Origin of the sequence: Staphylococcus sp. 11007852 (assembly GCF_011394325.1) — a bacterium.
Taxonomy (GTDB): Bacteria; Bacillota; Bacilli; order Staphylococcales; family Staphylococcaceae; genus Staphylococcus; species Staphylococcus agnetis.
Map to the genome: position 1 here is coordinate 1 of NZ_JAANBJ010000024.1, position 57,671 is coordinate 57,671.

The 57,671-nt window shown below is 36.2% G+C and carries 60 protein-coding genes (1 of these 60 running past the window's edge); 45 read left to right on the forward strand and 15 right to left on the reverse strand.

What is annotated here, in order from left to right; genetic code table 11:
* Positions 1-41: 41 nt before the first annotated feature.
* Positions 42-737, reverse strand: a complete 696-nt coding sequence (locus G8Y85_RS06785) for a helix-turn-helix transcriptional regulator (RefSeq protein ID WP_060551659.1) — start codon at positions 735-737, stop codon at positions 42-44.
* A 498-nt stretch (positions 738-1,235) separates the two neighbouring features.
* On the opposite strand from G8Y85_RS06785, the gene G8Y85_RS06790 reads away from it, so the two are divergent.
* From G8Y85_RS06790 to G8Y85_RS06825, 8 genes are all read left to right on the forward strand, one after another.
* Positions 1,236-2,012 (forward strand): inositol monophosphatase family protein, encoded by a 777-nt coding sequence (locus G8Y85_RS06790; protein ID WP_394371419.1) that lies wholly within the window; start codon positions 1,236-1,238, stop codon positions 2,010-2,012.
* Positions 2,013-2,120: 108 nt separating this feature from the next.
* Positions 2,121-3,074, forward strand: coding sequence for an LCP family glycopolymer transferase (locus tag G8Y85_RS06795; RefSeq protein ID WP_060551657.1), 954 nt, complete (start codon positions 2,121-2,123; stop codon positions 3,072-3,074).
* 92 nt (positions 3,075-3,166) lie between these two features.
* On the forward strand, positions 3,167-3,808 hold the full coding sequence (pcp, locus tag G8Y85_RS06800) for a pyroglutamyl-peptidase I (protein WP_107400798.1): 642 nt from the start codon (positions 3,167-3,169) through the stop codon (positions 3,806-3,808).
* Positions 3,809-3,984: 176 nt separating this feature from the next.
* Positions 3,985-6,921, forward strand: coding sequence for a formate dehydrogenase subunit alpha (gene fdhF, locus G8Y85_RS06805; RefSeq protein ID WP_060551655.1), 2,937 nt, complete (start codon positions 3,985-3,987; stop codon positions 6,919-6,921).
* Positions 6,921-7,385, forward strand: a complete 465-nt coding sequence (locus tag G8Y85_RS06810) for a helical membrane plugin domain-containing protein (protein WP_165805607.1) — start codon at positions 6,921-6,923, stop codon at positions 7,383-7,385. Before fdhF ends, G8Y85_RS06810 begins: the two co-directional genes overlap by 1 nt.
* 273 nt (positions 7,386-7,658) lie before the next feature.
* The gene (locus tag G8Y85_RS06815) at positions 7,659-7,901 is read left to right on the forward strand and encodes a hypothetical protein (protein ID WP_060551654.1); all 243 of its coding nucleotides are present in this window, start codon (positions 7,659-7,661) and stop codon (positions 7,899-7,901) included.
* A 30-nt stretch (positions 7,902-7,931) separates the two neighbouring features.
* Complete coding sequence (locus tag G8Y85_RS06820; protein WP_165805608.1) at positions 7,932-8,714, forward strand: N-acetylglucosaminidase; 783 nt, start codon at positions 7,932-7,934, stop codon at positions 8,712-8,714.
* A gap of 58 nt (positions 8,715-8,772) precedes the next feature.
* Positions 8,773-9,897, forward strand: a complete 1,125-nt coding sequence (locus G8Y85_RS06825; RefSeq protein WP_165805609.1) for an FAD-dependent monooxygenase — start codon at positions 8,773-8,775, stop codon at positions 9,895-9,897.
* Between the two features lie 61 nt (positions 9,898-9,958).
* Here the strand turns inward: G8Y85_RS06825 and G8Y85_RS06830 are convergent, their stop codons facing one another.
* The 3 genes from G8Y85_RS06830 to G8Y85_RS06840 form a co-directional block, all read right to left on the reverse strand.
* Positions 9,959-10,915 (reverse strand): NAD(P)-dependent oxidoreductase, encoded by a 957-nt coding sequence (locus G8Y85_RS06830; protein WP_165805610.1) that lies wholly within the window; start codon positions 10,913-10,915, stop codon positions 9,959-9,961.
* A 165-nt stretch (positions 10,916-11,080) separates the two neighbouring features.
* Complete coding sequence (locus G8Y85_RS06835; RefSeq protein ID WP_037566663.1) at positions 11,081-11,650, reverse strand: CHAP domain-containing protein; 570 nt, start codon at positions 11,648-11,650, stop codon at positions 11,081-11,083.
* Positions 11,651-12,060: 410 nt separating this feature from the next.
* The gene (locus G8Y85_RS06840) at positions 12,061-12,441 is read right to left on the reverse strand and encodes a DUF4870 domain-containing protein (RefSeq protein WP_165805611.1); all 381 of its coding nucleotides are present in this window, start codon (positions 12,439-12,441) and stop codon (positions 12,061-12,063) included.
* A 195-nt stretch (positions 12,442-12,636) separates the two neighbouring features.
* On the opposite strand from G8Y85_RS06840, the gene G8Y85_RS06845 reads away from it, so the two are divergent.
* The 3 genes from G8Y85_RS06845 (at position 12,637) to G8Y85_RS06855 (ending at position 15,722) form a co-directional block, all read left to right on the forward strand.
* On the forward strand, positions 12,637-13,713 hold the full coding sequence (locus G8Y85_RS06845; RefSeq protein WP_085622643.1) for an NAD/NADP-dependent octopine/nopaline dehydrogenase family protein: 1,077 nt from the start codon (positions 12,637-12,639) through the stop codon (positions 13,711-13,713).
* Between the two features lie 19 nt (positions 13,714-13,732).
* On the forward strand, positions 13,733-15,142 hold the full coding sequence (gene nhaC, locus G8Y85_RS06850; RefSeq protein WP_060551649.1) for a Na+/H+ antiporter NhaC: 1,410 nt from the start codon (positions 13,733-13,735) through the stop codon (positions 15,140-15,142).
* Positions 15,143-15,248: 106 nt separating this feature from the next.
* Complete coding sequence (locus G8Y85_RS06855; RefSeq protein ID WP_165805612.1) at positions 15,249-15,722, forward strand: hypothetical protein; 474 nt, start codon at positions 15,249-15,251, stop codon at positions 15,720-15,722.
* Between the two features lie 44 nt (positions 15,723-15,766).
* On the opposite strand, the gene G8Y85_RS06860 is transcribed toward G8Y85_RS06855, so the two are convergent.
* Positions 15,767-16,495 (reverse strand): CHAP domain-containing protein, encoded by a 729-nt coding sequence (locus G8Y85_RS06860; RefSeq protein ID WP_107400796.1) that lies wholly within the window; start codon positions 16,493-16,495, stop codon positions 15,767-15,769.
* Between the two features lie 461 nt (positions 16,496-16,956).
* Here G8Y85_RS06860 and G8Y85_RS06865 point away from each other — a divergent pair, with 461 nt between their 5' ends.
* From G8Y85_RS06865 to G8Y85_RS06895, 7 genes are all read left to right on the forward strand, one after another.
* Complete coding sequence (locus G8Y85_RS06865) at positions 16,957-17,280, forward strand: PH domain-containing protein (protein WP_060551646.1); 324 nt, start codon at positions 16,957-16,959, stop codon at positions 17,278-17,280.
* Between the two features lie 403 nt (positions 17,281-17,683).
* Positions 17,684-18,733 carry an LLM class flavin-dependent oxidoreductase gene (locus G8Y85_RS06870; protein ID WP_103345607.1) on the forward strand — a complete coding sequence of 350 codons (1,050 nt, stop codon included), beginning with the start codon at positions 17,684-17,686 and terminating at the stop codon, positions 18,731-18,733.
* A 24-nt stretch (positions 18,734-18,757) separates the two neighbouring features.
* Positions 18,758-19,111, forward strand: a complete 354-nt coding sequence (locus tag G8Y85_RS06875) for a DoxX family protein (protein WP_165805613.1) — start codon at positions 18,758-18,760, stop codon at positions 19,109-19,111.
* Between the two features lie 264 nt (positions 19,112-19,375).
* Positions 19,376-19,723: a transcriptional regulator, SarA/Rot family gene (locus G8Y85_RS06880; protein WP_037567037.1), complete on the forward strand. Its 348-nt coding sequence runs from the start codon at positions 19,376-19,378 to the stop codon at positions 19,721-19,723.
* 188 nt (positions 19,724-19,911) lie between these two features.
* Positions 19,912-21,069: an acyl-CoA dehydrogenase family protein gene (locus tag G8Y85_RS06885; RefSeq protein WP_103345653.1), complete on the forward strand. Its 1,158-nt coding sequence runs from the start codon at positions 19,912-19,914 to the stop codon at positions 21,067-21,069.
* A gap of 88 nt (positions 21,070-21,157) precedes the next feature.
* Complete coding sequence (locus tag G8Y85_RS06890; protein ID WP_060551634.1) at positions 21,158-21,550, forward strand: YbaN family protein; 393 nt, start codon at positions 21,158-21,160, stop codon at positions 21,548-21,550.
* Between the two features lie 283 nt (positions 21,551-21,833).
* Positions 21,834-22,751: an ABC transporter substrate-binding protein gene (locus G8Y85_RS06895; RefSeq protein WP_103345606.1), complete on the forward strand. Its 918-nt coding sequence runs from the start codon at positions 21,834-21,836 to the stop codon at positions 22,749-22,751.
* Positions 22,752-22,954: 203 nt separating this feature from the next.
* On the opposite strand, the gene G8Y85_RS06900 is transcribed toward G8Y85_RS06895, so the two are convergent.
* Positions 22,955-24,469 (reverse strand): sodium:solute symporter family protein, encoded by a 1,515-nt coding sequence (locus tag G8Y85_RS06900; protein WP_085622637.1) that lies wholly within the window; start codon positions 24,467-24,469, stop codon positions 22,955-22,957.
* A gap of 69 nt (positions 24,470-24,538) precedes the next feature.
* Entirely contained in the window at positions 24,539-25,420 is an 882-nt protein-coding gene (locus G8Y85_RS06905) for an N-acetylneuraminate lyase (RefSeq protein ID WP_165805614.1), read from the reverse strand.
* Positions 25,421-25,570: 150 nt separating this feature from the next.
* Between G8Y85_RS06905 and G8Y85_RS06910 the strand changes: the two genes are divergently transcribed.
* The 4 genes from G8Y85_RS06910 to G8Y85_RS06925 all read left to right on the forward strand — a co-directional run bounded on the left by G8Y85_RS06910 (position 25,571) and on the right by G8Y85_RS06925 (position 28,540).
* Positions 25,571-26,236 carry a FadR/GntR family transcriptional regulator gene (locus G8Y85_RS06910; protein ID WP_060551630.1) on the forward strand — a complete coding sequence of 222 codons (666 nt, stop codon included), beginning with the start codon at positions 25,571-25,573 and terminating at the stop codon, positions 26,234-26,236.
* Positions 26,217-27,077, forward strand: a complete 861-nt coding sequence (locus tag G8Y85_RS06915; protein ID WP_103345603.1) for an ROK family protein — start codon at positions 26,217-26,219, stop codon at positions 27,075-27,077. Before G8Y85_RS06910 ends, G8Y85_RS06915 begins: the two co-directional genes overlap by 20 nt.
* Positions 27,078-27,198: 121 nt before the next feature.
* Entirely contained in the window at positions 27,199-27,762 is a 564-nt protein-coding gene (locus G8Y85_RS06920; protein ID WP_262608746.1) for a biotin transporter BioY, read from the forward strand.
* 22 nt (positions 27,763-27,784) lie between these two features.
* Positions 27,785-28,540, forward strand: a complete 756-nt coding sequence (locus G8Y85_RS06925; protein WP_165805615.1) for a GNAT family N-acetyltransferase — start codon at positions 27,785-27,787, stop codon at positions 28,538-28,540.
* A gap of 121 nt (positions 28,541-28,661) precedes the next feature.
* On the opposite strand, the gene fdhD is transcribed toward G8Y85_RS06925, so the two are convergent.
* Positions 28,662-29,459: a formate dehydrogenase accessory sulfurtransferase FdhD gene (gene fdhD, locus G8Y85_RS06930; RefSeq protein WP_060551627.1), complete on the reverse strand. Its 798-nt coding sequence runs from the start codon at positions 29,457-29,459 to the stop codon at positions 28,662-28,664.
* A 179-nt stretch (positions 29,460-29,638) separates the two neighbouring features.
* Here fdhD and modA point away from each other — a divergent pair, with 179 nt between their 5' ends.
* From modA to G8Y85_RS06955, 5 genes are all read left to right on the forward strand, one after another.
* Positions 29,639-30,391: a molybdate ABC transporter substrate-binding protein gene (modA, locus tag G8Y85_RS06935; RefSeq protein WP_060551626.1), complete on the forward strand. Its 753-nt coding sequence runs from the start codon at positions 29,639-29,641 to the stop codon at positions 30,389-30,391.
* A gap of 11 nt (positions 30,392-30,402) precedes the next feature.
* Complete coding sequence (modB, locus tag G8Y85_RS06940) at positions 30,403-31,074, forward strand: molybdate ABC transporter permease subunit (protein ID WP_060551625.1); 672 nt, start codon at positions 30,403-30,405, stop codon at positions 31,072-31,074.
* Positions 31,075-31,689: an ATP-binding cassette domain-containing protein gene (locus tag G8Y85_RS06945; protein ID WP_060551624.1), complete on the forward strand. Its 615-nt coding sequence runs from the start codon at positions 31,075-31,077 to the stop codon at positions 31,687-31,689.
* A 267-nt stretch (positions 31,690-31,956) separates the two neighbouring features.
* Entirely contained in the window at positions 31,957-32,961 is a 1,005-nt protein-coding gene (locus tag G8Y85_RS06950; RefSeq protein WP_060551623.1) for a ThiF family adenylyltransferase, read from the forward strand.
* 11 nt (positions 32,962-32,972) lie between these two features.
* Complete coding sequence (locus G8Y85_RS06955) at positions 32,973-33,473, forward strand: MogA/MoaB family molybdenum cofactor biosynthesis protein (protein ID WP_103345601.1); 501 nt, start codon at positions 32,973-32,975, stop codon at positions 33,471-33,473.
* Positions 33,474-33,564: 91 nt separating this feature from the next.
* On the opposite strand, the gene moaC is transcribed toward G8Y85_RS06955, so the two are convergent.
* Entirely contained in the window at positions 33,565-34,053 is a 489-nt protein-coding gene (gene moaC / locus G8Y85_RS06960; RefSeq protein ID WP_060551621.1) for a cyclic pyranopterin monophosphate synthase MoaC, read from the reverse strand.
* 67 nt (positions 34,054-34,120) lie between these two features.
* Here moaC and G8Y85_RS06965 point away from each other — a divergent pair, with 67 nt between their 5' ends.
* Genes G8Y85_RS06965 through moaA form a run of 6 tightly spaced genes read left to right on the forward strand, consistent with a single transcriptional unit; the run spans position 34,121 to position 38,198 of the window.
* Positions 34,121-35,380: a molybdopterin molybdotransferase MoeA gene (locus G8Y85_RS06965; RefSeq protein WP_103345600.1), complete on the forward strand. Its 1,260-nt coding sequence runs from the start codon at positions 34,121-34,123 to the stop codon at positions 35,378-35,380.
* A complete protein-coding gene (gene mobB, locus G8Y85_RS06970) occupies positions 35,377-35,856 on the forward strand; it encodes a molybdopterin-guanine dinucleotide biosynthesis protein B (RefSeq protein WP_107370780.1) in 480 nt (159 codons plus the stop codon). Before G8Y85_RS06965 ends, mobB begins: the two co-directional genes overlap by 4 nt.
* Before the next feature lies 1 nt (position 35,857).
* On the forward strand, positions 35,858-36,313 hold the full coding sequence (locus G8Y85_RS06975) for a molybdenum cofactor biosynthesis protein MoaE (RefSeq protein WP_103345598.1): 456 nt from the start codon (positions 35,858-35,860) through the stop codon (positions 36,311-36,313).
* Positions 36,310-36,543 carry a molybdopterin converting factor subunit 1 gene (gene moaD / locus G8Y85_RS06980; RefSeq protein WP_037567072.1) on the forward strand — a complete coding sequence of 78 codons (234 nt, stop codon included), beginning with the start codon at positions 36,310-36,312 and terminating at the stop codon, positions 36,541-36,543. The genes G8Y85_RS06975 and moaD overlap by 4 nt, the downstream gene beginning before the upstream one ends.
* A gap of 9 nt (positions 36,544-36,552) precedes the next feature.
* Positions 36,553-37,155, forward strand: a complete 603-nt coding sequence (gene mobA, locus G8Y85_RS06985; protein WP_103345597.1) for a molybdenum cofactor guanylyltransferase MobA — start codon at positions 36,553-36,555, stop codon at positions 37,153-37,155.
* A 20-nt stretch (positions 37,156-37,175) separates the two neighbouring features.
* Positions 37,176-38,198, forward strand: a complete 1,023-nt coding sequence (gene moaA, locus G8Y85_RS06990) for a GTP 3',8-cyclase MoaA (RefSeq protein ID WP_107370779.1) — start codon at positions 37,176-37,178, stop codon at positions 38,196-38,198.
* A 170-nt stretch (positions 38,199-38,368) separates the two neighbouring features.
* Here moaA and G8Y85_RS06995 read toward each other — a convergent pair whose 3' ends face one another.
* Both G8Y85_RS06995 and G8Y85_RS07000 read right to left on the reverse strand, forming a co-directional pair.
* Positions 38,369-40,210 carry an endonuclease/exonuclease/phosphatase family protein gene (locus tag G8Y85_RS06995; protein ID WP_107368272.1) on the reverse strand — a complete coding sequence of 614 codons (1,842 nt, stop codon included), beginning with the start codon at positions 40,208-40,210 and terminating at the stop codon, positions 38,369-38,371.
* Positions 40,211-40,525: 315 nt separating this feature from the next.
* Positions 40,526-40,975 (reverse strand): MarR family winged helix-turn-helix transcriptional regulator, encoded by a 450-nt coding sequence (locus tag G8Y85_RS07000; RefSeq protein WP_103345594.1) that lies wholly within the window; start codon positions 40,973-40,975, stop codon positions 40,526-40,528.
* Between the two features lie 170 nt (positions 40,976-41,145).
* On the opposite strand from G8Y85_RS07000, the gene G8Y85_RS07005 reads away from it, so the two are divergent.
* Entirely contained in the window at positions 41,146-41,907 is a 762-nt protein-coding gene (locus G8Y85_RS07005; protein ID WP_037567079.1) for a VOC family protein, read from the forward strand.
* On the opposite strand, the gene G8Y85_RS07010 is transcribed toward G8Y85_RS07005, so the two are convergent.
* Positions 41,904-42,158, reverse strand: a complete 255-nt coding sequence (locus tag G8Y85_RS07010) for a hypothetical protein (protein WP_060551612.1) — start codon at positions 42,156-42,158, stop codon at positions 41,904-41,906. The genes G8Y85_RS07005 and G8Y85_RS07010 overlap by 4 nt on opposite strands.
* A gap of 117 nt (positions 42,159-42,275) precedes the next feature.
* Here G8Y85_RS07010 and G8Y85_RS07015 point away from each other — a divergent pair, with 117 nt between their 5' ends.
* The 3 genes from G8Y85_RS07015 to G8Y85_RS07025 all read left to right on the forward strand — a co-directional run bounded on the left by G8Y85_RS07015 (position 42,276) and on the right by G8Y85_RS07025 (position 48,189).
* Positions 42,276-43,526: a lipid II:glycine glycyltransferase FemX gene (locus G8Y85_RS07015; protein WP_103345593.1), complete on the forward strand. Its 1,251-nt coding sequence runs from the start codon at positions 42,276-42,278 to the stop codon at positions 43,524-43,526.
* Positions 43,527-43,676: 150 nt separating this feature from the next.
* Positions 43,677-46,838 carry an efflux RND transporter permease subunit gene (locus G8Y85_RS07020; protein WP_165805616.1) on the forward strand — a complete coding sequence of 1,054 codons (3,162 nt, stop codon included), beginning with the start codon at positions 43,677-43,679 and terminating at the stop codon, positions 46,836-46,838.
* 196 nt (positions 46,839-47,034) lie between these two features.
* Positions 47,035-48,189, forward strand: coding sequence for an aminotransferase class I/II-fold pyridoxal phosphate-dependent enzyme (locus G8Y85_RS07025; protein ID WP_143564693.1), 1,155 nt, complete (start codon positions 47,035-47,037; stop codon positions 48,187-48,189).
* A 112-nt stretch (positions 48,190-48,301) separates the two neighbouring features.
* Here the strand turns inward: G8Y85_RS07025 and mspA are convergent, their stop codons facing one another.
* Together mspA and G8Y85_RS07035 are read right to left on the reverse strand one after the other, a co-directional pair.
* Positions 48,302-48,619 carry a membrane stabilizing protein MspA gene (gene mspA, locus G8Y85_RS07030; protein WP_060551608.1) on the reverse strand — a complete coding sequence of 106 codons (318 nt, stop codon included), beginning with the start codon at positions 48,617-48,619 and terminating at the stop codon, positions 48,302-48,304.
* 19 nt (positions 48,620-48,638) lie between these two features.
* Positions 48,639-48,839 carry an SE1832 family protein gene (locus tag G8Y85_RS07035; RefSeq protein ID WP_103345590.1) on the reverse strand — a complete coding sequence of 67 codons (201 nt, stop codon included), beginning with the start codon at positions 48,837-48,839 and terminating at the stop codon, positions 48,639-48,641.
* A 124-nt stretch (positions 48,840-48,963) separates the two neighbouring features.
* Here G8Y85_RS07035 and G8Y85_RS07040 point away from each other — a divergent pair, with 124 nt between their 5' ends.
* Positions 48,964-49,881, forward strand: coding sequence for an AEC family transporter (locus G8Y85_RS07040; RefSeq protein ID WP_103345589.1), 918 nt, complete (start codon positions 48,964-48,966; stop codon positions 49,879-49,881).
* A 114-nt stretch (positions 49,882-49,995) separates the two neighbouring features.
* Here the strand turns inward: G8Y85_RS07040 and G8Y85_RS07045 are convergent, their stop codons facing one another.
* On the reverse strand, positions 49,996-50,856 hold the full coding sequence (locus G8Y85_RS07045) for a GNAT family N-acetyltransferase (protein WP_105995505.1): 861 nt from the start codon (positions 50,854-50,856) through the stop codon (positions 49,996-49,998).
* Between the two features lie 121 nt (positions 50,857-50,977).
* Between G8Y85_RS07045 and G8Y85_RS07050 the strand changes: the two genes are divergently transcribed.
* The 7 genes from G8Y85_RS07050 to rplB form a co-directional block, all read left to right on the forward strand.
* Positions 50,978-53,110: a DNA topoisomerase III gene (locus G8Y85_RS07050; protein WP_103345587.1), complete on the forward strand. Its 2,133-nt coding sequence runs from the start codon at positions 50,978-50,980 to the stop codon at positions 53,108-53,110.
* 113 nt (positions 53,111-53,223) lie between these two features.
* Positions 53,224-54,558: an NCS2 family permease gene (locus G8Y85_RS07055; protein WP_103345586.1), complete on the forward strand. Its 1,335-nt coding sequence runs from the start codon at positions 53,224-53,226 to the stop codon at positions 54,556-54,558.
* A gap of 456 nt (positions 54,559-55,014) precedes the next feature.
* Positions 55,015-55,323 carry a 30S ribosomal protein S10 gene (gene rpsJ, locus G8Y85_RS07060; RefSeq protein ID WP_001118667.1) on the forward strand — a complete coding sequence of 103 codons (309 nt, stop codon included), beginning with the start codon at positions 55,015-55,017 and terminating at the stop codon, positions 55,321-55,323.
* Between the two features lie 27 nt (positions 55,324-55,350).
* Positions 55,351-56,010 carry a 50S ribosomal protein L3 gene (rplC, locus tag G8Y85_RS07065; protein WP_039644449.1) on the forward strand — a complete coding sequence of 220 codons (660 nt, stop codon included), beginning with the start codon at positions 55,351-55,353 and terminating at the stop codon, positions 56,008-56,010.
* Positions 56,011-56,036: 26 nt separating this feature from the next.
* Positions 56,037-56,660, forward strand: coding sequence for a 50S ribosomal protein L4 (rplD, locus tag G8Y85_RS07070; protein WP_037567101.1), 624 nt, complete (start codon positions 56,037-56,039; stop codon positions 56,658-56,660).
* A complete protein-coding gene (rplW, locus tag G8Y85_RS07075) occupies positions 56,660-56,935 on the forward strand; it encodes a 50S ribosomal protein L23 (protein WP_037567103.1) in 276 nt (91 codons plus the stop codon). The genes rplD and rplW overlap by 1 nt, the downstream gene beginning before the upstream one ends.
* Before the next feature lie 29 nt (positions 56,936-56,964).
* Positions 56,965-57,671, forward strand: partial view of a 50S ribosomal protein L2 gene (gene rplB, locus G8Y85_RS07080; protein ID WP_037567105.1) — the 5' portion only. It continues 127 nt past the right edge of the window; only the first 707 of its 834 coding nucleotides appear in the window; its start codon is at positions 56,965-56,967; its stop codon lies beyond the right edge, outside the window.

Consider the following 57,671-nt stretch of genomic DNA (forward strand, 5'->3'; position numbering starts at 1 on the left):
GCATTCATAAATGAACTTTGTTGGCTGATCCATATTTTGGCTTACGCATTATGTTGTAAATAATCACGGTAATTTGCAATCGTAATATCATTCGTTTGAATAGATTTATGGAAACTGTAATCAATGTCATCAATTGAAGATATATCGATGATTTCAGTATAATCTCCACCGATATGATAGATGATCGCTTTCCATTCCGCATTTTTACAAAGTAATCCGATAAAGACGACATTTGCAAATTGTTGACGTTGTTGCACTGAGGGATGAAAGTACAATCCCATAACTTTGCGCTCATGACAATAAATTAATATGTTTTTAAAAAGTGGTGGGAGTGTCGTGTGTGTATCATCTTCAAAGACAATATATTGGTCCAATTCCTTTAATTGACGGCGAAGCGCGGTGTTGGGTTGCCGCTTTAATTTTTGAATGAGTTGATGTATTTCATTTTTAAAAGGTAATGACGTTTGATGTATGCGCTCATTCAAAATTAAATATAGGGCCATCACTTCGTCATCTGTAAGATCAAGCTTAATATTTTGAGGACGAGATTGAATTTTATAGCCACCATTTTTACCAGCATGTGCTAAGATTTGAACACCTTTTGCTTCTAATTCTTGGATATCACGAAGAATGGTTCTTTTAGAAACTTGAAGTTTACGAGCTAATTCGACTGCAGATATTTGATTTTGTTTTTGAATGAGTTGAATTATTTTTGACTGACGCGTTTCTTTATTCACACTCCACACCTCCGCATCGTGTTATATCTTATAAATAGTTTACCACATAAATGATAGAACACTTATTAATAAGGTTTATACGCACATAACGTACTGAAATCAAGGAACATAAATTAAACAAGAGTCACCCATAAAAAAATTCAATAAATTGTAAGAAAACGCTTACATTATTTAAAAAATTATGATATAGTATAAATTAGCTACTAGGGGATGGTACAGCATCATCAAACGAGGGGTAAACTATCTTATGATAGTAAAGTTTGACATGATAAGTTGTACTTATGGCTAGTTAAACATCTTCAATATTTATTACTTACTTTCCTTTCTATGCCGGTTGGTTTATCCAATCGGTTTTTTTGTTCGGATAATTACGTGAACTTATTACTTATATAATTGATTTTATTAATATATTAATAACGGTTGGTATTGAATTACGATAGAGGGTATAATAAAAGCAATCCGTGGAAGGAGGGAATCAATTTGGTGACTCAATATGATATCAATGACATTGATAATGAAGTGAAGACGTGGTTTCGTGGATTAAATTTGCTCATTCCTTCACTTATCAAACAAATGCAGACTGATACGAAAAAGAATCGTTTTGACCTCGTAACAAACGTGGATCAAACTTTAGAATCTAATTTTGAAGGGTTATTAAAAGACTTATATCCAGACCATAAGTTATATGGAGAAGAAAGTCATCATGACACTACAGATTTAAAGCAGGGTTATACATGGGTGATGGATCCGATTGATGGCACTGCGAATTTAGTCAAACAACAAAATGACTTTTGTATCATTTTGGCGTTATTTGTAGATGGAACACCTACATTATCATATATTTATGATTTTCCAAGACAAACATTATATCATGCCAAAAAAGGTGAAGGTGCTTTTGTGAATCATAAACGACTAGAACAGGTTCAAGCACAGCCTTTAAGTGAATTGATTGTCTCATTTAATAATAAAGTGTTAAATGATGCAACGATGCATGATTTATTAGATGCCTCGTTTGCGTACCGACTCATAGGAGCATGTGGTTTAGACTCTATTCGCGTCTGTACTGGACAGTTTGGTGCACATATACATACAAATGCTAAACCTTGGGACATTGCAGCGCAATTCTTATTTGCTTCAGAATTAGGGTTAAAAATGACAGATTTTAATAATAAAGCCATTGATTTTGTTCGTGGAGGTCCTTTTATTATAAGTAATCCAGGATGTCACGATGAAGTTTTAAATATACTTTTATCTAATGGTGGGTATCATAAATAGTAGTGCGTCTTAGGACTGATTGAAACATTTACGATTTAGGATATGATACGTTTAATATACGATTAAAGATAGTGCGTTAACAAATTTAATGAATGGAGTGGGAACGCTTTGAACTACCAACGATCAAAAAAACGAAAAAATCCAATTGTTAGAGCTTTACTATGGATTATTGGAATCTTATTCATTTTAACAATCATAGCTGTCGCATATTTAGCGTTTAAAATATTTGTTACAGGTGACGCGATTCATAACCCTTTGAAACGAGAACACTCAGCGTTACGGTCTGGTCAAGTGGATATGAATAAAGGGGAACCTATTTCGATTGCGCTTTTTGGAATTGACTCTGATGCGAAACGTCAACAACAACACGATGGTCAACGTAGTGATACGATTATGTTAGTTTCGATTAATCCAGATAAGAAGACATCAGAAGTCATTAGTATTCCTAGGGATACACGTGCAGAAATCGTCGGTCGTGGTACAACTGAGAAAATTAATCATGCGTATGCATATGGTGGTCCAGATATGGCAGTGAAATCACTTGAAAAATTAATGAATGTGCCAATTGACCACTATGCTACAGTAGACATGGATGGCTTGAAAGATACGATTGATACGGTAGGCGGTATTGATGTAGTTAGTAATGCCACATTCAACGTACACGGTCAACAATACAACCAAGGTCAAAAAGTGCACTTAGACGGTGATCAAGCAATGGCGTTTATTAGAAGTCGTAAAGAGTCAGGCGCTGGTGGCGACTTTGGTCGTCAAGAACGTCAACAACTTGTGCTTCAAGGTTTAGCGAATAAATTAACAAGTGTATCCTCTATCACAAATTTTAACGCTTTAATGGATCAACTCGGAAAAAATGTCACAACAGATATGACCTTAGGTGAGTTGAATACATTCAGAAGTAATTACAAAGAAGGTAATAATAATGTCGTTAAACACCAATTAAAAGGGTCTGATACGACTGGAGAAGATGGCTTATATTACTTTATTCCAGATGAAAACAGTAAACAAGAAGTCATTCAAAGTTATCGAGATAATTTAGGTATATAATTTGAAAACTTCGTCCATAGTGGGCGGAGTTTTTTAGTATATGATAAAAAGTGTCATAACCCATCGTCATTATTGATAAAGGAGTGAGTTTTATGAACATTCTCATCACAGCTTTTGAGCCGTTTCATGGGGCTGAAACAAATCCGTCAGCAATGGTAGCTTCTCGAATACCACCGACAATTAATGGACACTCAATAGCTGTTCTTATATTGCCTACAGCTTTTCATCTGTGTGTGGAAAAAGTGCGACACTATTTAGAGAGAAACGCGTGTGATGTGGTCATTGGTTTAGGACAAGCAGGTGGTAGAAAGTGTATTACACCAGAACGCGTGGCAATTAATATCGATGATGCTGTCATTCCTGATAATCAAGGGTATCAACCGATCGATCGTCCCATCCTAAAAGACGGTCCTCCAGCTTATTTTTCACAATTACCTGTTAAAAGAATGGTTCAAGCAATGCGAGAAGCTAGCGTCCCTAGCGCACTTTCAAACAGTGCAGGCACTTATGTTTGCAATCACTTTATGTATGCTTTAGCACACCTAGCATATACAACGTATCCAAACGTACGAACAGGATTTATTCATCTTCCATACGCACATGAACAAATCGATAAAAGTGATTGTACGCCTTCTCTTTCGCTAGATACTTTGGTTAAAGGGATTGAAATAGCCATTCGTGTTGTGATTGATGAGAAAACGGATAGTCATGAAGCATTAGGGACGATAAGTTAGCGTTGTTTACGTATTTAAAAAAGCTAGATGATTAATATTTTATTTTTTTAGAATAGTGAACATTAGCTAAAATTATGGTAAATGGTTAACATTTGGACATAAACAGTTTAAAATAGAAGTGACTAAGTATGTGGGGGCATCTTAGGCATATAAAATGTTTTTATAGGGGGGATACTATGCAAGAACATCTTATCGTTACATTAGATGGTAAAGATTATCTTGTAGAACCAGGTAAAAACTTACTTGCGTTCATTAAAGAACAACAAACATTTGTACCTTCCATTTGTTACAATGAATCACTAGGTCCGATACAAACATGTGATACGTGCGCGGTTGAAATCGACGGCAAAATCGAACGTGCATGTGGGACTACGATTGATCGTTCAATGGTCGTGAATACTCAAGGTCAAAATGTACAAGCTTCACAAAAAGAAGCGTTAGATCGTATTTTAGAAAAGCATCAACTGTATTGTACAGTGTGTGATTATAATAACGGCAACTGTGAAATTCATAATACGATGGACGAATGGGGTCTTGAACATCAGACGTATGAATATAAGCCGAAACCTTATGAAGTAGATTTTGGGCCATTCTACCGTTACGACCCTAATCAATGTATATTATGTGGACGTTGTGTAGAAGTATGTCAAGACGTTCAAGTTAACGAAACATTAACGATTGACTGGGAACGTGAACAACCACGAGTGATTTGGGATAATGACGTTTCCATCAATGAATCATCATGTGTTGGTTGCGGACAATGTGCAACGGTATGTCCATGTAATGCCATGATGGAAAATAACATGGTAGGTAAAGCGGGTTATATGACAGATATTGAGCCAGGTTCATTAGCATCGATGATTGATTTAACGAAGAAAGCTGAAACAGGCTACGGACCTTTATTTGCAGTATCTGATTCGGAAGCAGCAATGCGTGAAGAACGTATTAAGAAGACAAAAACAGTATGTACATATTGTGGTGTAGGTTGTAGTTTTGAAGTTTGGACAAAGGATCGAGAAATATTAAAAGTTCAACCATCTCACGATTCACCAGCGAATAAAATATCTTCTTGTGTGAAGGGGAAATTCGGTTGGGATTACGTGAATTCCGAAGAGCGCTTAACAAAACCTTTAATTCGTCGTGGTGATCACTTTGAAGAAGTGGAATGGGACGAAGCGATTCCATACGTTGCTAAACGCATGCAAGACATTAAAACACAACATGGTTCGAAAGCGCTATCATTCATTTCGTCTTCTAAAGCAACGAATGAAGAATCCTATCTCATGCAAAAACTTGCACGTCAAGTATTTGGGACAAACAATATTGATAACTGTTCACGTTATTGCCAAGCGCCTGCGACGAAAGGATTATTCCGTACTGTAGGGCATGGTGGAGATTCTGGATCTATAGATGATATCGGCAATGCTGAAATGGTCATTACGATTGGTACCAATACAGCCGAAGCGCATCCAGTTATCGCATCACGTATTAAACGTTCGCACAAACTATTTGGTCAAAAATTACATGTTTTTGATATCCGTAAACATGAAATGGCTGAACGTGCAGATGAATTTTATCAACCACATCCAGGTACAGACTTAGTTTGGTTATCAGCTGTGACAAAATACATTATTGATAATGATTGGCATGACAAAGCATTTATTGAAAAATGGGTTGATCATGCAGATGCGTATTATGAATCTTTAGAGCCGTATACGATGGAATTTGCTGAGGAGACGACAGGTATTCCAAAAGAACGTTTGATTCACTTAGCTAAAGAAATTGTAAGTGTTAATTCTGTTGTCGTATGTTGGGCGATGGGTGTAACGCAACAAGAAACAGGTTCTGATACGAGTACTGCAATTTCAAATATGTTACTTGCTACAGGTAATTATATGAAACCAGGCGCGGGTTCTTATCCATTGCGTGGTCACAACAATGTCCAAGGCTGTTCTGATTTTGGAAGTATGCCAGATAAATTTCCAGGATATCAAGGTGTAGCTGATGACGAAGTACGTGCACGTTATGAAAAAGCTTGGGGTGTGACTTTACCAAGTGAACCGGGTTATGATAACCATCAAATGATGGACCATATTCATGCTGGCGATGTACACAGTTTATTTATACTGGGTGAAGATACGGGTATCGTCGACTCAAACATTAATTATGTGCAAGCGGCATTAGAAAAAGTTGATTTTCTAGTCGTTCAAGATGAATTTTTAACTTTCACTGCGGAATATGCGGATGTAATATTACCAGCAAGTCCTTCTCTTGAAAAAGATGGTACATTTACAAATACAGAGCGTCGTTTCCAACGTTTATATCAAGTTTTAGAACCACTCGGTGATTCAAAACCGGACTGGCAAATTACGCAACTTATTGCTAAAGAACTTGGATTTGATTGGAATTATTCACATCCATCCGAAATTATGGATGAAGCATCAAGCTTAACACCGATGTTTGCTGGTGTGAAATATGAACGCTTAGAAGGATACAACAGCTTACAATGGCCTGTAGCGGCAGACGGTACAGATTCACCGTTGTTATTTACAGAGCGTTTTAACTTTGATAATGGTAAAGCAAAATTCTTCCCATTAGAATTTGATAACTTCTACAAGACGAATGAAACGTATGATTTACATGTTAATAATGGACGTGTCCTCGAGCATTTCCACGAAGGAAATATGACGTATAAAGTGCCTGGTTTAAAATACAAAATGCCAACAGCATTTATTGAAATTTCACCAGAACTTGCTCAAGAACGCAATATCCATGAAGGTGCGGCTGTTAAATTAACGTCAGAAACAGGTGAAGCAACGGGGCATGTACACATTACGGACCGTGTAAAAGGTAAACAGATTTATTTGCCGCTTAATGATAGCAATGAGATCGCGATTAACTATTTAACAAGTAGTGTCACAGATCCAGAAACACACACACCGGCGTATAAATCGACTTGTTGCCGAATGGAAGTACTTAGTAAGCGTGGTAAATCACCACTTAATCCGACGAACTTCCGTAATCAAAAGCGTCATCCACAGTATAGTGTTGCTGTAGAGAAAAAATGGGAAAGACCAGATTACATCTTTCCAGGGGATCAGGTGATGAAATAATGGCTGAAAGAATCTCTAAAATTAAACGCATTGAAAAATCAGAAGCGGAAATCAAAGCAGAACAAGTCACGAAAGTGACAGATGCCATTGCTGAAAATAGTGAGAGTATTTTAAAAGCGATTAAACTCGTGGAAGCATTAGATGAAGCTAAAATATTAGATGCTTTAACAGGTGCAATCAAACAACGTGGCGTTATCACTGAAAAAGTCGTCACTGAACTTAATAAAGACCAATATGCTGGTGCAATTCATAACATCGGTCAAATGGCATTTTTATTAGGAGATTTAAATCCGGATGATTTAAAAATTCTCATGAACAAATTAAATAAAGGATTGCGTGTTGCCCATCAAGCAAGTGGCAATCAACGTACATCTATAGCTGGTTTAATGGGTATTCTAAGAGATGACAACATGAATCAAAGCCTCACATACTTTTTAAACATACTAAAAGGAATGTCAAGATAAGCATAAGTTAACTTTACTCAACGTCTTGACCTTTATCAATGAGCCTTCAAAGTCCATTTAAAAATGAACTTTGAGGGCTTTTATTCATTATTATAGAAATGATTGTTATGTTTGTGATATTAATGTGAAAGGACGATTTCCAATAAATATACATAGATGTGAAAATGGATTATCGCAATGGAACTGAATGAAATGTGACGGTTTTTCTAAAGGATTAAAAGCAGAGTGATTGCATTCATGATAAAATGATAAGTATTAATAAGGAGGGAATTTATGGATATTAAAACAATAAAAAAGTTAGCAATTTTATCGAATGTGTTATTAGTACTCGGCTTAATATCACTCTTTTTTATACATACTATCGTTGCAATCGTGTTCTTTTTATTATCACTAGGATTAAGCCTTTTTATCTTTAATCGCATGTTTAAAGGGAAAAATTGGGTGCGCAATGCGATCAACATTGCTTATGTTATCGTGCTCATTGTGGTGGTTGCCGTGCTATTTAAAATGATTTAAATGATTTTATAAACTTTAGGGGAGTCTTTTATGAAATCTTGGATTAAAAAGCATCCTTCAAAGATGCTGGTAATTGTGATTTTAACAGTTTTTATGATATTACTTTTTATTAATGAAACGCATTGGTTTACTAACGATAAAACAATGACATTTGATGAAGCGGTGCAACGTCAAACTGCACAAGGCGTCTTGCATACTGTAGCACATCAAAATCAATTTGTTGAAGCAAGTCAAAGTGAAGTCAAAGATGCCATGCGTGTGGAATTTCGTGATCATGATTTAAAATATATGGATATTTCTGAACCTGTTCACCTTTCAAAAGATGAAGTGAATCGTATGTTGAAAGGAAAAGGGATTTTAGAAAATCAAGGAGATGCCTTTTTAGCGGCACAACAAGAAACGGACGTGAACGTAATTTATCTCGTCAGTCATGCCTTAATTGAGACAGGTGAGGGGCAGTCAGAACTTGCTAATGGCATCAAGCATAAAGGGAAACGATATTACAATTTTTTTGGCATCGGTGCGTTTGATAGCGATGCAGTAGCTACAGGGAAAAGTTATGCTGTACGTGAAAAGTGGACGTCTCCTGAAAAAGCAATCAAAGGCGGTGCGCATTTTGTGCGTAACCAATACTTTAAAAATGGTCAGATTACACTGTATCAAATGAAGTGGAATCCACAAAATCCTGGAACAAATCAATATGCGAGTGATATTGCATGGCCGTCTAAAATTGCAGGACAAATGCAACATTATTACGATCAATATGGGATAAAAAAAGACCATATACGACGTGATTTTTATAAAAACGGATAAATAAAGTTAGACGTTTTTAACCATTTAAGTGATGAAAGGCTTTTAAGAGGTGAAAAGAATGAAAATTGGTATCGTTGGTGCGGGCATTGGTGGTTTAACACTTGCAGCACTCTTACGTGAACAAAAACATGAGGTACATATTTTTGAAAAAAACGCAACAACAGCAGAAGTTGGCGCAGGTATAGGCATTGGAGATAATGTTTTAACAAAATTGGGAAAACATGATCTTGCCAAAGGTATTAAAAATGAAGGGCAAATTTTGCAATCCATGCGTATCAGTGATGAACAAGACCGTAAACTGAGTCAAGTTGATTTTCCTAAATCAGCGACAAATGTCACGTTATTACGTCAGTCATTAGTGGATATTATTGCCACTTATGTGGATCAACACGTTATTCATTTTAATTGTGAAGTGACAGGAGTTAATGCTACTGATCATGGGGTAACTTTAACTTTTGCTACAAAAGAATCAGAACAGTTTGATCTCGTTGTGGCGGCTGATGGCATTCATTCTCATGTGCGTCAATCGGTTGCTCCTGAATCTAAAGTGCGCTATCAAGGTTATACGTGTTTTCGAGGTGTAGTTGAGGACATGGATACTCTAGGACATATTGCTGAAGAGTATTGGGGGAAAAAAGGACGTTTTGGGATTGTCCCATTACTGAATGGTAAAGCCTATTGGTTTGCTACAATCAATGCGAAAGAGAAGGATCCCAACTATTTACACTTTAATAAGCCATACTTACAAGCGTACTTTAATCATTTCCCTCAAAAAGTACGTATGATTCTTGATAAGCAGCCTGAAACAGAAATATTGCATCATGACATCTATGATTTAAAACCGCTTAAAACATTTGTGTATCATCAACGCATCGTCTTGCTTGGAGATGCAGCACACGCGACGACACCTAATATGGGACAGGGTGCTGGTCAAGCGATGGAAGATGCGATTGTGTTGAGTAATGTGTTATCTCAATATGCACTTCCAGAAGCATTAAAACGATATGATCACTTACGTGTAAAACATACTGCGAAAGTGACCCGTAAATCTAGAAAAATTGGGGTTATGGCTCAAAAAGATAGCAAAATGGCTATCGCTATACGTAATAAAATGTTATGTATATTGCCAGACCGTTTAGTGATGAGGCAAATGAAGTTTTTAAATAAAGCTAAAAGTGAATAATAGAGTATATGAAAAAATGCGTATAAGCGACCTTCAATATAGGGCTTATACGCGTTTTTGTTTAAGGATTTACGATGAAATCAGGTGTTTCACCTTGAACTTTTTTTATTAAATTTGTTGCAACGATTTCAGCCATCATATCACGAGCTTCAAAGGTTGCATTACCGATATGTGGTGTAATCACGACGTTATTAAGTGACTTTAACCCTTCAGTAATTTGCGGTTCAAATTCATAAACATCAAGTGCTGCACCTTCAATGATGTTATTTTGTAATGCTTCAAGTAACGCCTGTTCATGGACTATGGGTCCACGTGAGGCATTGATTAAGTATGCAGTTGGTTTCATTAAATTGAGCTGTTCTTCATCAATCATATGTTCCATTGATGGATTGTAAGCAGCGTTAATGACTACAAAATCTGATTCTTTAAGTAACGTATTTAAATCTACATACGTTGCATCTAACGCTTGCTCTTTTTCTTCTTTGCGATTTGGACCAGTATATAAAATATTCATATCAAAGCCTTTGGCACGACGCCCTACGGCACTTCCTATTTCTCCTAGTCCAATAATACCTATGGTTTTGCCAGATACTTCACGACCGCGGAAAAATAATGGGGCCCACCCATCAAAACCTTCGTGACGCATTAATTGATCTCCTTCAGGAATGCGACGTGCTACCGCAAGTAAAATACCTATTGTGAGTTCAGCCGTTGCGTTAGTAGATGCTTTAGGCGTATTCGACACTCCGATACCTTTTGATTTTGCATAATCGATATCGACATTATTGAAACCAGCGCCATAATTTGCAATAAATTCTAATTGCTTTGCATGATCGATAACGTCTTTATCTACTTGAGTTGATAATAGACTTACGAGTCCAAATGCATCTTCAACCCCTCGTTTTAATTCATCTTTACTAATAATACCTTTACCTTCATACATGTGTACGTCAAAGTGTGATTCTAATAACGCTAATCCGGCTTTAGGTATTGGACCAGCAACAAAAATTTTTTTCATATTAATTTCCCACCTCTCTCTTTCAGTATAAAGTAAACGTTTTCTTAGTGACAAGGTAAGACTATTGAAACTAAAAAAAGAAAGTATGAGAGGGGAGTCTCATACTTTCTTTTGAGTTAGAATGGATTTAATTGCACTTAAATCATTCCTATGATTAGATATTGATTATTTTACGTGAATAAAGTTATATGAACCTACTTCGCCAGCAGAGATTGTACGTTCACTTACGTTGAAAGGTCCACCATTGTAGTTCATTTCTGAAACAGTGATTGAACCATCTTCATTTACAGATTCAACGTATGCCACATGACCGAATGGTCCTTCAGATGATTGTAAAATAGCACCAGCTTCAGGTGTGTGATTTACAGTGTAGCCAGCTGCAGCCGCTGCGCTTGCCCAGTTGTTTGCGTTGCCCCATGTTGAACCGATTGAGCCACCTACTTTGTCGTAAACATACCAAGTACATTGACCAGCTGTGTATAAATTACCTGCTGAAGCTGTACCAGTTGATTGTGTAGATGTTGACGTTGTAGATGTGTTCGTACCGTTTGTATATGATGTAGAATTGTTTGATGTGTAATCGTAGTTAGTCGTTCCACCATTTGTATTGTAGTTGTAACTCCATGAATAATTATAGCTACCTTCAGCCGCATCAGCATCTTGATGGTTTAAACCTACTGCTGCTGCACCTACTCCCGCTGTTAATGTAGTTACTGTAGCGATTTTCTTTAACATAATAAAAATCCTCCCAAAAATTTTTTTATAATAGATTCCTTATTTGCTTAAAGACTTACAAGCGTGAAGACACGCATTTATGATTTCTAATCGCTTTATTTAACGACAAGACACACTTTATCAGAAAATAAGCCTTTTGTGTGGAATGTTACGATTTTGTAATCAAATGTAAAAAGTGACTATACTTTTTGTAATGATGTGACAACAGAAAAAATAGGGGCGTAAATTTAAAAAAGAGTGGGTATGAAAAATAGTAAAAGGGGAGCAACGCTTACTTTACAGACCATATTTAATCAATATAAAAAATCCCCACACCTACGTATGGGGATTATTTTTAAAAATAAAATGACCAATATGTTCTATTCGACACCACATTTTGTAATATTTTTTGTAACAATTAAAAGGTTCGATTATTTGAAAAATGGTATTGAAAGTGGCGGTAAATAATCTTCTCCATTATAAGCTTTGACAATTGCGACAATTTTAAAAATCAAGTAAAGCAATGCAACGATAGGAACAATGAGGAATCCAATAAGAACAAATATGAGTATAGTTCCAATTACTACCCATATTGTATATGAGATTTCAAAATTGAAATAGTTTTTACCCGCAACATCAATGAATTTTGAATTGTCACGTTTGATTAACCAAATTAAAAGGGGTCCTATAATGGGTGCAAAAATAGATGTAACATAAATAAGAACTGCCATTAATTTTTCATCGTCATTGGGTAAAGAGGATGTACTAGAAACTGGTGGTGCGTGCGTCGTATCTTCGTTATATTGACTCATTTTATAACCTCCTATTTTGGGTCAGTTTATTATTTATAGCGTAACATAAGTTGTAATATAATTCATTTATTGAAAATGTAAAGATACAGTGTTTAAAAGGTTTTAAAGCATTTAAGTTATTGATTTCATTTTATCGTTAGCTTTGTTAACATGCTTATGAGACATAATTATAACTTTAAGTGGGGAGAGTGTATTATGAAAATTGCTATCGTAGGATCTGGTAATGGTGCAGTTACAGCTGCAGTTCAAATGACAAATAAGGGTCACGATGTACGTTTATATTGTAGAAATCAAAGTATCCATAAATTTGATCAAGCAAAAGCTAAAGGTGGCTTTGAATTTAATGAAGAAGGACAAGAATCATTTGTCCCATTTACAAATATCAGTGATGATATGTCGTACGTTTTAGAAGATGCCGAAGTGATTATGCTAATTATTCCTTCTTCATTTATAGAATATTATGCTGAACTCATGGCTTCGCACATTCATGAAGGACAAGTCATCTTCTTTAATATGGCTGCGGCAATGGGATCTGCACGTTTTATAAAAGTATTGAAAGAGTTAAAAAATGATGTGCGTCCAATTTTTGCAGAAGCAAATACGCTTACATATGGTACGCGTGTGGACTTTGATGAAGCAATTGTCAATTTATCTTTAAATGTACGTAAAGTTTATTTTTCAACATTTAATGAGGCTGATTTAAGTGAGACCTTTAAGAAAATTGAGTCGCTATATCCATATATTGTTAAAGAAGAAAGCCTATGGAGAACAAATCTTGAAAATGGAAATCCAGAGGTGCACCCAGGACCTACACTTCTAAATGTAGGGCGTATAGATTATAGTGGTGACTTTGCACTTTATAAAGAAGGGATTACAAAACATACTGTTAGATTATTGCATGCGGTAGAACTGGAACGTTTAACGTTAGGGCGTAAATTAGGATTTGAGCTTGAAACAGCAAAAGAAGGACGCATCGAAAGGGGCTATCTCGAGCGTGAAGACGAGGATAAACCGCTTAAAAATTTATTTAATGATAGTCCAGTATTTTCACAAATTCGTGGTCCCCATCAAGTGAATAATCGTTATTTAACAGAAGATATTGCTTATGGGCTTGTTTTATGGTCAAGTTTAGGTCGTGAAATTGGTGTACCTACACCCAATATAGATGCGATAATCGTGATTGCTTCAACGATTTTAGAACGTGATTTCTATAAAGAAGGTCTCACTATAGAAGATTTAGGCCGTGAAAACGTCGGTTTAACATCATACTAATGTAGAGGGGGAAGGGTGTATGACACGCAAACCGTCATTTCTAGAAGCTATTTCAACGATTATCGTTATGATGATCATTGTATGTGTTGGATTTATCGTTTTTAAAATTCCAGTCCAACCGTTGCTTATTTTGGCTTCAGCTTATGCTGCATTTATCGCATGGCGTGTCGGGCTAAAATGGCAAGATTTAGAGGAAGGTATCGTACATAGATTAACTACAGCAATGCCAGCGCTATTTATCATTTTAGCTGTAGGTATTATTGTGGGGACATGGATGTATTCAGGGACCGTGCCTGGTTTAATTTATTATGGATTGAAATTTTTAAGTCCTCAATACTTTTTAGTGTCGGCATTTTTAATTTCGGCAGTGTGCTCAGTTGCTACGGGTACTGCATGGGGTTCTGCCTCTACAGCAGGTATCGCATTAATCGCTATTGCTTTGCAAATGGATATTCCTGCGGGTATGGCAGCGGGCGCTATTATATCAGGTGCAGTATTTGGAGATAAAATGTCGCCATTATCAGATACGACGAACCTTGCTTCGCTGGTCACACGTGTGAATATCTTTAGTCACATTAAACATATGATATGGACGACGATACCTGCGTCAATCATAGGAATGATAGTTTGGCATATCGCTTCTATAGGTTTAGCACACAATGCGAACACTAAAAATATTCAAAAGATTTTATCTGATATTGATGCGATGTATCACATCAACATCATTGTTTGGATACCTATTGTTGTGATTGTGGTTTGTTTAATCTTTAAAATGGCCACAGTACCAGCAATGTTAATCTCTAGCGCCTCAGCGATTATTGTCGGTACTTTCAACCATGGTTTTAAATTTCAAGATGGATTGATAGCAACATTCACAGGATTTACGCCTGACATGTTAACCACAAATGTTGATGGATTATCTAAAAATGCATTAACTTTGATTGAACAAGGTGGCATTATGAGTATGACACAAATTATTGTCACGATATTTTGTGGGTATGCATTTGCAGGTATCGTTGAAAAGGCAGGTTGTTTAGATGTATTACTTGCACACATCTCTAAACAAATCAATACGCGTGGTTCATTAATATTAGTGACAGTTTTAGGTACCTTAATGATGGTACTAGCTGCTGGTGTTGCTTCAGTCGCCATTATTATGGTCGGCGTATTACTTATGGATATGTATAACAAAATGGGATATGACCGTGTGAATTTATCTCGAACACTCGAAGATTCAGGAACAATGGTGTTGCCTCTTATACCTTGGGGAACATCAGGTGTCTATTACACACAACAATTAGGTGTTCACGTCGGGGAGTTTTTTGTTTGGGCGGTGCCATGTTATTTATGTATTGTCATTGCATTATGTTATGGTTTTACAGGAATAAGCATAAAAAAACAACAGAGTGAACAGCGTGTTTTAAATTGATATTTTTAAGATTTTAAGGTTCATCTATGTTTAAAAATTTGAATAACGGTTATATTATAACTGTAAATGAGGTGATTCCATATTTTACTTAATAGGTCTTGTAGCGATGATACTATTATGGTTTGGGATACACCAATTTATCAAAAAAGACTTACATGTTGTAAAAAGTCCTTCTATCATTTCTTGGGTTTTCAGCTTTATCTTGTATTTTGTAGCGATTGTACTTTATAGAGCTGAAACCCATACTTTTGTGTTTAAAGTCCATGAATTAATCCTAATTACAGTATTTGGCTTTATTGTGGCATGGGTGTACTCTCACTTGCGTAAGTCTATTGATACACTGGTTTATACAGTAATTATTGCTGTATTGTCGATAATACTGGTTTTACTAACGTTCTCAAACCATGACGTTGAAAATGTTTCGATGATGTTGACTGTACGATTGATTCTGACGGCATTACTTGTTGGCGTCGGTGTAGATGTCGTGAGAAGACAAATAAAATCGAAACAAATGGAAAACTTTCCATTATTATATTTATTCGCATTTGGATATTGGGTCACTATAGCATATTGGTTTTAAAAAAAAGAGGTTCTCCGTTAATGACGGAAACCTCTTTTTTTAAATTAATGAATGTAATTGTAACTTGCTGCTTCAGCTGCTGAAATCGTACGTGATGTTACAACGCCAGGACCTTGTCCATAATTCATTTCAGAAACTGTGATGGTACCGTTGCTGTTTACTGATTCAACGTAAGCAACATGACCAAATGGACCTGAAGTTGTTTGTAAAATCGCACCAGCTTTAGGTGTATGATTAACTGTGTAACCTGCTGCTGCAGCTGCACTTGCCCAGTTATTCGCATTACCCCATGTTGAACCAATCGTACCACCTACACGATCAAAAACATAGTACGTACATTGACCGGCAGTGTATAAGTTGGATCCTGATGTACCTTTAGAAACTGTGCGTGAAGCAGATGTTGATGAAGTTGTGTATGACTGATTAGACGTTGTTGTTTTTGGAGCTGAAGTCGTTGGTGCAGAGTAATTATAATTAGAAGCAGTAGTGTTGTAGCGATATTTTGAAGTTGATGTGTAATTATAATTATTTTGAGTTGTGTAGTAATAGCTTGAACCATTTCCGCCGTTAAATTGTGCTGGAGACCAGTTACCTTGCCAAGTAAAGTGGTAGTTATTGTTTTGGTCAATTGTGTAGCTATAGCTATATGAAGTTGGGTCATTAGGGTTATAACCACCATTATATTCCGCAGCATCTGCGTCATGTCCGTGTGCTAAAGTAATTGCAGCTACACCTGCAGTAGCGATTGAAGTTGTAGCGATTAATTTTTTCATTTGAAAAAGTCCTCCTAAAAAGAATTCTATATATTATCAATTAAGACCATATGCTTGAGTAACTAACATTTTATACGTGTAAGTCGTGTAATTCATTTTTACAACGAGTAATACTCTAACAGAAAAAAATGTATTTGTGTGCTGTGTTAACACTTTGTAATTTTTGAGAAAATTTTTTATCATCGGTACATTATAAAAAGGAGAAGACAAAGTTGATGCCATCGTATTTTACGTTAAGAGAAATCAATATTTAGATTAATTAGAAAATTGATGTTAACGTTTTGTAATATGAATGACATTCTAAAGCACATTTAGGAAATCATTTATAAGGCTTAAATTTATATTTAGACAAATTTGATGGATGTTAAATTTTTAGCATTTGAACATTAATCACATTCCAAGTAATTTAAAACAGCACTTGTTATAATGAGGTTAAGACTATTTTAAAGGGGCGGATTGTGATGATTCTTGACCGTGTGAATCCTGAAGATTTATTTCCAACTGAGACAGCGGGACCAGCTGTACTAGGTACGATTGAATATGAAATACAGGGTCAAAGAGAGTATGAAGGGGCATATATTGCGACAAATGAGCGACTTATTATGAATGTAGACATGAATGGTCAGTTCTACTACCGAAATATTCCGTATGAAGATATTTCTAGTCTTTCATATGAAAATGGTGTCTTGTTGTTTGGGTTTGAAGTAGGTAAAGTAGCGATGAAAGACATTCAAACGGCAGACGTCCAACCATTTATAGATTATGTACAGCAATACATTAAATGATGTGTCTAAAAGCATTTTATAAAAAGTACCATCGCAACTTGCTTTTAAGGACAGTTCAAATTAAACTGTTCCATCTACCAATATTAAAACATTGTATTTAAAGTTTTATTTCAAGCAGCTATCAAACTGCAACCTCATTTATAGATGAATGTTATAGTATCTCTAATCACCTTCAAGGTTCATTTTTGTATGAATTTTGAAGGTTTTTATTTGAAATATAAGGTTTTATGCTTAGAATATGACATTTTAGGGCGCTTTGAATAGATGTAAATACGGCATGCGCATCACTATAAAACAAAAAATCGAAAAATATTTCTAATTCGAGATAAAATGATTGACTCACCTATTTTATGGCGTTATAATTCAAATATAAAATTTATACCGAAGTCGAGGTGAGAGATCAATGAAAGTAGAATTAGGGTTAACTTCTTTTGCAGACAACCATGACATTTATACAGAAGATAATGTTTATCCTGCAATTACCAATGCAGAAAGGATTCGTAACATTGTTGAAGAAATCCAATTGGCTGATGAAGTAGGGTTAGATGTATATGGTCTTGGGGAACACCACCGTCCTGATTATGCTGTATCAAGTCCAGCAACGGTATTGGCTGCTGCAGCATCAACAACGAAACATATTAAATTGTCTTCAGCGGTAACGGTGTTATCCTCTGATGATCCTGTTCGCGTATATCAACAATTTTCAACAGTTGATGCGCTATCAAACGGTCGAGCAGAAATTATGGCAGGACGTGGTTCATTTATCGAATCATTTCCATTATTTGGATATAATTTGAATGACTATGAACAACTGTTTGATGAAAAAATACAATTATTAATGGAAATTAATCAACATGAAATCGTTCATTGGGAAGGGAGTTTAAGACCCAATATTGATGGATTAGGTGTGTATCCACGTGCTGATAAAGCATTACCGATATGGTTGGCTACTGGGGGAACACCAGAATCTTCATTAAAAGCCGGTTCACTTGGATTACCCATTACGTATGCTATCATAGGAGGTAATCCTAAACGTTTTGCAAGAAATGTAGCAATGTATAAAGCGATGGCGGAATCCAATGGATATCAACCAGAAACATTACAAATTGCATCTCATTCGTGGGGATATGTTGCTGATACGGATGAAGAAGCTCAAGCACAGTATATGCCAGCTACTGAAGCACACCACAATATCATCGCTAAAGAACGTGGTTGGCCACCCTTTACGTATGAACACTTCCAACGTGAAATAGGACCAAACGGGGCTATGTACGTTGGAAGTCCAGAAACGGTTGCACAAAAAATTATTGATACTGTAGAGGCGTTAGGATTAACTCGATTTATGTTACATTTACCAATAGGATCAATTCCACATGAATGTACATTAAAATCAATACGTTTATTTGGAGAAAAAGTAAAACCTATAGTGGATGCGTATTTTAAAGATAAATAACTAGTGATAAGGAGAGATTGATTTATGATTTTAAGATATGTTGCAAATTTAAAAGTAGCAAAAGAATTAGTGAACGCTGCAAAACCAAAATTAAAAAATGACCAAGGGTTAAGAGACGCATTTGAATCTTTTAATTTATCACCAGACCTCGTGCGCGTTGTCGGAGCGGCTGAAACAGCAGCTGCAGTATTATTTGGATTAAGTATTTTTAGTAAACGTTTATCACAACTTGGATCATTAATCACTATTGTGGTATTGGGTGTAGCGATTCAAAAACATTTTCAAGCTGGTCACGGTAAACAAGGCGCGCAACACGCAATTGATTTAGTTTCTATGGCAGGTTTGAGTCTTGCTGACACATTAGTAAGCAAAAAATAATTAAAAATTTAAATAATAAATTGTTTTTGTTATTTGGAACTATGACATTATGCTGTTATAGTTCCTATTTTTTATGTCTGTGTGGGAGGCATAAAAAGCAAGCGTTTTGAAAAAAATCGAATATATTTTCAAGAAGTAATTGAAAAAAGCGCGGTAAAGGTTTAGAATACAATTATTAAGAAATTAAATTTCCAAGTAAATATAGTTTTTAGAAACACAGAAAGTTATGTATGCATCTTGGATAGCAACTACTGAGGTGATTAAATGAAGAAGTTTCCAATTAAAAACATGAAAGAGTTTATTGCCGTTTCACGCACAACTAAAGAAATCTCCAGCAATATTAAGCAGCAATATGCATTGACATATGAAGAGCTCTTTATTCTTGTACATGTACATGAAAAAAGGTTGCCTGCATATAATGTCAAAGATATCATCACAGTATCAAAGTTTAAACCGTACTATATTACAAAAGCGCTTCAAAAACTAAAAGAAAATGGGTATTTATCTAAAAAGAGAAATGAACAAGATGAACGTACTGTTATTATTGAAATTTCTAAGGAACAGTATGCAAAGATTGATCAATTATTTGAAGACATCGAATCTAAATTTTAAATCAATACCATCGTTAATGTTTACACATCATAAAGAGTGACAAAACGACTAAATTCACAAGCGAGATGAAGAAATGTGCGCATTTCTATCTCGCTTATTTTTAATTCCAAAAAATAGGAAAGTCTTAACATTTATACTATAATGTTGAGTGAAGTACTAAGAAATGTGAGCGGAAGTGAGTGATGGTGATGCAATCTATTTTAATTCAATCAGACATACAAAAAGAATGGATTCAAAAATTAGAAGCACAAAAAGCACAATTTAAAGCCAATGCAGCACAAAATGATATTCAAAGTAGATTTCCACATGAGAATATTCAATGGCTTATTGATAGTGGATATACGCAATTAACATTACCTAAATCATATGGAGGGTATGGTGCGTCACTTGAAGATATGGTGATTTTACAAACGGTGTTAGGCTCAATAGATGGTGCCACAGCACTCTCTATTGGCTGGCATTTAAGTTTTATAGGCGAGTTGTTTGAATCAAACAAGTGGGAGCACAGTCAATTATGCCAACTGGCTGAAGATGTTAAGCAAGGGGCACTCATTAATCGTGCTGTAAGTGAAGCTGAAACTGGTAGTCCCACTAGGGGCGGTAAACCATTAACATATGCTGAACGTCAAGAGGATTATTATGTGATAAACGGTGTTAAAACATTTACATCAATGAGTCCTGCTTTAACGCATATTGTGGTTGCAGCTTATATACCTGAAAAAGAACGTGTAGGTTTCTTTCTTGTTAAAAAAGATACTGAAGGATTGAGCATTGCGAACAATTGGGATATGTTAGGAATGAGAGCAACTGAAAGTCATGATATCCTACTTGATCACGTAAAAGTGCCTTTAACGCATCTTGTTGAAATCAAAGGAGAAGCACCAGCTTTTGAAAATGGGTGGCTCTTACACATACCTAGTACGTATTTGGGAATTGCTCAAGCAGCACGAGATTATGCATATGAATTTGCAGCTTCATATCAGCCGAATAGTATAGATGGCACTATTAGTGATTTACCCGTTGTGCAACAAAACCTTGGAAAAATGGACACTAAACTGATTACAGCACGACATTTACTATGGAGTACAGCGCATGCTTATCAATATAAATGTCAAAATCAGTCCATTCAGTCTGAATTGAGTGCAAGTAAAGTAGTTGTTATGAATGAGGGATTAGATGTTATCGATTTAGCGATGCGCATTGTTGGCGCAAAAAGTTTAGAAATGTCACGACCACTACAACGCTTTTACCGAGATATGCGCGCCGGATTACACAATCCCCCGATGGAAGATATGGCGTATCATCAAATTGCGGACATTGGGCTTCGTGCACTACAAATTCATTAAAATATAATGGCTTATGAAGTGTAGTCATTGAAAGAAAAGAAAACCCTCTTTATAATGAAACGGAATACGAAAGAGGGAGACGAGCATCATGCGCTATGTATTAATAGCTATTGGCGTCATTTTTACGTTACTTGGTTTTGCTGGCGCAGTGTTACCTTTGTTACCCACAACGCCATTTTTACTTGTAGCAGTTATATGTTTTGCTAAAAGTTCAGAGAGGTTTCATGATTGGCTTGTTCAAACGAAAGTATATCAAGCCTATGTTGAAGATTTTAAATTGTATCGCGGCTATACTATGAAGAAGAAAATCCAATTGCTTATTAGTTTGTATATTGTTGTAGGGTTTTCAATTTGGGCTGTTGATATTGCATTGATTAGAGTGGGACTTGTCATTATGGTCATCATTCAAACCATTGTATTATTTACATGGGTGCGCACGTTGCCAAAAAATCATCAAAAGAAAAGCAATTTTGACAGTTAACTTACAAGAGTTAATGATTAATACATGTATTACGATTACGTTCTCAAAATGGAAAGTCATTCATTTTGGGGACGTTTTTTGTGCTTGACCTGCAAAACTAAGTGATCACCTAAAAAATACATATGAAGATGAAATGAGCTCAAAACGGCGCTTTGACAGTTTGCGATTTAATAATTGTTCATAAAGTAGTATTTTTAAAATCTTTGATGATATTAAACGTATTGCTTTAACAGCCCAAAGTGTATATAATAATGATAATCATTATCAATTGGAGGAACAAAACATGCAAAAATGGTTCATTCCATTAGTAGCTATGATTTTACTATTAGCTGCTTGTGGTCAAAATAAAGAGGAACAATCTGCGCAATCGGATGTTAAGACGTTAGCGCTAAAGACAGCAGAGGGTAAACAAAATGTTAAAATACCACAAACACCTAAACGCATCGTCGTACTAGCCCCTACATATGCTGGTGGTTTAAAATATTTAGATGCCAATATAGTAGGTGTATCTAATCAAGTAGATCAAAGTCCAATTTTGAAGAAACATTTTAAAGATATTGATAAAGTTGGCAATGACGATGTAGAACAAGTGGCATCATTAAAACCTGATTTAATTGTTACATATAACACGGATAAAAATACAAAAAAACTTGAAAAAATTGCGCCTACTTTAGCTATCAATTATGGTATGTACAATTATCTAGAACAACAAGAACTTCTAGGTCAAATTATGAATAAAGAAAAAGAAGTAGCAGAATGGAAAGAAAATTGGGTGAAACAGACAAAACAAGATGGTACGGAGATTAAAAAAGCCATTGGAAAAGATGCGACTGTTTCAATCATCGAAGATTTTGAGAAGAAAATTTATGCTTATGGTAAAAACTGGGGACGCGGTAGTGAGGTCATCTACCAAGCATTTGGTTTAAAAATGCCGACAGAATTAGAAAAAGCAACTCAAAAAGAAGGTTGGAAAGAAATTTCTAAAGAAGAAATTGAAACATATGCGGGTGATTATATCGTTAAAGCGAAAGCACCAAAAGCGGCGCAACCAGAATTTACCCATACTGCAATGTGGTCTAATTTAAAAGCGGTCAAAGCAAAGCATGTATTTGATGTGGATTCAAGTATTTACTGGTACAATGACCCTTATTCTCTAGACGTGATTCGTAAAGATTTAAAAGAAAAATTTCTAAAGAATTAAACATTGCATATTAGCATTTCACCCTGTATATTCAATTCAAATATGACGCATTTAAGTGATTGCTAAGTTGACATAAAACAATTGATAAAGCCTTCAAAGTTCATCTCAACATGAATTTTGAAGGCTTAACTTTTTAAAAAGCACGTGCTCATTCTGAATGTAAAGCTTGAAATGTTTTTAACATATACATGGATGATAGTGATTTATTTTCTAATATACGTACTCGTTTTATGTTTTTCATAAATTGTAAGGCCTGTAATATCTTTTTTGGCATGTGGAATGATCAAGCTAGATAGATACGCTGTTCCAAAAGCGATAAAGAACGCAATGATTGATGTATAGAATGGTGATCCAGCTCCACCGACACCTTGGAGGAAGTAACTTACAATAACTGCTACAATGAGACCTACTATCACGCCAATGCCATGGGTACGTTTTGTAAAAATGCCGACAGCAAATATACCAGCGAGCGGTACACCAAATAATCCTGTAATGAGTAGAAATAAATCCCACATGTCACTAGAATTTGAAGCAATTAAATACAGTGAAGCCATTAAGCTTATCAAACCAACCACGATGGTAGTTATTCTCGCAAAACGTACTTCAGCTTTTTCAAGTTGTTTGCCAAAGAAACGTTGCTTAATGTCAATTGACAGACAAGCTGAAATTGAATTTAAGCTTGATGATATTGTCGATTGTGCAGCTGCAAATATCGCAGCAATCAATAATCCGCCTACAAATGGAGGCATTTGTGTCAATATGAAATACGGAACAATTGATGAGGTATTAAAATCTTTAGGTAGTGCTGTTTGATGTTCATAAAATGCATAGAGTGCGGTACCCATTCCAAAAAATATGGGTGCAGAGATTAATGCTAAGATACCATTTGTCCAAATGGATTGAGACGTTTCTTTCATCGATTCTGAAGCCTGATAACGTTGAACAACGTCTTGACTTGCAGTATATTGCTGTAAGTTATTAAATACACTTCCTATAAATATAATCGGAATCGCAGCTGCAGCAGCACTGAGCTTCCAATTATCTGCACTGATCAGTTTTTTATTTTGAATGGCATCGTGTGCAACTGTGGAGAAACCACCATCGACTTGACTGATTGCCATGACAATAATAACAATAGCACCGCCAAGTAATATTACCCCTTGGATAAAATCACTCCAAACCACACCTTCAAATCCACCAAGAAATGTATAAATAATACATAAAATACCTACTAGGCAAGCTACAACGTATGGGTTAATGTCGGAAACAGCAGTGATTGCAAGTGTTGGTAAATAAATCACAATTGCAATACGTCCTAAGTGAAATAGCACAAATAATAATGAACCAATGACACGCACTGCTGGATTGAAACGCGCCTCTAAATATTCATATGCTGAAGTGACATGTAACTTTTTGAAAAATGGAATATAAAAGTATATTAATAACGGGATAATTGCTACTATCGCTATATTTCCAGCGATATAAGACCAGTCTGTGAGAAAAGACTTTTCAGGTGTGGACATAAATGTAATTGCACTTAAAGTTGTTGCGTAAATTGAAAAGCCCACTACCCAAGAGGGCAAGCGACCGCTCGCAGTGAAAAAACTTTCAGTATCTTTTCCAGCACGACGTGTAAAATAGGCGCCAATCATAAGCATGAGCAATAAATATAATATCAATGCAACCCAATTCCAAAAACCAAACCCAATTGTATTCATAATCATAACCCCTCTCTCATTCATGATGAATGCGGTAAATACGCTAAACGTGTTTCAAAGTGCCAAAAGTTATAAGTGATACGTTCGAACGAGTGTTTCTAATTGAGGTCTAAGTGCTTCATTAAAAGGATGAAAAGGTGCTTTAGGATAGCCTGTTTCGATGCCTTTTTCTTTTAAAATGGCTTTTAAAGTTGGATATAATCCCATCTTTAAAACCTGTTCGATAATGTCATTTGACTCACGTTGTAATTGATAAGCTTTTTCTACATTTCCAGATTGTGCTGCTTTAAAAATGGCTTGTGCACGGACACCATTAATGTTATAAGTTGACCCGATTGCACCATCAACGCCTGAAATTGCCGCTTGAACAAGCATTTCATCGAACCCTGAAAATATGAGTTTATCTGGAAAAGCATGACGTAAGCGCTCAAGTAAGAAAAAGTCTGGCGCTGTATATTTCACACCAATAATACGCTCATTTTTAAACAGCGTGTCAAACTGTTCGATTGTAATATTGACGCCTGTTAATCCTGGAATCGCATAAATAATCATGTCATTTTGAGTTGCTTCGATAATTTTAAAGTAATAATCTCGTATTTCTTCAAAAGTAAATGGATAGTAAAACGGTGTAACTGCAGATAATGCATCGTAACCGAGTTCTGTTGCATATTGACCTAATGCAATTGCCTCATTTAAATCTAATGAACCGACTTGGGCAATTAAGCGAACATCATTTTGTGCTTCATCTTTAACAATCCGAAATACGTCCTTCTTTTGCTCTGTATTCATTAAGAAATTTTCACCTGAACTACCATTAACATATAAACCGTCAAGTTGTTGTGTATCTATCGCGTTTCTAACCACCTCACGCAATCCACTGTCGATAATGTTACCTTGTTCATCAAAAGGCACTAATAGTGCAGCGTATAAACCTTTTAAGTCGTCTTTCATTGTTATCCTCCTATAGCTATTGAAATATTGGTCAGACCAATTTATACTTATATTGTAAGCGCTATCATTTACGAGGTCAATATATCATTTTATAGTAATATGACAATGTATGATAAACTTGAATCGTTATGAAAGGGGAAGTGCTTAGAGATGGAAGGCATGAACGGTCGTCAAAGCTTAAAAGAAAAAATGGTAAAAAATATTAAAGACTATATTTTAAAAGAACAACTTAAGGTCGGAGATAAATTACCTACTGAACGTAAATTAGCCGAAGTATATCAAGTGAGTCGCTCGGTGGTTCGAGAGGCCTTAAGTTATTTAGAAAACACCGGCGTGACTGAAAGTGTTCAAGGGAAAGGTACACTTGTAAAGGCACAAGATATTACACCCTTAATAGAAGGGTTTTTATTTAGCTTTCAAGTAAATCGTGGGAATTTAAAAGATTTAATGATGTTGCGATTAACCTTTGAACTTGCTGCAATTGATGTGATCGAACGCGATGAAACGTCTTTAGAGGCCATTGAACGCGTACTTGTAAATGACGCATCTTCGTTTAGTATTGCAGATGATAAAGCATTTCATCAAAGTATATTAGAAGCGGTCAATGTACCATTGTTTAAACAAATGAGCGCTGTTGTTCATGCCTATTTTTATCAAACACCCATTAAATCATCAATGATAGACAATCAATTGAGTATTGATGATCATCAAGCGATTTTTGACGCTTTAAAAGCCAAACAGTTCACAAAAGCAAAAGCATTATTAACTCAACATTTATTGCGAGGTGCTCAATTTTATGACGAAAATTGCATTTGACATTGGGGGAACATTTTTAAAATCTGCCATCGTTGACTCTGAATTTAATTTGAAAGGCTATCAAAAGTTGCCTACGCCAGTAAATGAAAATGACGCGATTTTAAACGAAATATTGCGACGTGTAAAGACATATATGCACACGTTCCATCTTAAAGAGGTACGGATTGGTATTTCGACAGCAGGTGCGGTAAATCAAGCGGAAGGCACAATCGTTTATGCAAACGATAATATTTTAAACTATTCAGGAACGCATTTTAAACAAGCGTTACGTCGATGCGCATCACATGTGAATGTTTATAACGATGTAGACGCCGCTTTGTTAGGCGAATTAAGTTACCGTAAACAATCACTGGCAAGCGTATTTTGTTTAACATTAGGCACAGGAATTGGTGGAAGTTATTTCCAAGAACCAAACGGTTTAATGGTAGGTGCACGACACCGTGCGAATGAAATTGGTAATCTCCTTTATGATTTTGAAACAAAAACAAACTATGAAGACCGTGCATCGACACGCGCGCTGAAAAAACTGATGGTAGCTCAAAACTACGGTCATGATAATGTTATTCAATTGTTTGAAGATGCACACCACTATGAAGCAAGTCAAAAACTTCTGCATACATGGGGACGTGAAGTAGCTCGAGGTATTGCTGAAGTACAAATCATGTACGATCCGGCGCATATCATCATTGGTGGGGGTATTTCTAAACAACAACGTGACTTGCTAAAATACATTGAACCACACGTTCAATCGTTTTTACCTCCTCATTATGGTCATGCTAAAATTGAAACTGCACAACTACACAATGATGCTGCACTAATAGGTGCGGTTTCAAAATTGTAAACACTCTAGAAAAAATGTTTACAATCATGTATAATACGGCAATGGTTATATTTTTATGATGACTATTTAAAGAAAGTCATATGTTTTGTGACATCTTTAATATCTTTAGGGAGGAAGTAAAGTGAATCATACTCGATTACTCGTTTATACTGCCTTAATGACGGCAATAATTGCTGTCATGGGGTTTGTCACGCCTATTCAATTGCCGTTTATACCAGTACCTATTGTACTCCAAAATATTGGTATCTTTTTAGCTGGTATATTATTAGGGCGTAAATATGGGACGTTAAGTGTTATCGTATTTTTATTACTTGTCGCTTGTGGAGCACCATTATTATCAGGTGGACGTGGTGGCATTGGTGTCTTTATGGGCCCGAGCGCAGGTTTTTTATTCATGTATCCAGTTGTCGCATTCTTAATTGGTTGGGTGAGAGACCGTCAATTTGAGAAGCTCAATGTACTTAAAGTATTTTTCATTATTTTCATTATTGGTGTAGTATTATTAGACTTTGTTGGCGCTATCGTGATGGGCTTTATCACACATATACCTGTGTCTAAAGCGCTTTATACCTCGTTAGTGTTTGTACCGGGAGATTTGATCAAAGCGGTGATTGCATCATTTTTTGCAATAGCGCTTCTTAAAAATCCAGTAACTGCACGTGTTTTAAAACAAACACATCTATAAAAACATAAAGGGGATGATAGGGATGCCTATATCGATGGAAACGATTTATACAGATGCTCAAGTTATTGAAAGGTATTCACGGTATACGCGTTTTCTTACACCTCAACATCCTCATAAATTTGATGGGAACAAATGGCGGTATCATATAATGCCGGATACATTAACATTTAAACATGATATGGTCATACAACGGCAGCAACACATGCAAACTTCATCAACACACCTTTATTTTGAATTTCCAGCTGATATGGCATTATCAACAGAAATGCTACGTCTATTAAGAACAGAAGGTTTCGAATTAGGGTGTGTTGAAATGTATGCAATAGATGGAGTTGCTTTAGAAGCACTTTCAGAAGAGACGCTACATTTAGTTAAAGTCAATTCACATCGTATTAATGATTACCTTGAAATCTTCAGTGAATTAAGTACACCTTATGGTACAATTTATGTGAATGAAGCGTGCAATTATATTCGAGAACAGGTTAGCCATGGAGAAGGTGGCTTAGACTATTATGTGGCCTATGAGAATGAAATGCCTGTCGCGATATTAAACTTAATCGAAGGTGAAACTACACTTGAATTAGACGGTTTCGCAGTAAAACCTGAATATCAAAAGCAAGGTTATGGTAAACGTATCCAAGCCGAAATTGGAAAACGTGCAGGCCAACGTTCGGTTATTTTAGTTGCTGATGCTGAAGATACTGTAAAAGATATGTATATTAAACAAGGTTACACATACATGCATTTTCGCTATAGTGCACTATTAGAGCATGCCTAAACTAAAATTTTATAGATTATAAATGGGAGACACCCTCAAAATTCACGAATTTGTGAACTATTTTGAGGGTGTTTTATATGGTGTTCACGTCAATGTTGAATCATGTTTGATGGATGTGTGTTTAACTTTTGGGATGAGTGATGCGATGGGCATGACTATAAATATTAAAATGTTGATTACGCACAAAGCCTATGGCAGTAATATTTAAATCATTAGCAAGTTGAATAGCAAGGGTCGTTGGTGCTGATTTTGAAATAATCATGCCTACGCCAATTTTAGCTGCTTTAATTAAGATTTCTGATGAGATGCGCCCACTAAAAATTAATATTTTATCTCTAACAGAAATTTCATTTTCGATACAGTATCCATACAATTTGTCTAACGCATTATGTCTCCCGATATCTTGACGATGAATATAAAACGCATCTCCATCACTAATGGCGGCATTATGTAATCCACCAGTAGCTTGAAATGTCTCACTTTCGTCTTGAAGACGGTGCATCATTGTTAAAACTTGTTCAGGATGTAACTGAATTTTTGACATCGATGTTTTGGCTATAGCCGCATCATTTTGAAAATAGAACTCGCGACTTTTGCCACAACAAGATGCGACCAATCTTTTATTTGAAAGTTGAATACGGTCATGTACATTATAGGTGAGTTCAACATGTACAAAACCTTTACTCTCATCAATATCTATTTGTTTTAACTCTTGACGTTTTAAAATCACACCTTCAGATGCTAAAAATCCTAAAATGAGCTCATTTAAGTGTGTTGGACTACAAATAACTGTAGCAAACTCTTCACCATTAATCATAATTGTTAATGGGAACTCCGTCACATAATCATCATATGTTTCGTGGAGTTGACCGTGTTCATATCTGATGATTTTTTGGTTGTAATGTATATCTTGATTCACCCCTGTGCCCCCTTTACACATTTGTATTTATTTTACGCTTAAATATAAAAATATTAAACCAATTAGGCCGAATTCACATGTTTTAAGATGTCGAATGATATACGTTTTAACGTGCAATTCAGCATTGTTTCATGGATAATATATACTGATAAGTTTATACGCGGAGAGGATTGTTATAAATGAAAAGGGTTGTATGCTTATGTTTAATCATCAGTCTCGGTGTGCTTTTATCGGGATGTCGTGATCAATCGCAAAATAATCATGAGAAGGCACATTTAACGATTTCTGCTGCTGCAAGTTTAACAGATGTCACGAAAGAGCTCGAAAAAGCGTTTAAAAAAGAACACCCAAATGTTAACATTGATTTCAATTATGGTGGGTCTGGTGCTTTAAGACAACAAATCGAAAAAGGGGCACCGGTTGATGTTTTTATGTCTGCGAATACAAAAGATGTAAAGGTCTTACATCAAAAAGGCAAAATTAAAGATACATATGATTATGCACATAACCAATTAATTTTAATAAAAGGACGCGGAAAAAAGACGCCACCACTAGACCAATTAAAGCGTGATGACCATGTTGCGATGGGTGAAGTGGCCTCTGTTCCCGCAGGAAAATATGCCAAAATGTATTTAGATAAACACGGACTGTGGGATAAAGTCGAGCCACATGTGGTCTATACAAAAGATGTGCGTGAAGTGCTAAACTATGTAGATAAAGGGAATGCGAATTATGGCTTCGTATACCAAACCGATTTATATGCTGGCAATACACAGGATATAAACGTTGAGAAAGTAAAAGTGACACCAATCAATCAACCGATTACTTATGAGATGGGGCGTATTTCTGACCACGATTTAAGTAAAGCATGGGTTACTTTTATGAAATCTAAAGAAGCAAAATCAATTTTAAAGCAATACCATTTTGAATAATAGGTGATATTATGGCTGATTTAACGCCATTATGGATTTCGTTACGCATTGCATGCATCAGTACGATCGTTGTTGTGTTTTTAAGTATAACATTGGCAAAATTGTTATATAATAAGCAAAATATTTGGACCCGTTTAATTGAAAGTTTCATATTTTTACCCATTATTTTACCGCCAACTGTACTCGGTTTCTTATTATTAATTGTTTTTTCAGTAGAGGGCCCCATTGGGCATTTACTTACAGACAATTTAGGGATACAAATTGTGTTTTCTCTTGTAGGCGCTACGATCGCTTCGATAATTGTGAGCTTTCCTCTAATGTATCAACATGCAGTCCAAGGTTTTCGCACTATCGATACCCAAATGTTGAATGCAGCGCGTACAATGGGCGCTTCTGAATCAAAAATATTTTTGAAGTTAATATTACCACTTTCAAAACGCGCACTCATTTCAGGAGCAATGTTAGCCTTTGCACGTGCGATAGGTGAATTTGGTGCAACGTTAATGGTGGCTGGTTATATTCCAGGTCGGACAAATACATTACCTTTAGAAATATACTTTTTGGTACAACAAGGTCGCGAAAGTCAAGCATGGTTATGGGTTGTCGTATTGGTCGCATTTTCAATTACGATTATCGGTACTATGAATTTGTTAAATAAAGATGCATATAAAGAGAGGGATTAGATGTTACGTATTCAACTCAAACATCATATTAATGACCATATGATTCAACTCAATATTGATACGTCTTATCCGCAAATCTACGCTCTTGAAGGGGTATCAGGAGTAGGAAAAACAACATTATTGAATATGATTGCAGGTTTACGTACGCCAGAAGAGGGATGTATTATACTCGGTCAACATACGATTCTTGATACGCAGAACAATGTAAACCTTGCGCCACAACAAAGAAATATCGGGTATTTATTTCAAGATTATCAATTGTTCCCACATATGACGGCGCTTGAAAATATTAATTTTATGCATCCTGATGCCTCTCACGTTCAGACGCTTTGCCAATCACTGAAAATTGATCATTTATTGGATGCATATCCGCATCAATGTTCTGGGGGCGAAAAGCAGCGTATTGCTTTAGCGAGAGCGCTCAGTCAAAAGCCAGACCTTTTGCTCTTAGATGAACCTTTATCAAGTTTGGATGATGAGACTAAAGAAGAAAGTATTGCGCTCATCAAGCAAATATATCATTTGTGGGGCATTCCGATTATCTTTGTAACCCATTCCAAATACGAAGCGGCCCAATTGGCGAATCATGTCATTAAAATCTCTGTGTCAAAATAAAACATCTATATATGACTTCAATTGCCTTCAAAATTCAGAGTATCGAATTTTGAGGGCTTTTATTTTATGTTGGAGCCACTTGTTCTATTTAGCATCATATAGGGATTTTACTCCTTAAAAAGCGTGCTTTTACGGGATGAATTTGTTTTGTTTATCATATACACTAGTATTAAATAGAGAAAACTTGATTATAAAGTCATTTCTTTGAGACCGATTCAACTTAACTTTATAATAGATAACATAGATGATATTAGAAAGGTACATAATATGATGCAAAATCGTTATTCAAGACAAATGTTATTCCAAGAAATTGGAACAGAGGGACAACATAAAATAAATTCGAAGACTGTTTTAATCGTCGGAATGGGTGCGTTAGGTACGCATCTTGCTGAAGGGTTAGTTCGGGCAGGTGTAAAACAACTACGCATCATTGATCGCGATTACATTGAAGCATCTAATTTACAACGTCAAACGTTGTTTACTGAGGAAGACGCGCATCATGCGATACCTAAAGTGGTCGCTGCTGAACGCGTATTAAAAGCGATTCGTTCAGATGTTTTAATTGAAGCAGTCATTGATCATGCAGATGTATACACGTTAAATGCGCTTATTGATGGTGTCGATCTCATTATGGATGCGACAGATAACTTCGAGACTAGAATGGTAATTAATGATGTAGCATTCAAGCATCAAATTCCTTGGATTTATGGCGGCGTCGTTCGTAGTACATATGTAGAGGCCCCATTTATTCCGGGAAAAACACCATGTTTCCAATGCTTAGTGCCTCAAATACCGTCAATGAATTTAACATGTGATACGGTGGGTGTGATTCAACCAGCTGTAACCATGACGACAAGTTTTCAACTTAAAGATGCTTTGAAAATTTTAACTGAAACACCCTTTAAACCTAAGTTGACATATGGTGACATTTGGGAAGGGACACATCACACGTTTGGTTTTAGTAAATTACAACGTGACGACTGTCCCACATGTGGGCAACATCCAACGTACCCATATTTGGAGCAACAACAATCTCATATTGCGTCCCTGTGTGGTCGTGATACAGTTCAGTACCAACACCCTGAATTAGATATCAAGACATTAATTGAATTTCTGGAACAGCGTCATATCGCATATAAAAGTAATGGCTATATGGTGCAATTTGAATTTCAACATCATCGCATGATTGCGTTTCAAAGTGGTCGTCTGTTAATTCACGGCATAAAAGAAACGGATAAGGCGTATACAATCATCAATCAACTATTCGGATAAGGAGACAAACAATGCATACAAATGTGAACATAGGTAGAGATATTTCATGTGCGGTGTTAACCGTTTCAGATACAAGAACGCAAGAGACGGACAAAGGTGGCAAATTAGTAATACAATTGCTCAATGAACTGAACACGCACATTTCGGAAGATTGCTACAAAATTGTAAAAGATGACCAATCTGCAATTCAATCACAAGTAACAACATGGTTAAATGACGGTGTTGAAGTGATTATTACAACTGGTGGCACAGGAATTGCACAACGAGATTGCACCATTGAAGCTGTTAAACCGTTATTACAAAAAGAAATCGAAGGCTTTGGAGAGTTATTTAGATATTTAAGTTATGCAGAAGATGTAGGAAGTAGGGCTTTGTTATCACGTGCTATAGGTGGTTCTGTAGGGTCACAATTGGTGTTTTGCTTACCTGGTTCTACAGGTGCGGTGACATTAGGCATGCGAAAATTAATTATGCCAGAACTCAATCATCTTGTTCACGAATTGAATAAGTAGTACCTATAAGACAATAAGTGGGACGAAAATCGGATGATAGCAGGTAGATTTGACGTCCCAACGCATTTTCTTTATGTCATTATACAGTGTGCTATTGTGAGGATGAACGATTAAAATCGGATTTGCCACCTGTTTTTTCAATAAGGTATGTCTCTCCGATAATCATCCCTTTATCAACGGCTTTACACATATCATAAATGGTTAAAGCTGTAATAGAGGCTGCTGTTAATGCTTCCATTTCTACACCCGTTTTACCAGTAGTAGAAACTGTGCTAGTAATATGAAGTGTAAAGTGTGTGTCCTCCTGACGCCATTCATATTGGATATCTATACCTGTAAGTGGAAGGGGATGACACATAGGAATGATTGTAGCAGTGTTCTTTGCAGCCATAATACCTGCGATTTGAGCTGTATTTAACACATTCCCTTTTTTAGCTGTATTGTTAATGATTTGATTATAAATTGTATCATTGACTTGAATGCTTGAATGCGCAATGGCAGTACGTTTCGTTATATCTTTGTGGGAAACATCCACCATTTTTGCATTGCCTTGTGTATTAATATGCGTAAATTCCGTCATGTTATACCTCCTTATTAAATCAAGGATAGTATAGCATGAAATACAATAAATGTTAGGAGTGTACATTATGACACTTGAAAAAAGACAACCAATTCCTGTTATCGAAGCGATACAGCGTTGTGTAAAAGAACAGATACGTCTACCTAAAACAAGAGTTGATTTATATGAAGCAGATGGATATATCCTCGCTGAAGATATTGTAGCCACATACGACATTCCGAGGTTTAATAAATCACCCTATGATGGCTTTGCGATAAGAAGTCAAGATACTGTTGGTGCAAGTGGCACAAATCGTATTGCTTTTAAAGTGATTGATCATATCGGTGCAGGATCAATCTCTGAAGCAACATTAGGTGAAGGAGAAGCTGTGCGCATTATGACTGGTGCTGAAATGCCACAAGGTGCAGATGCGGTTGTGATGCTAGAACAAACGGTACAAACTGATGAAGGCTTTACGTTACGGAAACCTTTTACACCCCATGAGAATGTTGCTTTAAAAGGTGAAGAAACGACGACAGGTGATATTGTACTGAAACAAGGACAACGTATTAATGCAGGGGGCATAGCTGTTTTAGCAACTTTTGGATACCGACATGTACCCGTATTTACGAAACCCTCGGTTGCCATCATTGCGACAGGCAGTGAATTGTTAGATGTGGAAGATGAACTTGAACCTGGTAAAATACGTAATTCTAATGGTCCTATGATACATGCATTATTAAGAGCAGAAAATATCTCGTCATATGTCTATAAAATTCAACAAGATGATTTTGAAAGTAGCTTAGATGCGGTGCGTCAAGCGGTGCAAAAACATGACATTGTGATTACTACTGGTGGTGTATCCGTCGGTGATTTTGACTATCTTCCAGATATTTATCGTGCGCTAAATGCGACCGTACTCTTTAATAAAGTTGCAATGCGTCCTGGTAGTGTGACGACGGTAGCGGTGACGGAAGACACGTATTTATTTGGACTTTCAGGTAATCCCTCGGCATGTTATACAGGTTTTGAGCTGTTTGTGAAACCTTCAATATATCGGATGATGGGTGCGACGCATTACTACCCAGCAATGGTAAATGCTACATTAATGGAAGATTTTAAAAAACCTAATCCATTTACGCGTTTTGTACGTGCAACGGCAACATTAAATGGAAAAGAAGCGACTGTGAAGCCATCAGGATTTAATAAATCAGGTGCTGTTGTAGCTATTGCGCATAGCAATGCGATAATGGTATTGCCAAGCGGTACACGCGGATATACAACAGGACAACGTGTAGAGGCCTTGTTAACAGCAACGGATTATTATCAGCAGGATTTATACGTATGATATTACAAGTTGTAGGCTATAAAAACAGTGGGAAAACCACACTTGTCGCACATGCCGTACGTTTTTTCAAAGCACAAGGTTACCCCGTAGTTACGATTAAACACCATGGTCATGAAGCTGAGGAAATTACATTACCCACTAACAACGTCGATCATATGAAACATTTTATGGCGGGTGCAGATCAAAGTATTGTACAAGGTCATGATTTTATTGAGACAATACAAAAAAATGAGGGAATCGCCTTAGAGACTTTAATAAAAGACTGTGTTACGATAAAAAACAGTATCATTTTAATTGAAGGTTATAAGCACGCGCCTTATGATAAAATCATTTTATATCGTAATGAAGCTGAGTTACATGCATTGACACAATTATCAAACGTTAAATATCGTATTCAACGATCAGAGACTGACATCGATTATAGTCATGTTGATGCAGTGTTACAAACGTGGTTATCAGAAGCAAAGGATGATTAACTTGAAACAATTCGAAGTGACATCAGAATCCCTCCATCCTGAACAGTATCGGGAATGGACGTTAAATGAAAATCAAGGTGCAGTTGTTGTGTTTACAGGTCATGTTCGTGAATGGACTAAAGGCATTCGTACAGAGCACCTTGAATACGAAGCCTACGTACCGATGGCAGAGAAAAAACTAGCGCAAATTGGTGATGAAATTCAAGAACGATGGCCTGGAACGATTACAGCCATTGCACACCGTATTGGCGCATTAAATATAAAAGATATCGCTGTTGTAATTAGCGTATCTTCGCCACACCGAAAAGATGCCTATCGCGCAAATGAGTATGCGATTGAACGCATTAAAGAAGTTGTTCCGATATGGAAGAAAGAAATATGGGAAGATGGTGCTGAGTGGCAAGGGCATCAGCGAGGCTATCATGATGACGCAATCAACCAAGGAGGCCAATCGTGAAAATATTATATTTTGCTGAAATTAAAGAATTGCTAGACCGTTCAGAAGATCATTTTCATTTTGATTATGAAGTAACGGTTGAAGCATTAAAATCTCACTTATATCAAACGTATCCTGTAATTCAAGGGAAGAAATTTCAAGTTGCTGTGAACGAAGAATTCGTTCAAGCAGATGAAGTGATTAAGCCGAATGATGTGGTGGCATTGATACCACCAGTAAGTGGAGGTTAAGCTATTCCAATGAAAGCCATTATTTTAGCTGGAGGCGAATCCACGCGCTTCGGTACACCTAAAGCATTTGCAAAAATAGACAATCAAACATTTATTGAAAAAATATACCACACACTCGTGTCGACCAATATGTTTAATGAAATTATTATTAGTTCAAATGACACGTTAGCACCGCAATTTGACACGTTTACGGTTATTACAGATGTACCGCAACACAAAAGTAAAGGGCCGCTAAGTGGTTTATATTCAGTCATGTCTCAAACAGATGAAGATTTATATTTTGTGGTGTCCGTCGATACACCGATGATTACGGATAAAGCCATTAGCCTATTGTACCAATTTTTAATTTCTAATTTGATTGAATCTCAATTAGTGGTTGCAGGATTCAAAGCCGATGGCCATCCAATACCAACGATCGCGTTTTATCATAAGGCCATATTGCCTGAAATAGAAGCGGCGTTACATGGGGAAGATTTTAGTATGCGTCGTGTATATCAAGCTGTTTCTACAGATTGGTTAGATGTGACGAAAGTTCAGGCACCATCGTATTGGTATCGGAATATTAATTATCAAGAAGACCTTTTAGCATTAAAAACAGAAATCAATCGATAAACGAGAGGGGAGGCGCAATAATGACCGATCAAATTTTAGATAAATTAGGACGTCCTATCCGTGATTTGCGCATTTCCGTAACAGATCGATGTAATTTCAGATGTGATTATTGTATGCCTAAAGAAATTTTTGGGGATGACTATGTATTTTTACCTAAAGATCAACTTTTAACATTTGAAGAAATTGCGCGAATTACGCAAATTTATGCCGACCTAGGTGTTAAAAAAGTACGCATTACGGGTGGGGAACCTTTATTACGTCGTGATTTAGATCATTTGATTCGATTATTGACGCGCATTGATGGTATTGAAGACATTGGATTGACGACAAATGGCTTATTATTAAAAAAACATGGTCAAAAATTGTATGATGCTGGTCTAAGAAGGATCAATGTGAGTTTAGATGCAATTGATGATGCTATTTTTCAATCAATCAATAATCGTAATATTAAAGCACGTACCGTTTTAGAACAAATTGATTATGCTGTTTCTATAGGATTTCAAGTCAAGGTGAATGTGGTCGTTCAAAAAGGGGTTAATGACGACCAAATCATCCCAATGTTAGACTATTTTAAAGATAAACGCGTTACAATACGTTTCATCGAATTTATGGATGTAGGTAATGATAATGGATGGGACTTTTCTAAAGTAATTACAAAAGACGAGATGTTAAAAATGATAGAAACGCATTTTGATATTGAACCAGTTCAACCTAAATATTATGGTGAGGTGGCGAAATATTATAGACATAAAGGTGCGACATCTCAATTTGGTTTGATTACAAGTGTATCAGATTCATTTTGTTCGACTTGTACGAGAGCGAGACTGTCATCAGATGGAAAATTTTACGGTTGCCTCTTTAGTTCGGTTGAAGGTTATGATATTCGAAAACTGTTACGTAGTGGTCTTGATGACGATGAAATTGAAGCTAAAGTGAAACAGCTTTGGCACTTGCGCGACGACCGTTACTCAGATGAACGAACAGCGCAAACAGTAGAAAATCGACGGAAGAAAAAAATCAATATGAATTATATTGGTGGTTAATCACTATAATACAAAAGAGCAATGAGTACACTTTATTTCCAATGTGTTCATTGCTCTTTTTTAATGATAATTTGTGAGGCATAAGTGCATTGATATGAATAAAGGTAAGCTCCTAAATAATGCGGCAATCATGCCTTGATAGAACGATACCTTGGATAGACTTAATCATCTTAGCGTTTATTTTTGGAAAAATCAATTTGTGCTAACAATGGATCGTGATCACTGGCACGACCTGACATATCAGTAAAATCACTGTTGACATGTATCATGTCTAATTTAGAACGTGATTTTAAATGCTTAGATACAAAAACATGGTCTAGCGTCTGCGCATTTCCTTGGTAATTATAAGAATAACGTGATGTTGAGGGTACGCTGTTCACGAGATTCACCATTTGATATTGTTCGAATGTTTTAAGCGCTTGCGACCATTGGAAATCGTTATAGTCTCCTACAGAGATGATGTTGGCTTTCGGATTTTGAGATTGGACGTGTTGTACAAATTCTCCTACAGCTTTAGCCATTTGCACACGTTGTATTTCGCTACGACGCTCAGCAGGTTGTTTTTTACCAAATAATGGATCATCTCCATTTTTAGAATTCCAATGATTTACAATTGCAATAATTTGTTTACCTTTAAATGTAAATTCAGCTGCAAGTGGTTTTCTAGAATTATTAAATGCCGGATTCGATGGTGCTATGCGACCAGGATTATGTGATAAATGTCCGTCTCTATAGCTCACGCTCGTTTTGGCATCTCCAGGCTTAATATTCTTGTTGAAAGAGACGCGATCGGGACGATAAAGAAAACCGACACGTATGTTTGCATTAGGTTGACCTCCGTCTTGGTTCATTTCTGGATCTATACTTTTAAAAGCATACGTTGGACCACCATCTGCTTTAATGGCATCAATTAAGCGTTGGTAGGATTCATTTGCTTCAGGACCTCCAACACCAGGACCGTCATTATCTTGTACTTCGGTTACCCCAACAATATCGGGATTTTTCATATGACTGACAATACCATGCGCTAACTTTTGTGCTTTATCATCCGTCGTTGAGTTGGGATTGTTAGAAAAGTTTTCAAGATTATAAGATGCCATCGTCAATTTATCTTTTGAAGGCGTTAATGATGTGCCTTGTGGCTGTGCGGGACCTTTGACATGCGCTTTTTTCATAGTATCATAATCAATATTAATCTTGTAATTTTGATAGCCATAGTTGACATATCCAATCAATGGTCCTTTGAATTGATCACCTGTTGACACATCAAAGTTACGTGTTTGTTGTAAAGGGCCATGTACTTTAAAAGGAATGCGTTGCCCATTGGCACTACGTTCTTTTAATAAGATGCCATCATGGATGGTTTCTTTACGTACATTATCATTTACAGTAAAAATATCTCCATGCTCTTGCGGTCCGACGCTGCGAACATTATCTACTTGAACGCGCATACCTTCTAGTGATTCCCAATAGTCTAATGCATATTTTTTCGGATTAAAGCGTCCATCTGTAGAAGCTATTTTAGATGGTACTCGTTTAATTTTTATAGGTTTTGGTAAAGGTTGGTTGTTACGAATCACTTTGATTTTACCTTGTTTACTATATCTTGCATCGATTTCAGTTAAAGGTTGGTCCGTTTTTTGTTTTTCTTTATAACCTTCAATGGGATATTCAGATACAAGGCCCGAGACTTCAACAGCATCTCCAACTTTGACACGAGGTTTTTCTTTACCCGCAAAAACTATAATACCTTCAGACGTGTTTGGGTTATTGTCCGCTAAATGGTCAGGCGTTTGTAAATGAAAGTAATGCTGTCCGTTAAGCGTATATTGAAATGTGACAATTCCTTCAACGCCATCTACATGCTGATTTGCATATTTTGATACATATGTATCGCCTTGGATATCGTGAATTTGAAGTTTCGTTGATGTGTGCGCATCAATAGGTGTTAAAGCGATTGTAGAACTTATTAAACCAATAGAAAGACAGGAAACAAATAATTTCTTCACCAAATAACACTCCTAACAATTTATTAATTTATTTAAGTATATCAGTATCAATATTTATTTAGATTAAAAACATGTAAAAAAAGGGTAAAATCATTTTAAAATTAGGGTTTTAAGCACAGGGTTCTTGAGCGTCGCTTATCATAAATACAATGGTTTATTCACATAATAAGACGACATAACGGGTATTGATGTAGAAATCAAATACTCGTTGCGCATAATAGCGTGTGCGATAGATATAATGTATCGCGCCATAGATTGTCGTTAGCACGCTATATTGAGTACTGTACGCAAGCCACATTAGGCTTTCAAGCATGCATATTAAAATGATGTATGTTGTGTTTTGATATGAGAAATCATTGAATCGTATAGTTGATCGAGTATCTCAACTGTCCGACAATATTCTTCTTCTGAAATATTTAACGCTTCAAGGTGTTGTTGTTGTAGCGTCGCGATTTTAGAGGTCATGTGTTCATAAACGTCCTGTCCTTTAGGTGAGAGTTGAAGTAATTTTTCTCTACGATCTTCCCCAGTTCGTGCAACAATCCATTCACGTGCTTCAAGTGCTTTTAAAATTTTACGTGTGGTTGGTTTTTCAATGGACCGACGTTTTGAGATTTGTACAAGTGTTGTATCAACGTTGACTGCGATATCTTTAAGAATCAACCATTGCGCAGGATGTAAGTCATAGTCGGTCATTATAGGTTGAACCATTTTTATATAAGGACGGTAAAGTTTAGTGAAACTGTCAAAAAGTAATGAAGGTTTCATAGATAACTTCCTTTCAGTATTAACGTTAATCGTATTATATCATGCATATTGGAAAGCGCTTTTGATACTAATTAAGATTTAAGGTAATGGTAAATGAGGGTATACGTAAGAGCTATTATGGTAAAACTTTGATAAAATAGAAAGTAAGACGTAATTGAGGAGGAGCACATATGGTCGATATCGAACTGGATCATATTATTCATTATGTAAAAGGGCTCAATCATTTTGAATTTCCGGGAGAATTTCTAAAAATTCACAAAGGCGGGCAACATGAAAAGTTAGGGACATTTAACCGTTTAGTCCAAATCGACCTATCGTACATAGAACTGATAGATGTTTTTGATAAAGGTAAAATAAAGCATCAATCTAAAACACAAGAGGGAAAATTGTCTTTTGCAACTGCTGTTATGAAGAATGGTTACAAACAAGGGTTTAAAAAAATTTGTTTTCGTACAAAAGATATTCACCTATTAAAAACACAGTTTCAAGAACGTGGGTTGCAAACGGTTGGTCCTGTAAAAATGACGCGATATAATAAAAAAGGCCATCTTATAGAATGGCAATTACTCTATGTTAACGACCATGCGTATGATATGATGATGCCCTTTTTCATTCAATGGAACCAAGATGATGAAAGTCGCTACGAAGACTTAAAAGATGTATTTCAATCTCATTTGAACATTGATATGGTAGAGTTTAAAACGCACCAACGTCAAACAATGGTTTATAATTGGAAACGGTGGTTTGATATGGAAACCATTGAAGAAACTGATAAACATACGGTTTTATACAGTCCAGCTAAAAAAGTAAAATTTAAAATTACTGAAGGCCGGCAAGATGTGATAGATACGGTATATATCACAGATACAACGATAGAGGCACCTGTTTTAATACGCACGCATGGCGCAAATTATCAATTTATTCCAAATTAAGCGTAGATGACAAGATAAATCGTTCGAATTAACCAACCTATATGAATCAATGCTAAAATGAGTGCGATGCATGCTATATATAATTGCCACTTCGATTCATGCAATAAAATAAAGAAAATAGCTAATACAGTCGTTAAAGCTACTAGCATAATACGCAAACTCAAGAAATCTATTTTAATCATATAAATCATTGAAATCATGAATACAATAAGTTGAATGAGTGTTAAAATAATTAAAACAATATTTCTCATGTGAAGGCCTCCATTTTCAATTTAAGTATAGCATATCCTTTTATGAATATAAGAAATGGATATACCGCTTAGGTTAAAATAAATATGGGCAAAGCAGATTTAAAGGAGTCAGTAGATATGAAATTAATCAATATCACGGATCAAGAACATGATGCATTTGTGAAAAATCATCCAAATGGTGATTTGCTTCAACTCACAAAGTGGGGTGAAACAAAAAAATTAACAGGATGGTATGCAAAACGCATCGCAGTAGGTGAAAATGGAGATATCAAAGGCGTCGCTCAACTTCTTTTCAAAAAAATACCACGTACACCTTTCACACTATGTTACGCTTCTCGCGGTTTTGTCGTGGATTATTCAGAAACATTAGCTGTGAAAACATTGTTAGCTGAAGCCATCAAACTCGCTAAAGCTGAAAAGGCATATACAATTAAAATTGATCCAGATGTAGAGGTAGACGAGGGACATTCAGTTGTAAACAGTCTTAAGTCTTTAGGGTTTAAGCATAAAGGTTTTAAAGATGGTCTTTCTAAAGATTATATACAGCCACGTATGACTATGATTACACCATTAGATCAAACGGACGATGCTTTAATTAAAAGCTTTGACAACCGTAATCGTTCTAAAGTGCGCTTAGCTTTAAAACGTGGAACAAAAGTAGAACGTAAGGGCCGTGAAGATTTAAAGATTTTTGCGGATTTGATGAAAGAAACGGGTGCACGTGATGGCTTTTTAACGCGAGATGTCTCTTACTTTGAAACAATTTACGATGCGTTACATGAAGATGGTGATGCAGAATTGTTTTTAGTAAAACTTGAACCGAAACCTGTTTTAGAAGAACTACGTGCAGAACGTCAAGAACAAGATAAAGAAGAAGCAAGATTGAAAGCCAAAAAACAAGATAAAAAAACATTGAATAAAATCAATGATTTGAAAAATAAACAACAAAAAACGGATAGTTTAATTCAGGATTTAGAAAATCTGGAGCGAACACATCCTGAAGGGCGATATTTATCTGGTGCCCTTTTAATGTTCTGTGGTCATAAATCTTATTACTTATATGGCGCGTCATCTAATGATCATCGTGATTTCTTACCAAATCATCATATGCAATTTAAGATGATGCAATATGCGCGTGAAAAAGGTGCTAAAACATATGATTTTGGCGGAACAGATAATAATCCAGATAAAGATTCAAGTCATTATGGCTTATGGACGTTTAAAAAAGCTTGGGGTACTTATTTAAGCGAAAAAATAGGTGAATTCGATTTTGTGTTAAACCCGATTGTATATAAAGCAGTAGAACAGTTTAAACCGCAATTAACACAATTAAAAATCAAAATCATACGTAAGTTGAAAAATTCATAAGTAGATAGATAAAGCGATGAAGTGACCTCAAATGAAACATACTTCATCGTTTTTTATATATAGTGTTGTGATTCAGTGCACATAAATCATCACGTTTTGAGTATATAGATAGGTAAATAAAGCATTTAGAGGAATAAAGGGGCGATGTAAGTGATTAAAAAGTTGATAGATTTTTCACTATCAAATCAATTTGCAATTATGTTAATGGTATTGCTCGTTATTTTGGGCGGGGTGTATTCTAGTTTCAAAATGAAATTAGAATTGTTGCCAGATACTGAACCACCTATGATGACAATTACAACCACAATGCCAGGTGCTACACCTGAGACGGTGATGAAAGAAGTCAGTAATCCTATAGATGAAGAAATTAGGGGAATGGCGGATGTAACAAGTGTAAAAACAGAATCTTTATCTAACGCATCGTTGATCACTGTCAAATTTGATGATCAAACTGATTTAGATAAAGCTGAGCAAGAATTACAAAAAACGCTTCAAAAAATGTCTTTCCCTGATGGTGTGAAAGACCCTGAGATTAAGCGGAATTCAATGTATGCATTTCCTGTTGTCGCGTATTCATTTATAAATCAACATAATGATGTAAAAGCAACGACAAAGGCTGTAGAGGATGAGTTGATTCCTAAATTACAAGAAATTAAAGGTGTGCAACGAGCGACGGTAAATGGTCAGACATCACGTCAAGCTACAATAACGTTTAATGATCAAAAACTCCAAGAAGTCGGATTAAACCAGCAACAAGTTTCCGACTATATTAAAAATGCTTCGAAAGAAACGCCTTTAGGATTATTTCAATTTGGCAATACTGAAAAATCAGTAGTCATAGATGGTCAATTTACATCAATGGATGCGCTTGAAAATCTAGAAATACCATTGGCAATTGCATCGCAACCGCCTTCATCTATGGGGCAATCTGATAATAAAAATCAAGGGCAAAGCGAGAATGGGACAAATTCCCCTCCTATGGTTGCATCCCAAGGCGGGAACAATTCATCACCACAGGAAACGGTACCATTAAAATCACTTGCAACTATAAAACTTCAAGATGAACGCAAATCTATATCAAAAACAAATGGAAAAGATGCTGTGGACGTCCAAATTGTTAAAGCTCAAGATGCCAATACAGTAGCTGTAGCGAATGAAGTGGATCAAACGATTAAAGACTTTGTTAAAACACAGGACAACCTTAAAACAGTCAAGGTCATGGATACTGCAAAGCCAATTAAAGATGCGCTATCGACGATGATTGAAAAAGCATTGTTAGGTGCCATCGTTGCAATTATAGTGATATTGCTATTTTTAAGAAATATCAAGATGACTGCCATCTCTGTCGTATCGATTCCATTGTCTATTCTGATTGCAATGGTTGCATTAAAGCTTACGGATGTTTCATTAAATATCTTAACATTAGGTGCTTTAACTGTGGCAGTCGGCCGAGTGATTGATGATGCAATTGTTGTCATTGAGAATATCTATAGACGATTAGCGAAAAAGGATGAAAAGCTCACAGGTGACCCATTAATCATTCAAGCGACGAAAGAAGTATTTATCCCGATTATGTCATCAACGATAGTGACCATCGTGGTCTTTTTACCTCTCGCCTTTGTAACAGGTTCAGTAGGTGAAATGTTTAGACCATTTGCGTATGCGGTAACATTCAGTTTACTCGCGTCATTACTTGTATCTATCACAATCGTACCTGTGCTAGGATCAGTATTTTTTAAAAATGGTTTAAGAAAGCAACCGAAACATCATCTTGGAAAGTTAGGACAGGGATATCGTCGTGTTTTATCATGGAGCCTGAATCATAAGTGGATTGTTATTATTTTAAGTACTCTGCTATTAATCGGTAGTGTGGTGCTCGGTAGTATGAAAATCGGTACGAGCTTTATTTCTACTGGTGAAGATAAATTTATGGCATTAACCTATAAGCCAAAACCAGGTGAAACCAAAGACGATGTATTAAAAAATGCTGAACAAGTTCAAAAGTATTTGAATCATAAAACACATGTGAGAAATGTACAGTACTCAGTGGGTGGCCCTTCTCCGGCTGACCCTACAGGAAGTACGAACAGTACCGCATTAATGGTCGAATATGATAGTGATACACCGAATTTCAAAACAGAACCAGAGCGAGTATTAAAACATATTGCCTCATATCATCATGCAGGAGATTGGCAAAATCTTGATATGAGTACAGGAACAGGCTCCAATCAGCTCGAAGTTCAGGTTACAGGCCCATCTACAGAAGCGATAAAAGGTACTGTAAAAAAGGTTGAGCAACGCATGGCTCAAGTGAAAGGTTTAACAAATGTGAAATCAGATTTAACCGAAACTTATGCGCAATATGAAGTGAAGATAGATCAACAACGTGCAAGCGAAAATGGTATCACAGCAGGACAGCTTGCACTATTACTGAATCAAAATATACCAGATATGACCATTTCAAAAATTAAAGCTGACCGTCAAACATATGATGTGGTTGTTAAGCAAAACAAAGAGACGCAATGGACGCAGAAAAAACTCGAAAATACACCGATACCGTCACCTCAGAATCCAAATCTTAAATTGAGTGACATTGCGCAATTACACCAAACGACGACGCCAAATGCACTTGTGAAAGAAAAAGGGGATTACACGAGTACGATTACTGCGAATTTTTCTGGTAAAGATGTCGGAACGATAACAAAAGAAGTCTCTCAAAAACTTTCAAAAATGGACACACCGCACAATGTTAAAACTCAAGTTGGTGGCACCAATGATGATATCACTGAAGCATTTTCTCAATTGTTACTTGCGATGGGTGCAGCAATCATTATTGTTTATTTAGTATTAGTGCTAACGTTTAAAGGTGGACTTGCGCCGTTTACAATTTTATTTTCATTACCATATACCGTTATTGGTGTGGTGATTGCGTTAATAGCGACAGGAGAAACCCTTTCGGTGCCTAGTATGATTGGTTTACTGATGTTAATCGGGATCGTTGTCACAAATGCAATTGTATTGATTGATCGTGTCATCAATAATGAAAAGTCAGGCATGCCAATGCAAGCAGCATTAATAGAAGCGGGTGGAACGCGTATTAGACCTATATTAATGACTGCAATTGCAACGATTGGCGCATTAGTGCCGTTACTTTTTGGACAAAATAGCTCAGTATTAATTTCTAAAGGGTTAGCTGCCACAGTCATTGGAGGACTATTATCTTCAACATTATTAACGTTAATCGTAGTCCCAGTGATATACGTAATCTTGTTTACTTTAAAAAATAAATTTACGCGTAAAAAGGCAAATTGACGAATTCTTATGATTTTGGTAGGCTATTAGAAATACGTTGACTACTATATTGTAGTATTGCCATATAGTCTATCACTTGTTTCAGCCTAAATTATGCGTTAACCATAAAAGGGAAGCGTGCATCCTTAAGAGGTCATGTTCTTCCCTTTTATGTATCATTACGCCATTTAACATGATATTCAAAGGGGGACATCTTATGAAAGAAACATCAATTTTAAAGCATATTCCAGAAAGTTACTTTGGAAAAACGATGGGGAAAGCGGTGGAACATGGACCTTTGCCTTTGATCAATTTGGCAGTAGGTATTCCGGACGCCAATACGCCTGAACGTATTTTAGATGCACTCACAGATGCCATCCGGGTACCAGAGAATCAAAAATATTTGGCATTTCAAGGTAAAAGTACATTTAAACAAGCTATCGTCCGTTTTTATCAACGTCATTTTAATGTGTCGTTAGATCCTGAAACGGAAGTGTGTTTATTTTATGGTACAAAAAATGGTTTGGTGGCGCTACCTACTTGTGTTATTGAGCCAGGGGACGAGGTATTATTACCAGATCCAGGTTATACAGATTATGAAGCGGGTGTCTTACTTGCTCATGGTCAGCCACATGCGATGAAATTGTATCCAGAACATGGGTATCTTCCGCAATGGGATAAGTTAGACACCTCTCAAGCTAAGTTAGTGTATTTAACTTATCCGAATAACCCTACTGGCTCTGTTGCGACACCCGAATTCTTTCAAGAGACAATAAATCATTTTGAAGGTACAGAGACGATGATTGTCCATGATTTTGCTTATCAGGCTTTTGGTTTTGATGCAGCCAATCCTAGTATTCTTGCAGCAAAAGGTGCGAAAACACGTGCGATTGAAGTGTTTTCATTTTCAAAGGGCTATAACATGTCGGGGTATCGTGTAGGTTTTGCAGTAGGAAATGAAGATATGATACGTCAATTGAAAAAATATCATACACATACACAAGCGGGTATGTATGGGGCGTTACAAGATGCATGCACCGTTGCGTTAAATGAATGTGACGATGTGTTGCGTCTTCAAGCACAAACGTTTAAAAAGCGAAGAGATATTATAGAGGAAGCACTAACGGTCGCGAAAATTCCTTTTGAGCCAATTAAAGGTGGCATATTCTTGTGGTTGCCATGCCCTCCAGGGTTTACGAGTGATCAATTTGTAGCATATTTATTAAAAAAGTGTTCTATTTTAGTAGCGCCGGGTCATCCGTTTGGCATACAAGGGGAAGGTTATGTGCGTGTGTCCTTTGCAATTGATGAAGTACAGTTAAAAGAAGCACTGCGTCGACTGACATCTATTGCTGAATGCTACCATTCTTGAACATGATAAATGAGTATAAAGTGGAGAAGATATAGAAAAAACCTTAAAAGTTGATACCTCAATCACAACTTTTAAGGTGAATATTAAAGGGACGTTAAATATGAAGCGTCATTTATAAAAGTACAATTGCTAAAATGACATAAATAACAACTATGAGTACGGTCATCATATTTAATATGTCTACGCCTTTTTTATCATTTTTTCCGTGTTTGAATGCAGTTGTCTCTACGTTAGCAACTAATAAGAGTAACACGACAAACACCCACCATGTCATCCATGTGTAATAAATTAATGAAGTTGCAATGACAATTATTAAAATGAGTCCCATTAAGAGACGTAAAATTGTTGCTAACTTTACTTGCATTTTAAATATGCTAATGTAACTGATAACTAAATATAATATCGGCAATAAAAGGAAGTATATGAGCATTGGTTTGTCCTTTCTAAATCTATTGATGAGACGATTGATGTGATTGTGGGAAACAGTCCTGTTCCATTTTCAACCGTACTTCAGAAATTTTATGTTCAATAGATTCCATTTGCTTGATTAAAGGGTCAATATGTTGTCCCATAGATTCACGTTTTTCTAAATCACCTTGTAATCGAACATAATCTAATTTGAGTTCTTGTAGTTGGGCTTCTAAATTCATAAAACTAGCCTCCTTTTGTCTTCAACATTATAACATGCATCAATAAGGATAATGAAATGAATATGATAAATGATGTATTGATTCATTTAAATTATATCAATAATTAACGAAAGAGGGGGATGGTGTGACAGAGCGTTTTATAATGATTTTATTACTCATAGCACTAGGATATATTTTGAAACGTATTGGATATGTTAAGGGGTCGGAAGCAAAAGTGATGACGACAATTGTTCTGAACGTTACATTACCCGCAGTCGTTATTGTAAATTTAAATGGTGCCACGTTAACACCTTCACTATCCTTGTTGCCCATTTTGATGATATTGTACGGCATTATAACTAAATTGATAGTCATCATATTGTTTATTAAATATAACAATGAAGTAAGAGGTACTGTGGCGATGCTGATGGCTTCTTTAAATATTGGGATATTTGCATATCCACTTGTAGAACAAATGTGGCCGAAATATGGTTTACTGTATTTTGGTATGGCTGATATCGGTGGTGCCATTCTCATGTTTGGTGTTACATATATCATCGCAGGATATTTCAAAAATGCGGAAAGTACATTAAACATTAAGACAATCGTTTTAAAATGTTTAAGTTCTATCCCATTAATGACTTATATCGTGATGATTTCTCTTTGTTTGTTAACAATTAAAATTCCACCCATTATCATCGATTTCTTTGACTTGCTTGGAAAAGCCAATTTACCATTATCGATGATGTTATTAGGTGTATTATTAGATTTTAAAATTGAACGTCGTTATCTACCATTGACGTTTAAATATGTAGGTATACATTATGGTTTAGGGCTCTTGTTTGGGAGTCTCGTCTATTTCTTTTTACCAGTTTCTGATGACATGATTAAAACAACATTGATATTGATTTGGTTATTACCTGTTGGGGTAGCCACACTATCTTATGCTGTACAGTTTCAGTATCGCACATTGCCGATGATTGCCATGGCGAGTAACATGACTGTAGTGATTAGTATAGGGATTCTATATATGTATCAACATTTCTTTATTGCAGTACCTTAAGTGGTTTATCCTAATATAAAATAAACGCCTTCAACGTATTCTTTTACGCTGAAGGCGTTTTCCATCATCTTTAAATTAAGACGCATGGGGTTATGCCTTAATAAAGACCAAAGTTTACTTTACAAGCTTAAACTTACGATATTCAGATGTCATTTCAAACCCAAATTCATGAAAACGTTCAACTAATCGATGATTTTTACTACGTATTTTGAAATATACGTTATCGATGCCTTCTTGAGACAGTGCGATGTGAATCGCGTGTTGAATGAGATCAAAAGCGATCCCTTTAAGACGATAGTGGGTATGTGATGAAAAATAACGAATTTCTGCATGACCTTGGTCTTTGTTAAGAATTAAATATAGATACCCTTTAAGTAATCCTTCAGCCATATATAACATAAGGCGGTGGTTGTCATCTAAAGTTTCCGTAATTTCTTCAGCACGCATTGCATTGTGAGAAAATGTGTCTTCATGTAGTTTTTTGAAATATTTGAAGTAAGCTGATTTATAATCGATGATATGATGAATGTTTTCAGTTTCTCCCAAGTCTGTCTGTGTAGAAAGATGGTAATCTGTAAATGTATAGGATGCACCAATCGTTTTCATATAGGCTTTAATGTGTTCATTTTCAGCAGCGTAGGAAAAATAATAGGTCGCGTGTGGCGCGTTATGTTGTGTCGCTTCTCTAAATAGTTTTTCAAAGGCGTCTCCAGTAGGGATATAGTCTTTTTTGGTAATAGGTCCAATGACTTTAAAACGATTTTCAAGATATGGTATACACATGAGCGCCATTTGTATGTCGTCATTTTCTTCAAGTATAAAAATACCCGTCGTATTCAATGCCTCGTTGAGATACATATCATATGCTGTATGATAATGAACAGGAATTTTATTTGTATAAGACTGTGAAGTTGATATATTTTCCTTAATAAAGTTTGAAATACGATCAACGGAAGTGACTTGACTGACCTTCATAGTGCCCCTCCTTAATAGTTTCTTTAAGCTAATTATAAGTTGTTTTATGATGAAATGGAAGTATCCACATTAGAGGCATGGTACAATAACAATATTATAAAGTTTAAACAGGAGTAAAATGATGAAATCTTTAGTATTAGCAGAAAAACCTTCAGTCGGTAGAGATATCGCAAAGGCGTTAAATGTTTCTAATGAAAAAAATGGATATATCGAAAATCAACATTATATTATTACATGGGCATTAGGGCATTTAGTCACAAATGCGACACCAGAACAATATGATAAAACTTATCAACAATGGCGTTTAGAAGCCTTACCGATTATTCCAAAACATATGAAAACGGTCGTAATTGGAAAAACACGTAAGCAGTTTAATACCGTTCAGCATTTATTAAAAAGAGATGACGTGAAGGAAATTATTATTGCTACCGATGCAGGTAGAGAAGGTGAATTGGTAGCGCGCTTGATTCTAGATAAAGTTCGTGTTAAAAAACCGTTAAAACGATTATGGATAAGTTCTGTAACGACAAAAGCGATTCAACAAGGCTTTCGCAATTTAAAAGATGCAAAACACTATTATCCTTTATATCAAGCGGCGTTAGCGCGTAGTGAAGCGGATTGGATTGTTGGTATTAATGCGACGCGAGCTTTGACAACACGCTATGATGCTCAGCTATCTCTTGGTCGAGTTCAAACACCGACAATAAAATTAATTCAACAACGTCAAGAAGAAATTAAAAATTTCAAACCTGAAACTTACTATACAATGGAAGTTAAAGTGAATGATGTGCCATTTAAACTTGTTCAAACACAGCGTGAGTATGATCTGCAAAAATTAGAGCAATTTGGCGAGAAACTCAAACATCAAAGCATGGTGATAAAAACAATTAAAGATAAAGAGAAAAAATCATATCCAGGTCGCTTATTTAATTTGACGGATCTTCAACAAGCAGCCTATCAACGTTACAAAATAAGTGCGAAACAGACACTGAATGCCTTACAAAGTCTGTATGAGCGCCATAAAGTATTGACGTATCCACGTACTGATTCGAATTATTTAACGACAGATATGGTTGGGACACTTAAAGAACGTCTTCAAGCGGTTATGGGTACGGAATATAAAACCTATGCGCAAACACTGATGAAAAAGCAGTTTACGTCTAGACTCTCATGTATTAACAATCAAAAAGTATCAGACCACCACGCCATTATACCGACAGAAGTCCGTCCATACATGGATGATTTAGGTGCAAACGAAAAAAGAATATATTTACTTGTGGTACAACGATTTCTTGAAGTTTTATCAGATCCTTATATTTATAGTGAACGTCAAATACTAGGGGAAATGGAACACGCTTCGTTTTTATATAAAAGCATTGAAACGAAACAACTCGGTTTTAAAGCATTACACCATGATGCACCTACGACGCAAGTAAAGATACCGTTTCATCAAGGAGAACATGTGAAAGTGTCAAATGTGAATGTGCAGTCACATCAAACGACACCACCCGCATACTTTAATGAAGGAACGCTCCTTAAAGCAATGGAACGTCCTGACCAATTTTTTAATTTAAATGACAAGCGTTCTGCTGAAACATTAAAAGCAACTGGTGGCATAGGTACCGTTGCGACAAGAGCAGACATCATCGAAAAATTATTTAAGATGAATGCGATTGAGAGCCAAGATGGAAAGTTAAAAGTGACATCAAAAGGTGCCCAAATTTTATCATTAGCACCACAAGAATTAACATCGCCGCTACTTACCGCAGAATGGGAAGATAAATTATTGAAGATAGAAAAGGGCACATATCAACGTCAACAATTTATCGATGAAATGAAACAATTTACAATCCGTGTCATTCAAACGATAAAAGAAAGTGATCAAAAATATAAGCATGATAACTTAACATCAGCGGAATGTCCAACATGCGGTAAATTTATGTTAAAAGTAAAAACAAAAAATGGCTCAATGCTTGTGTGTCAAGACCCATCATGTAAAACAAAGAAAGACGTCAAAACCCAAACGAAAGCACGTTGTCCAAAATGTAAAAAAAGGCTGACTAAATTTGGTACAGGAGGACAAGCAACATACCGTTGTGTATGTGGCCATACAGAGACACAAGCGCAAATGAATCAACGTTTAAAGTCTAAAGGAAAAGATAAAGTATCGCATCGAGATATGAAAAAATATATGAAAGATGATGAATTAGATAACAATCCGTTTAAAGACGCTTTAAAAGGATTGAAATTGTAGCTAAAAATCGAACTTAAAGCATTTTTTTAATTATAAAGTTCGGAATTTGTATTGAAATCGCTAAGGAAACATATTAAAATATGTAAGTATTTTGATTAAAGGAGCTAATTAAAGTGAAGCGATACTTCCGTTTTGATGAACATCAAACTAATTTCAAACGAGAGATTTTAGGTGGATTAACAACATTTTTATCAATGGCTTATATTTTAGCAGTCAATCCTCAAGTGTTAAGCTTGGCTGGAGTTGATGGTGTACCAGCTGACCAAAAAATGGATCAAGGTGCGATTTTTGTTGCTACGGCCCTTGCTGCATTTGTAGGGTGTTTATTCATGGGTATCATCGCTAGGTATCCGATAGCCCTCGCCCCTGGTATGGGATTAAATGCCTTTTTTGCATTTACAGTTGTATTAACAATGGGCATCCCTTGGCAAACAGGTTTGACAGGTGTGTTATTTTCAGGGTTTATATTTGCAATTTTAACCGCAACGGGTCTACGTGAAACCATTATTAATGCCATTCCATTTGAAATGAAAATGGCTGTATCTTCAGGTATAGGTTTATTTATTACTTTTGTAGGCTTACAAAGTTCAGGTATTATTACGAACCAAGATGCAACGTTAGTAACATTAGGTAAATTGACGGAACCACATGTCTTACTCGCTGTATTTGGTATCGTGATTACAATTGTGCTCTATGCTAAAAAAGTTCCTGGTGCAATTTTTATTGGTATGGTGATAACAGCAATAGCGGGGCTTATCACGCAACAAATCGCTCCACCATCTGGTGTCATTGGTAAAGTACCAAGCATCGCACCAACATTTGGTGCAGCATTTGAAGCTTTTCAAGACCCAGCACAACTCTTTACAGTACAGTTTTTAATTGTTATTTTAACGTTCTTATTTATTGATTTCTTTGATACAGCAGGGACTATCGTTGCTGTAGCTTCTCAAGCTGGATTTATGAAAAACAATCGTTTACCACGCGCAGGGCGTGCACTGTTTTCAGATTCGTTAGCAACAATGGTGGGTGCGGTATTTGGTACGACAACAACAACATCGTACATTGAATCAACGTCAGGTGTAGCGGTAGGTGCACGTACGGGATTTGCAAGTATCGTTACGGGAATATGTTTCTTATTAGCACTATTCTTTAGTCCATTAATGGCAGTTGTGACACCGGCTGTTACAACACCAGCACTTGTCGTTGTCGGTGTGCTTATGGCATCAAACCTTGCCTCTATCAGTTGGAAAAACTTTGAAGTAGCAGTACCAGCATTTGTAACCATCATTATGATGCCTTTATCATATTCTATTGCTACAGGTATCGCATGTGGCTTTATCTTTTATCCAATAACGATGGTCTTGACAAAGCGCCATAGAGAAGTACATCCAATTATGTATGCTTTACTTGTTATATTTATTTTATATTTCGTATTTGTACATGGTTAAAATATTGAAACTGTCATTGAACAATAATATTCAGTGACAGTTTTTTTATACACGTAGGGGAGGCTGTTTTTTAAAATTATTAAGAAACATACATTAAGATAGATGATTGAACTGATTAACCACATTTTAATCAAAATGTATCTTCAACCAATTGTACATACATAAAGTATTTGAAACGCATTTCAATGATATAAAAAGATTAAAGAAATTCATAAAAAAGTGTTGATGTAGCCTCTTATTTAGAGTAAAATAATGGGGTATGTGAATTAGACAAAAGATTTTACATAAAATGGTTGAAGTACTCAAACATTTCGTGTAAAATGTCTAATGTTGGACTTTTTAATGCGATGAAGCGAAAGGTTACTGACACACCCGGCCGCTTTGCCATGGCGTTGTGTGAGATAGTTTTCGTGGAGAAGTCTTATCACTAATGAAGACGAATAAGGAGGGTAAATTATGGCAAAACAAAAAATCAGAATCAGATTAAAAGCTTATGATCACCGTGTAATTGATCAATCAGCTGAAAAAATTGTTGAAACTGCGAAACGTTCTGGTGCAGACGTATCAGGACCAATCCCATTACCAACAGAAAAATCAGTGTACACAATCATCCGTGCGGTGCATAAGTACAAAGATTCTCGTGAACAATTCGAACAACGTACACACAAACGTTTAATCGACATTGTGAACCCTACACCAAAAACAGTTGATGCTTTAATGGGCTTAAACTTACCATCAGGTGTAGACATCGAAATTAAATTATAATAGAAAATTTTAGGAGGTGGACTTTCGATGACCAAAGGAATCTTAGGAAGAAAAATTGGAATGACTCAAGTATTCGGTGAAAATGGAGACTTAATTCCTGTAACAGTTGTAGAAGCAAAAGGAAACGTAGTATTACAAAAGAAAACTGAAGAAATCGATGGTTACAACGCAGTACAAATCGGTTTCGATGACAAACTTGCTTATAAAAAAGATAGCAAATCAAACAAATACGCAAACAAACCAGCTGAAGGTCATGCTAAAAAAGCTGGCGTTGCACCTAAGCGCTTCATTCGTGAATTCAGAAACATTAATGTTGATGAATACGAAGTAGGTCAAGAAGTCTCAGTTGATACATTTGTAGCAGGCGACATCATTGACGTAACAGGAACTTCAAAAGGTAAAGGTTTCCAAGGTGCGATCAAGCGTCACAACCAATCACGTGGACCTATGTCACACGGTTCTCATTTCCACAGAGCACCAGGTTCAATCGGTATGGCGTCAGATGCGTCACGCGTATTTAAAGGACAAAAATTACCAGGCCGTATGGGCGGTAATACTGTCACTGTTCAAAACTTAGAAGTTGTTGCAGTTGATACGGAAAACAACGTAATTTTAGTTAAAGGTAACGTACCTGGCCCTAAAAAAGGTTTTGTTCAAATCCAAACAGCTGTTAAAGCTAACCAATAATAAGTAGCGAAAGGAGGAAATGCATAATGGCAAATTATGATGTATTAAAAGTTGACGGATCTAAAGCTGGTTCAGTTGAACTTAGCGATGCAGTATTCGCAATCGAACCTAACAACGAAGTATTATTCGAAGCGATTAACTTACAACGCGCTTCATTACGCCAAGGAACACACGCTGTTAAAAATCGTTCAGCAGTTCGTGGCGGTGGACGTAAACCATGGAGACAAAAAGGTACTGGACGTGCGCGTCAAGGTACAATCCGTGCACCACAATGGCGTGGTGGTGGCGTAGTATTCGGTCCAACACCAAGAAGCTACGGCTACAAAATGCCTAAGAAAATGCGTCGTTTAGCATTACGCTCTGCATTATCTTACAAAGTTCAAGAAAATGGACTTAAAATTGTTGATAACTTCAACTTAGACGCTCCAAAGACAAAAGATTTCAAAACAACATTAACAAACTTAGAATTACCTAAGAAAGTTTTAGTTGTAACTCTTGGAGAAGATGTAAACGTTGAATTATCTGCACGTAACATCCCTGGTGTTCAAATCACTACACCTGAAGGATTAAACGTATTAGATTTAACACATGCTGACAGTGTTTTAATCACTGAAGAAGCAGCTAAAAAAGTTGAGGAGGTGCTCGGATAATGGAAGCTAGAGACATTCTAAAGCGCCCCGTAATCACTGAAAAATCATCTGAAGCAATGGCTGAGGACAAATACACTTTCGATGTAGATGTTCGTGCCAACAAAACGCAAGTTAAAATTGCTGTTGAAGAAATCTTCGATGTAAAAGTAGCGAATGTTAACATCATTAACTACAAACCTAAAAAGAAACGTATGGGCCGTTACCAAGGCTATACAAACAAACGCCGTAAAGCTATCGTAACTTTAAAAGAAGGTCAAATCGACTTATTCAACTAAAAAATATACCAATAAGGAGGTAAGCGACAATGGCATTAAAACATTATAAGCCAATTACAAATGGTCGTCGTAATATGACTACTTTAGATTTCGCTGAAATCACTGAAACGAAACCAGAAAAGTCATTATTACAACCGCTACCGAAAAAAGCGGGTCGTAACAACCAAGGTAAATTGACTGTACGTCATCATGGTGGCGGACACAAACGTCAATACCGTGTGATTGATTTTAAACGTAATAAAGATGGAATCCCAGGTAAAGTTGATTCTATTCAATATGATCCAAACAGATCAGCAAACATTGCATTAATCGTATACGCAGATGGTGAAAAACGTTACATCATCGCACCTAAAGGTTTACAAGTAGGTCAAATGATTGAAAGTGGTTCTGAAGCTGACATTAAAGTGGGTAACGCACTTCAATTAAAAGACATTCCTGTAGGTACAGTTATTCATAATATCGAATTAAAACCAGGTCGTGGCGGTCAAATCGCACGTTCAGCTGGTGCAAGCGCTCAAGTATTAGGTAAAGAAGGTAAATATGTACTTGTAAGACTTCGTTCTGGTGAAGTACGTATGATTCTTTCAACTTGTCGCGCAACAATCGGTCAAGTTGGTAACTTACAACACGAACTTGTTAACGTAGGTAAAGCTGGTAAATCTAGATGGTTAGGTAAAAGACCTACAGTTCGTGGTTCTGTAATGAACCCTAACGATCACCCACACGGTGGTGGTGA

Bases quoted from the DNA above. Each gene is read 5' to 3' on its own strand.
- G8Y85_RS06825 (WP_165805609.1), top strand. From the start codon at position 8,773: ATGAAAATTGGTATCGTTGGTGCGGGCATTGGTGGTTTAACACTTGCA.
- mspA (WP_060551608.1), bottom strand. From the start codon at position 48,619: ATGCTCATATACTTCCTTTTATTGCCGATATTATATTTAGTTATCAGT.
- G8Y85_RS07025 (WP_143564693.1), top strand. From the start codon at position 47,035: ATGAAAGAAACATCAATTTTAAAGCATATTCCAGAAAGTTACTTTGGA.
- G8Y85_RS06950 (WP_060551623.1), top strand. From the start codon at position 31,957: ATGATGCAAAATCGTTATTCAAGACAAATGTTATTCCAAGAAATTGGA.
- G8Y85_RS06880 (WP_037567037.1), top strand. From the start codon at position 19,376: ATGAAGAAGTTTCCAATTAAAAACATGAAAGAGTTTATTGCCGTTTCA.
- rplD (WP_037567101.1), top strand. From the start codon at position 56,037: ATGGCAAATTATGATGTATTAAAAGTTGACGGATCTAAAGCTGGTTCA.
- G8Y85_RS06945 (WP_060551624.1), top strand. From the start codon at position 31,075: ATGTTACGTATTCAACTCAAACATCATATTAATGACCATATGATTCAA.
- rpsJ (WP_001118667.1), top strand. From the start codon at position 55,015: ATGGCAAAACAAAAAATCAGAATCAGATTAAAAGCTTATGATCACCGT.
- G8Y85_RS06895 (WP_103345606.1), top strand. From the start codon at position 21,834: ATGCAAAAATGGTTCATTCCATTAGTAGCTATGATTTTACTATTAGCT.
- G8Y85_RS06905 (WP_165805614.1), bottom strand. From the start codon at position 25,420: ATGAAAGACGACTTAAAAGGTTTATACGCTGCACTATTAGTGCCTTTT.
- G8Y85_RS06885 (WP_103345653.1), top strand. From the start codon at position 19,912: ATGCAATCTATTTTAATTCAATCAGACATACAAAAAGAATGGATTCAA.
- G8Y85_RS06840 (WP_165805611.1), bottom strand. From the start codon at position 12,441: ATGAGTCAATATAACGAAGATACGACGCACGCACCACCAGTTTCTAGT.
- G8Y85_RS07000 (WP_103345594.1), bottom strand. From the start codon at position 40,975: ATGAAACCTTCATTACTTTTTGACAGTTTCACTAAACTTTACCGTCCT.
- G8Y85_RS07045 (WP_105995505.1), bottom strand. From the start codon at position 50,856: ATGAAGGTCAGTCAAGTCACTTCCGTTGATCGTATTTCAAACTTTATT.
- G8Y85_RS06845 (WP_085622643.1), top strand. From the start codon at position 12,637: ATGAAAATTGCTATCGTAGGATCTGGTAATGGTGCAGTTACAGCTGCA.
- G8Y85_RS06855 (WP_165805612.1), top strand. From the start codon at position 15,249: ATGATACTATTATGGTTTGGGATACACCAATTTATCAAAAAAGACTTA.
- G8Y85_RS07010 (WP_060551612.1), bottom strand. From the start codon at position 42,158: ATGAGAAATATTGTTTTAATTATTTTAACACTCATTCAACTTATTGTA.
- rplW (WP_037567103.1), top strand. From the start codon at position 56,660: ATGGAAGCTAGAGACATTCTAAAGCGCCCCGTAATCACTGAAAAATCA.
- moaA (WP_107370779.1), top strand. From the start codon at position 37,176: ATGACCGATCAAATTTTAGATAAATTAGGACGTCCTATCCGTGATTTG.
- G8Y85_RS07050 (WP_103345587.1), top strand. From the start codon at position 50,978: ATGAAATCTTTAGTATTAGCAGAAAAACCTTCAGTCGGTAGAGATATC.
- rplC (WP_039644449.1), top strand. From the start codon at position 55,351: ATGACCAAAGGAATCTTAGGAAGAAAAATTGGAATGACTCAAGTATTC.
- G8Y85_RS06860 (WP_107400796.1), bottom strand. From the start codon at position 16,495: ATGAAAAAATTAATCGCTACAACTTCAATCGCTACTGCAGGTGTAGCT.
- G8Y85_RS07035 (WP_103345590.1), bottom strand. From the start codon at position 48,839: ATGAATTTAGAAGCCCAACTACAAGAACTCAAATTAGATTATGTTCGA.
- G8Y85_RS06910 (WP_060551630.1), top strand. From the start codon at position 25,571: ATGGAAGGCATGAACGGTCGTCAAAGCTTAAAAGAAAAAATGGTAAAA.
- G8Y85_RS06955 (WP_103345601.1), top strand. From the start codon at position 32,973: ATGCATACAAATGTGAACATAGGTAGAGATATTTCATGTGCGGTGTTA.
- G8Y85_RS06875 (WP_165805613.1), top strand. From the start codon at position 18,758: ATGATTTTAAGATATGTTGCAAATTTAAAAGTAGCAAAAGAATTAGTG.
- pcp (WP_107400798.1), top strand. From the start codon at position 3,167: ATGAACATTCTCATCACAGCTTTTGAGCCGTTTCATGGGGCTGAAACA.
- moaC (WP_060551621.1), bottom strand. From the start codon at position 34,053: ATGACGGAATTTACGCATATTAATACACAAGGCAATGCAAAAATGGTG.
- G8Y85_RS06810 (WP_165805607.1), top strand. From the start codon at position 6,921: ATGGCTGAAAGAATCTCTAAAATTAAACGCATTGAAAAATCAGAAGCG.
- fdhF (WP_060551655.1), top strand. From the start codon at position 3,985: ATGCAAGAACATCTTATCGTTACATTAGATGGTAAAGATTATCTTGTA.
- modA (WP_060551626.1), top strand. From the start codon at position 29,639: ATGAAAAGGGTTGTATGCTTATGTTTAATCATCAGTCTCGGTGTGCTT.
- mobA (WP_103345597.1), top strand. From the start codon at position 36,553: ATGAAAGCCATTATTTTAGCTGGAGGCGAATCCACGCGCTTCGGTACA.
- nhaC (WP_060551649.1), top strand. From the start codon at position 13,733: ATGACACGCAAACCGTCATTTCTAGAAGCTATTTCAACGATTATCGTT.
- G8Y85_RS06915 (WP_103345603.1), top strand. From the start codon at position 26,217: ATGACGAAAATTGCATTTGACATTGGGGGAACATTTTTAAAATCTGCC.
- G8Y85_RS06820 (WP_165805608.1), top strand. From the start codon at position 7,932: ATGAAATCTTGGATTAAAAAGCATCCTTCAAAGATGCTGGTAATTGTG.
- modB (WP_060551625.1), top strand. From the start codon at position 30,403: ATGGCTGATTTAACGCCATTATGGATTTCGTTACGCATTGCATGCATC.
- G8Y85_RS06965 (WP_103345600.1), top strand. From the start codon at position 34,121: ATGACACTTGAAAAAAGACAACCAATTCCTGTTATCGAAGCGATACAG.
- G8Y85_RS06835 (WP_037566663.1), bottom strand. From the start codon at position 11,650: ATGTTAAAGAAAATCGCTACAGTAACTACATTAACAGCGGGAGTAGGT.
- G8Y85_RS06830 (WP_165805610.1), bottom strand. From the start codon at position 10,915: ATGAAAAAAATTTTTGTTGCTGGTCCAATACCTAAAGCCGGATTAGCG.
- G8Y85_RS06900 (WP_085622637.1), bottom strand. From the start codon at position 24,469: ATGAATACAATTGGGTTTGGTTTTTGGAATTGGGTTGCATTGATATTA.
- G8Y85_RS06815 (WP_060551654.1), top strand. From the start codon at position 7,659: ATGGATATTAAAACAATAAAAAAGTTAGCAATTTTATCGAATGTGTTA.
- G8Y85_RS07005 (WP_037567079.1), top strand. From the start codon at position 41,146: ATGGTCGATATCGAACTGGATCATATTATTCATTATGTAAAAGGGCTC.
- mobB (WP_107370780.1), top strand. From the start codon at position 35,377: ATGATATTACAAGTTGTAGGCTATAAAAACAGTGGGAAAACCACACTT.
- G8Y85_RS06865 (WP_060551646.1), top strand. From the start codon at position 16,957: ATGATTCTTGACCGTGTGAATCCTGAAGATTTATTTCCAACTGAGACA.
- G8Y85_RS06925 (WP_165805615.1), top strand. From the start codon at position 27,785: ATGCCTATATCGATGGAAACGATTTATACAGATGCTCAAGTTATTGAA.
- G8Y85_RS06890 (WP_060551634.1), top strand. From the start codon at position 21,158: ATGCGCTATGTATTAATAGCTATTGGCGTCATTTTTACGTTACTTGGT.
- G8Y85_RS07015 (WP_103345593.1), top strand. From the start codon at position 42,276: ATGAAATTAATCAATATCACGGATCAAGAACATGATGCATTTGTGAAA.
- G8Y85_RS06870 (WP_103345607.1), top strand. From the start codon at position 17,684: ATGAAAGTAGAATTAGGGTTAACTTCTTTTGCAGACAACCATGACATT.